The organism is Herbaspirillum sp. VT-16-41, from assembly GCF_001994935.1.
In the GTDB taxonomy this organism is placed as follows: domain Bacteria; phylum Pseudomonadota; class Gammaproteobacteria; order Burkholderiales; family Burkholderiaceae_D; genus Herbaspirillum; species Herbaspirillum frisingense.
The window spans coordinates 1-56,778 of the sequence record NZ_MUXB01000101.1; the positions used below are offsets into that span (position 1 = coordinate 1).

Annotated in this window: 52 protein-coding genes (1 of these 52 only partly in view); 36 read left to right on the forward strand and 16 right to left on the reverse strand. The window is 63.8% G+C overall.

What is annotated here, in order from left to right; translation table 11 throughout:
• Window positions 1-208: 208 nt before the first annotated feature.
• Genes BTM36_RS10950 through BTM36_RS10960 form a run of 3 tightly spaced genes read right to left on the reverse strand, consistent with a single transcriptional unit; the run spans window position 209 to window position 1,943 of the window.
• Window positions 209-1,039 carry an MBL fold metallo-hydrolase gene (locus BTM36_RS10950; protein ID WP_077236302.1) on the reverse strand — a complete coding sequence of 277 codons (831 nt, stop codon included), beginning with the start codon at window positions 1,037-1,039 and terminating at the stop codon, window positions 209-211.
• A gap of 27 nt (window positions 1,040-1,066) precedes the next feature.
• On the reverse strand, window positions 1,067-1,393 hold the full coding sequence (locus BTM36_RS10955) for a hypothetical protein (RefSeq protein WP_077236303.1): 327 nt from the start codon (window positions 1,391-1,393) through the stop codon (window positions 1,067-1,069).
• Between the two features lie 4 nt (window positions 1,394-1,397).
• Entirely contained in the window at window positions 1,398-1,943 is a 546-nt protein-coding gene (locus BTM36_RS10960) for a sugar ABC transporter (protein WP_077236304.1), read from the reverse strand.
• A gap of 160 nt (window positions 1,944-2,103) precedes the next feature.
• On the opposite strand from BTM36_RS10960, the gene BTM36_RS10965 reads away from it, so the two are divergent.
• Window positions 2,104-3,003: a LysR substrate-binding domain-containing protein gene (locus BTM36_RS10965; protein ID WP_077236305.1), complete on the forward strand. Its 900-nt coding sequence runs from the start codon at window positions 2,104-2,106 to the stop codon at window positions 3,001-3,003.
• Between the two features lie 98 nt (window positions 3,004-3,101).
• On the opposite strand, the gene BTM36_RS10970 is transcribed toward BTM36_RS10965, so the two are convergent.
• The gene (locus tag BTM36_RS10970) at window positions 3,102-4,223 is read right to left on the reverse strand and encodes an acyltransferase (RefSeq protein ID WP_077236306.1); all 1,122 of its coding nucleotides are present in this window, start codon (window positions 4,221-4,223) and stop codon (window positions 3,102-3,104) included.
• A 103-nt stretch (window positions 4,224-4,326) separates the two neighbouring features.
• Between BTM36_RS10970 and BTM36_RS10975 the strand changes: the two genes are divergently transcribed.
• From BTM36_RS10975 to BTM36_RS11000, 6 genes are all read left to right on the forward strand, one after another.
• A complete protein-coding gene (locus BTM36_RS10975) occupies window positions 4,327-4,710 on the forward strand; it encodes a BlaI/MecI/CopY family transcriptional regulator (RefSeq protein WP_006462761.1) in 384 nt (127 codons plus the stop codon).
• Between the two features lie 17 nt (window positions 4,711-4,727).
• Window positions 4,728-6,545 carry a M56 family metallopeptidase gene (locus tag BTM36_RS10980; RefSeq protein WP_139347128.1) on the forward strand — a complete coding sequence of 606 codons (1,818 nt, stop codon included), beginning with the start codon at window positions 4,728-4,730 and terminating at the stop codon, window positions 6,543-6,545.
• A 100-nt stretch (window positions 6,546-6,645) separates the two neighbouring features.
• Window positions 6,646-7,524, forward strand: coding sequence for a class A beta-lactamase (gene bla / locus BTM36_RS10985; RefSeq protein ID WP_077236308.1), 879 nt, complete (start codon window positions 6,646-6,648; stop codon window positions 7,522-7,524).
• Between the two features lie 217 nt (window positions 7,525-7,741).
• On the forward strand, window positions 7,742-8,266 hold the full coding sequence (locus tag BTM36_RS10990) for an AAA family ATPase (RefSeq protein ID WP_077236309.1): 525 nt from the start codon (window positions 7,742-7,744) through the stop codon (window positions 8,264-8,266).
• 6 nt (window positions 8,267-8,272) lie between these two features.
• On the forward strand, window positions 8,273-8,722 hold the full coding sequence (locus tag BTM36_RS10995) for an acetyltransferase (protein ID WP_077236310.1): 450 nt from the start codon (window positions 8,273-8,275) through the stop codon (window positions 8,720-8,722).
• Window positions 8,723-9,109: 387 nt separating this feature from the next.
• A complete protein-coding gene (locus tag BTM36_RS11000; RefSeq protein WP_077236311.1) occupies window positions 9,110-9,379 on the forward strand; it encodes a hypothetical protein in 270 nt (89 codons plus the stop codon).
• Window positions 9,380-9,455: 76 nt separating this feature from the next.
• Here the strand turns inward: BTM36_RS11000 and BTM36_RS11005 are convergent, their stop codons facing one another.
• The 3 genes from BTM36_RS11005 to BTM36_RS11015 form a co-directional block, all read right to left on the reverse strand.
• Window positions 9,456-11,138 carry a Na+/H+ antiporter gene (locus tag BTM36_RS11005; protein WP_006462754.1) on the reverse strand — a complete coding sequence of 561 codons (1,683 nt, stop codon included), beginning with the start codon at window positions 11,136-11,138 and terminating at the stop codon, window positions 9,456-9,458.
• A gap of 267 nt (window positions 11,139-11,405) precedes the next feature.
• The gene (gene oxlT / locus BTM36_RS11010; protein WP_006462753.1) at window positions 11,406-12,680 is read right to left on the reverse strand and encodes an oxalate/formate MFS antiporter; all 1,275 of its coding nucleotides are present in this window, start codon (window positions 12,678-12,680) and stop codon (window positions 11,406-11,408) included.
• A 215-nt stretch (window positions 12,681-12,895) separates the two neighbouring features.
• Entirely contained in the window at window positions 12,896-13,681 is a 786-nt protein-coding gene (locus BTM36_RS11015) for a GntR family transcriptional regulator (protein ID WP_139347129.1), read from the reverse strand.
• A 155-nt stretch (window positions 13,682-13,836) separates the two neighbouring features.
• On the opposite strand from BTM36_RS11015, the gene BTM36_RS11020 reads away from it, so the two are divergent.
• A complete protein-coding gene (locus tag BTM36_RS11020; RefSeq protein WP_077236313.1) occupies window positions 13,837-14,790 on the forward strand; it encodes an aldo/keto reductase in 954 nt (317 codons plus the stop codon).
• Window positions 14,791-14,877: 87 nt separating this feature from the next.
• Here the strand turns inward: BTM36_RS11020 and BTM36_RS11025 are convergent, their stop codons facing one another.
• The 3 genes from BTM36_RS11025 to BTM36_RS11035 all read right to left on the reverse strand — a co-directional run bounded on the left by BTM36_RS11025 (window position 14,878) and on the right by BTM36_RS11035 (window position 18,118).
• Window positions 14,878-16,122 carry an MFS transporter gene (locus tag BTM36_RS11025; RefSeq protein ID WP_006462750.1) on the reverse strand — a complete coding sequence of 415 codons (1,245 nt, stop codon included), beginning with the start codon at window positions 16,120-16,122 and terminating at the stop codon, window positions 14,878-14,880.
• Window positions 16,123-16,143: 21 nt separating this feature from the next.
• Window positions 16,144-16,965 (reverse strand): putative hydro-lyase, encoded by an 822-nt coding sequence (locus tag BTM36_RS11030; protein WP_077236314.1) that lies wholly within the window; start codon window positions 16,963-16,965, stop codon window positions 16,144-16,146.
• Window positions 16,966-17,200: 235 nt separating this feature from the next.
• The gene (locus tag BTM36_RS11035; protein ID WP_077236315.1) at window positions 17,201-18,118 is read right to left on the reverse strand and encodes a LysR family transcriptional regulator; all 918 of its coding nucleotides are present in this window, start codon (window positions 18,116-18,118) and stop codon (window positions 17,201-17,203) included.
• 117 nt (window positions 18,119-18,235) lie between these two features.
• Between BTM36_RS11035 and BTM36_RS11040 the strand changes: the two genes are divergently transcribed.
• From BTM36_RS11040 to BTM36_RS11095, 12 genes are all read left to right on the forward strand, one after another.
• Complete coding sequence (locus BTM36_RS11040) at window positions 18,236-18,580, forward strand: toxin (RefSeq protein WP_077236316.1); 345 nt, start codon at window positions 18,236-18,238, stop codon at window positions 18,578-18,580.
• Window positions 18,577-18,897, forward strand: a complete 321-nt coding sequence (locus tag BTM36_RS11045) for a DNA-binding transcriptional regulator (RefSeq protein ID WP_077236317.1) — start codon at window positions 18,577-18,579, stop codon at window positions 18,895-18,897. The genes BTM36_RS11040 and BTM36_RS11045 overlap by 4 nt, the downstream gene beginning before the upstream one ends.
• A gap of 200 nt (window positions 18,898-19,097) precedes the next feature.
• Window positions 19,098-19,817 carry a FadR/GntR family transcriptional regulator gene (locus tag BTM36_RS11050; protein WP_006462747.1) on the forward strand — a complete coding sequence of 240 codons (720 nt, stop codon included), beginning with the start codon at window positions 19,098-19,100 and terminating at the stop codon, window positions 19,815-19,817.
• A gap of 208 nt (window positions 19,818-20,025) precedes the next feature.
• Window positions 20,026-20,787 (forward strand): SDR family NAD(P)-dependent oxidoreductase, encoded by a 762-nt coding sequence (locus tag BTM36_RS11055; RefSeq protein WP_077236318.1) that lies wholly within the window; start codon window positions 20,026-20,028, stop codon window positions 20,785-20,787.
• A 77-nt stretch (window positions 20,788-20,864) separates the two neighbouring features.
• Entirely contained in the window at window positions 20,865-22,067 is a 1,203-nt protein-coding gene (locus BTM36_RS11060) for a PAS domain-containing sensor histidine kinase (RefSeq protein WP_077236319.1), read from the forward strand.
• Window positions 22,064-22,726 (forward strand): response regulator transcription factor, encoded by a 663-nt coding sequence (locus tag BTM36_RS11065; RefSeq protein ID WP_077236320.1) that lies wholly within the window; start codon window positions 22,064-22,066, stop codon window positions 22,724-22,726. Before BTM36_RS11060 ends, BTM36_RS11065 begins: the two co-directional genes overlap by 4 nt.
• Window positions 22,727-22,866: 140 nt before the next feature.
• Window positions 22,867-24,264: a CmpA/NrtA family ABC transporter substrate-binding protein gene (locus BTM36_RS11070; RefSeq protein WP_006462743.1), complete on the forward strand. Its 1,398-nt coding sequence runs from the start codon at window positions 22,867-22,869 to the stop codon at window positions 24,262-24,264.
• Window positions 24,261-25,112 carry a nitrate ABC transporter permease gene (ntrB, locus tag BTM36_RS11075; protein ID WP_039874908.1) on the forward strand — a complete coding sequence of 284 codons (852 nt, stop codon included), beginning with the start codon at window positions 24,261-24,263 and terminating at the stop codon, window positions 25,110-25,112. Before BTM36_RS11070 ends, ntrB begins: the two co-directional genes overlap by 4 nt.
• 31 nt (window positions 25,113-25,143) lie before the next feature.
• Window positions 25,144-25,998, forward strand: coding sequence for an ABC transporter ATP-binding protein (locus BTM36_RS11080; protein WP_077236321.1), 855 nt, complete (start codon window positions 25,144-25,146; stop codon window positions 25,996-25,998).
• 120 nt (window positions 25,999-26,118) lie between these two features.
• Complete coding sequence (gene cynS / locus BTM36_RS11085; protein ID WP_006462740.1) at window positions 26,119-26,562, forward strand: cyanase; 444 nt, start codon at window positions 26,119-26,121, stop codon at window positions 26,560-26,562.
• Between the two features lie 77 nt (window positions 26,563-26,639).
• On the forward strand, window positions 26,640-28,031 hold the full coding sequence (locus BTM36_RS11090; RefSeq protein ID WP_077236322.1) for a TAXI family TRAP transporter solute-binding subunit: 1,392 nt from the start codon (window positions 26,640-26,642) through the stop codon (window positions 28,029-28,031).
• Between the two features lie 142 nt (window positions 28,032-28,173).
• On the forward strand, window positions 28,174-28,404 hold the full coding sequence (locus BTM36_RS11095) for a hypothetical protein (RefSeq protein WP_006462738.1): 231 nt from the start codon (window positions 28,174-28,176) through the stop codon (window positions 28,402-28,404).
• 58 nt (window positions 28,405-28,462) lie between these two features.
• Here the strand turns inward: BTM36_RS11095 and BTM36_RS11100 are convergent, their stop codons facing one another.
• A complete protein-coding gene (locus BTM36_RS11100) occupies window positions 28,463-29,614 on the reverse strand; it encodes an ABC transporter ATP-binding protein (protein WP_077236323.1) in 1,152 nt (383 codons plus the stop codon).
• Between the two features lie 109 nt (window positions 29,615-29,723).
• On the opposite strand from BTM36_RS11100, the gene BTM36_RS11105 reads away from it, so the two are divergent.
• Both BTM36_RS11105 and gorA read left to right on the forward strand, forming a co-directional pair.
• Complete coding sequence (locus BTM36_RS11105) at window positions 29,724-31,373, forward strand: iron ABC transporter permease (RefSeq protein WP_077236324.1); 1,650 nt, start codon at window positions 29,724-29,726, stop codon at window positions 31,371-31,373.
• Between the two features lie 86 nt (window positions 31,374-31,459).
• Entirely contained in the window at window positions 31,460-32,836 is a 1,377-nt protein-coding gene (gene gorA / locus BTM36_RS11110; RefSeq protein WP_077236325.1) for a glutathione-disulfide reductase, read from the forward strand.
• An 88-nt stretch (window positions 32,837-32,924) separates the two neighbouring features.
• Here gorA and BTM36_RS11115 read toward each other — a convergent pair whose 3' ends face one another.
• A complete protein-coding gene (locus BTM36_RS11115) occupies window positions 32,925-34,268 on the reverse strand; it encodes a phospholipase A (protein ID WP_254426978.1) in 1,344 nt (447 codons plus the stop codon).
• 437 nt (window positions 34,269-34,705) lie between these two features.
• On the opposite strand from BTM36_RS11115, the gene BTM36_RS11120 reads away from it, so the two are divergent.
• Window positions 34,706-36,793 (forward strand): bifunctional diguanylate cyclase/phosphodiesterase, encoded by a 2,088-nt coding sequence (locus BTM36_RS11120; RefSeq protein WP_077236326.1) that lies wholly within the window; start codon window positions 34,706-34,708, stop codon window positions 36,791-36,793.
• A 208-nt stretch (window positions 36,794-37,001) separates the two neighbouring features.
• Here the strand turns inward: BTM36_RS11120 and BTM36_RS11125 are convergent, their stop codons facing one another.
• The 3 genes from BTM36_RS11125 to wrbA form a co-directional block, all read right to left on the reverse strand.
• Window positions 37,002-38,429 (reverse strand): FAD-binding oxidoreductase, encoded by a 1,428-nt coding sequence (locus tag BTM36_RS11125; protein ID WP_077236327.1) that lies wholly within the window; start codon window positions 38,427-38,429, stop codon window positions 37,002-37,004.
• A 77-nt stretch (window positions 38,430-38,506) separates the two neighbouring features.
• Window positions 38,507-38,899: a DUF2069 domain-containing protein gene (locus BTM36_RS11130; RefSeq protein ID WP_006462731.1), complete on the reverse strand. Its 393-nt coding sequence runs from the start codon at window positions 38,897-38,899 to the stop codon at window positions 38,507-38,509.
• On the reverse strand, window positions 38,896-39,534 hold the full coding sequence (gene wrbA, locus BTM36_RS11135; RefSeq protein ID WP_077236461.1) for an NAD(P)H:quinone oxidoreductase: 639 nt from the start codon (window positions 39,532-39,534) through the stop codon (window positions 38,896-38,898). The genes BTM36_RS11130 and wrbA overlap by 4 nt, the downstream gene beginning before the upstream one ends.
• 280 nt (window positions 39,535-39,814) lie before the next feature.
• On the opposite strand from wrbA, the gene BTM36_RS11140 reads away from it, so the two are divergent.
• Complete coding sequence (locus BTM36_RS11140; RefSeq protein ID WP_139347130.1) at window positions 39,815-41,167, forward strand: YihY family inner membrane protein; 1,353 nt, start codon at window positions 39,815-39,817, stop codon at window positions 41,165-41,167.
• Between the two features lie 4 nt (window positions 41,168-41,171).
• Here BTM36_RS11140 and BTM36_RS11145 read toward each other — a convergent pair whose 3' ends face one another.
• A complete protein-coding gene (locus BTM36_RS11145) occupies window positions 41,172-41,492 on the reverse strand; it encodes a DUF962 domain-containing protein (RefSeq protein ID WP_006462728.1) in 321 nt (106 codons plus the stop codon).
• Between the two features lie 276 nt (window positions 41,493-41,768).
• Here BTM36_RS11145 and BTM36_RS11150 point away from each other — a divergent pair, with 276 nt between their 5' ends.
• The 12 genes from BTM36_RS11150 to trpB all read left to right on the forward strand — a co-directional run.
• On the forward strand, window positions 41,769-42,230 hold the full coding sequence (locus tag BTM36_RS11150) for a CBS domain-containing protein (RefSeq protein WP_006462727.1): 462 nt from the start codon (window positions 41,769-41,771) through the stop codon (window positions 42,228-42,230).
• A gap of 167 nt (window positions 42,231-42,397) precedes the next feature.
• Window positions 42,398-44,287 carry an MFS transporter gene (locus BTM36_RS11155; RefSeq protein WP_077236329.1) on the forward strand — a complete coding sequence of 630 codons (1,890 nt, stop codon included), beginning with the start codon at window positions 42,398-42,400 and terminating at the stop codon, window positions 44,285-44,287.
• Window positions 44,288-44,374: 87 nt separating this feature from the next.
• A complete protein-coding gene (gene aroC / locus BTM36_RS11160) occupies window positions 44,375-45,463 on the forward strand; it encodes a chorismate synthase (protein ID WP_077236330.1) in 1,089 nt (362 codons plus the stop codon).
• 170 nt (window positions 45,464-45,633) lie between these two features.
• Window positions 45,634-46,455: a M48 family metallopeptidase gene (locus BTM36_RS11165; RefSeq protein ID WP_006462724.1), complete on the forward strand. Its 822-nt coding sequence runs from the start codon at window positions 45,634-45,636 to the stop codon at window positions 46,453-46,455.
• A 239-nt stretch (window positions 46,456-46,694) separates the two neighbouring features.
• The gene (gene leuC, locus BTM36_RS11170; protein ID WP_006462723.1) at window positions 46,695-48,095 is read left to right on the forward strand and encodes a 3-isopropylmalate dehydratase large subunit; all 1,401 of its coding nucleotides are present in this window, start codon (window positions 46,695-46,697) and stop codon (window positions 48,093-48,095) included.
• Window positions 48,096-48,194: 99 nt separating this feature from the next.
• Complete coding sequence (leuD, locus tag BTM36_RS11175) at window positions 48,195-48,842, forward strand: 3-isopropylmalate dehydratase small subunit (RefSeq protein ID WP_077236331.1); 648 nt, start codon at window positions 48,195-48,197, stop codon at window positions 48,840-48,842.
• Window positions 48,843-48,933: 91 nt separating this feature from the next.
• Complete coding sequence (leuB, locus tag BTM36_RS11180; RefSeq protein WP_006462721.1) at window positions 48,934-50,004, forward strand: 3-isopropylmalate dehydrogenase; 1,071 nt, start codon at window positions 48,934-48,936, stop codon at window positions 50,002-50,004.
• 122 nt (window positions 50,005-50,126) lie between these two features.
• Window positions 50,127-51,239: an aspartate-semialdehyde dehydrogenase gene (gene asd, locus BTM36_RS11185; RefSeq protein ID WP_077236332.1), complete on the forward strand. Its 1,113-nt coding sequence runs from the start codon at window positions 50,127-50,129 to the stop codon at window positions 51,237-51,239.
• Between the two features lie 441 nt (window positions 51,240-51,680).
• Entirely contained in the window at window positions 51,681-54,437 is a 2,757-nt protein-coding gene (locus tag BTM36_RS11190; protein WP_077236333.1) for a FimV/HubP family polar landmark protein, read from the forward strand.
• A 121-nt stretch (window positions 54,438-54,558) separates the two neighbouring features.
• A complete protein-coding gene (locus tag BTM36_RS11195; RefSeq protein ID WP_077236462.1) occupies window positions 54,559-55,482 on the forward strand; it encodes a tRNA pseudouridine(38-40) synthase TruA in 924 nt (307 codons plus the stop codon).
• A gap of 52 nt (window positions 55,483-55,534) precedes the next feature.
• Window positions 55,535-56,203, forward strand: coding sequence for a phosphoribosylanthranilate isomerase (locus BTM36_RS11200; protein ID WP_077236334.1), 669 nt, complete (start codon window positions 55,535-55,537; stop codon window positions 56,201-56,203).
• A 42-nt stretch (window positions 56,204-56,245) separates the two neighbouring features.
• Window positions 56,246-56,778 carry the beginning of a tryptophan synthase subunit beta gene (gene trpB / locus BTM36_RS11205; protein WP_006462716.1) on the forward strand. The gene runs 727 nt beyond the window's last position, so only the first 533 of its 1,260 coding nucleotides appear in the window; it begins with the start codon at window positions 56,246-56,248; the stop codon falls past the right edge of the window.

The window sequence follows — 56,778 nt, forward strand, 5'->3', positions numbered from 1 at the left end:
GGTGATGTGGTGTTGTGCGTGGGTGTAGTACGAGTTTTGTGGTGTGGGGAGGGGTGGGCGGGGGGGGAGCGGGTGACTGAGTTGGGACGGCTGTGGGGGGGAGGGTGTGGCTGGGGGTGGAATGGTGAGAGGGGATGAGAGTGGATAGGGTGACAGCGGAGGGAGCGGAGGGGGGGGGGGGGGGGGGGGGGGGGTAACATCAGGGCTATCAACGCTTGCCTACAACCCGATAACTCTTTCCCGTGCGAACAATCTGGACGAAGCCTTCCTCACCGAGGTGCATACCCGCGATAAGTAGTTGGTCCGCACTCACCATATCCAGCAAATGAACCCGGGTTGCCGTCGCCAGATGCGGATCGAGGTCGAATGCAATGGAGACGTCGGGGCGAGCGATCTGCAGGTGCGGGAAATGCACGATATCGCCCCAGATCAACAGGCCCTGCCCATTTGAGTTGATGTGATAGCCGCAATGTCCGGCGGTATGTCCGGGCAGCGGCTGGGCGCTAATGCCGGGAAGGACCTCGCCGCCGGCGAAGGTGCGCAGCCTGTCCCGATACTTGCCGAATACCCGGCGCGCGAAGATGAAATTTCCGCGCGCCCGCTCGCTGGCGCGGCAGAAATTGGCGTCGTTCTCCCAGAAGTCCAGTTCCTGCCCCTGCACTACCAACTCCGCATCGGGAAAGGCGCGGTCTCCTGCGCTATCGAGCAGGCCACCAATGTGGTCGGGATGAGCATGGGTCAGAAGGACGGTATCGATGTCGGAAGGCAGCACTCCGGCCTGCTTGAGATTGTCCTGTAATCGGCCGCCCCATTGCTTGAAGCCACCGGCGCCGGCATCGACCAACACGGTTTGCGTCGGGCTACGGATCAGATAGCAATTGATATGGATGGCAGAGGGGTCGCTCATTCCTGCCGCATGCTGGAGCCTGGTCGCCTCTGCAGGATCGATATTGGACAGCAGCTCCAGAGGTGCGCTGAGAAAACCATCACTGATGGCGGTGACGGAGAAATCACCGATTTGCTGACTGGGGAAATGCATTTTCGTCTCGTTTGCTGTGGGTAGGAATCAATGCCTTGCGCTGATGGACTGCGCGGCATAGGCAAAGCAGCGGATGCGCGGCAGCAGTCCGGTATGGTCCTGGATGGCCTCGTCCAGCTGCTGCATGAAATCTTCCATGATGGCCGGCGTCCTGTTTGCCGACATCCGATAACGGACGTCGGCGAATGCAGGATGGCCTGTCCCATGACCGACCGCGACGTAGATGACGTGGATGTTCTCGGGCCGCGCCTCCAGAATCTTCGTGCAGAGCTGTATGCAGCGCGCGGTGAGCCGATCCAGGGATTGCGCGGCGGGCATCTGGTCCTGGCGGATGTAGAAAGTGAGATTGGGCATCGTGCTAGTTCGCGCTGACAATGGCCGGCTCGCTACCGCTGCGCAGTTGCGCAGTCATCGGAGCATAGAGATGCAGCCCTTCGGGCAGGGCAATACCGTCGATATCGACGGGATCGGAAAGGACTGCCATCCATCTCCATTCCGGGAATTTCTCCAGGGCGACGGCATGCAGGATCGATGGCGACAGCCCCATTGCCACCAAGGGATCGGGGCCACGCGCACTGAGCAGCAGGTACTCCCCGCTACGCACCGCAGGGGCCGTAGCCGATGTTTCATAGAGATTGCGATGCCAGTCGGTGATGTGTTGCTGCCATCGCGCGAAATTGCCACCGCCTTTTCGCCGGTATTCGTCAGAGAGAAGCACGTCGTGATGGTCAATGGTATGCAGCGCGAGATAGACCGGGCAGCCTTCCCTCAAAGCCTTGAATCGCTGCGAAGTGTGAAAGCCGCGCACGGAGATAAGGGCGGGCAACTTTTCCAGGCTGTAGAAATCGTTCCATTCTGCTTCGCTGGTGGGGTCGGCGAAGCTGCATTCGACGGTATAGATCATAATGATGATGGGCCACGGCCACCCTTGTGGCGGCCTGCTTGGTTGAGGAGTTGTCATGATAGGCAGCCAATCCCGGTCAATAAATCGATACTTAGGCAAGCTTCACTGACATAAGGTAAAGCTCACGTCATCAACCCGCTTATGGAATACGAGGAATACGATGCGGCGCAGGATTCCCAGCAACAGCTCACTGATGGCATTCGAGGCTGCGGCGCGTCACGGCAGCTTTGCACGTGCCGCCGAAGAACTGGCCTTGACCGAAGGCGCCATCAGCCGGCAGATTGGCCGCCTGGAGGGATTTCTGGGAGTGACCCTGTTCGAGCGGATCGGCAACCGCGTGCGCTTGCTGCCGCATGGCCAACGCTATGCCAGCCATGTCCGGGAAACGCTGGAGCGCCTGGACCGAGACAGCCAGCATCTGATGTCCCAGCCGCCTGACGGAGCCAGCCTGGATATCGCGGTCAGCCCTACGTTTGCGATGCGCTGGCTGATCCCCCGCCTGCCGCGCTTTGCTGCCCTGCATCCCCACATCACGGTGCATCTCTCCGAACGCATGGAGCCGTTCCTGCTGCCTGGCAGTGGCCTGGATGCGGCGATCCATTTCTTGCATCCGGCCTGGGCCGGAATGCACACCTATCGTCTGCTCGATGAGGTGCTGGTGCCGGTATGTCATCCTGCATTACTGGAAGGAGCGACAGGGACCCCTGCCTTGGACACTCTGCCTCGCCTGCATCGACGTCAGAATCACGATGCCTGGAACCGCTATGCCGCGCAGACCGGGATTAGCCTGAGCCATTCTGCGCAAGGGCCCCGCTATGACTTGCATGGAATGCTGATTGAGGCAGCATTGGCCGGGCTGGGCGTCGCGCTGGTGCCGCGTCTGTATGTGGAAGTCGAGCTGGCGCAAGGTCGCCTGGTCGCACCGTGGCCGCAGGACAGCAGCATTTCCAAGACATTTTGCCTTGTGCTCCCTGAGCCGTTGCAACTTGGCAGTGAGCCCCTCAAGGCGTTCGCGCAGTGGATTCTTGAAGAAGCGAGACCGTTGGCCGGACTTGAATGAGCGAATGGCCGACTTTCGTATGACCACGTGGCACCCTCCGGAAGGCAATGAAAGAGGGTCAGGTGGAGCGGCTCATCCTGCGAGCGAACCATGAATGGCTATGTCCCCCGGATGATACGGTTCATCGGTGCGGAAAACGCGCGTGAGATGACCTGGGCCAGCGCAGCCGACATCATGAAGTAAGCGGGCAGGAGCACCATCTTTCCTCCTCCTGAAATGGTTTGCGGCGGGAATCCTGCGCGCATCAGGCCGAGTACGATCAGATGAAAAAGATAGAGCTCATAGCTCAAGCGCCCGCATGCAGCCAGCCCACGGCACGCGACTGTCGTGCCGCGTGCGGGCCTGTATTGCGCGGCGACCAGCATAAGAGCCGTCCCTGCAGCCATGACCGTGCAACCCAGCACCTTGCTCTGCGCGATCGGCCAAGCCAGATATAACACCGCCATGGATAGTCCGACCGCGACCCGCACGACAGGGTGATTCAGCCATGCGAACCCGCCGCGCCTGGAAAAGATCGCAGCACAACAGCCGATCGCGATACTGTCGAAGCAGGCCCAATAGCCATACAGGAATTGCCCCTCGTCGCCGGGGTGCGCAAAACGATAGACCGGCCCGACCACGATGATCACCGCCATGAAGACCAGAAGCCGGCGCTCGCTTTTCAACACCAGACAGGCCAGCGGGAACACCAGATAGAACACCTCTTCTACGGAAAGCGACCACAGCACGCCGAGCGCATAGTTCACCCATCCATGCCGCGCAATCAGCACGTTCATGTGGAAAGCCACCCCGGCCAGGTTGACGCGCCACATCGACACGCTGCCTCCATCGACGACGCGGTTCTGAAAGATGGTCAGCCCCGCCATAGCCAGCAGATCCACCAGGCATAGCAGGAGCAGCAGGCAAGGCAGGATGCGCGCGATGCGCAGACGGTAGAAGCCGGCCAGGTCGATCTGGCCGATCTCCCGCCGGCGCTGAAAGACTTTGGACGTGATCAGGAAGCCCGAGATGGCGAAGAAGATGGTGACGCCGTAGTTGCCGTTGCGCGCCAAGGCGCGTAATGCCGGCCATCCGAACACGTCCGCCAGCCATGTCTCTTCAAGCCGATAGGCAATATTGAAATGGTGAAACAGTACTAGCAGGATCGCGATGCCTCTGAGTACATCGATCCGGGGATTATGCGTCGTCAGCATGCGGTCGTGACAATCGGTGGAGGGCATCGAGGGTATGTTGGCCTTTCAGATGTATAGACATTTTAGTCTAGACACTTTGGTCTAGAAAATATATTCTACTTCGCAACGATCATGCCTTTAGGAATCCGATATGGAACCAGCCCACAAGAAATCCAGGCCCACCGCGGCCGAATTGAACCTGTTGCGCGTGCTGTGGCAGCTGGGCGATGCCACCGTCAAGCAAGTGCATGAGGCCATGCTGCCGGAGCGGCCCGATCTCTCCTATGCCACCGTGTTGCGGCAGATGCAGGTCATGCACGGCAAAGGCTTGCTGACGCGCGATGAAAGCGAGCGCTCTCACGTCTATGCACCGGCTCAGCGGCAGAAGTCGCTGCAGGCGACCCTGCTGAAGGATCTGATCCAGAAGGCATTCTCGGGATCGGGCAAGGCGCTGGTGATGGCGGCATTGCGCCATCACGTGACGCAAGAAGAGAAAGACGAGATCAGGAGACTACTGCACGGAGATGAGCGGTGATCGCGGAATCATCTACCGTGGTCACGGCAATCGGCTGGGCGCTTCTGAATTTCCTCTGGAAAGGGGCACTGATCGGTGCCGTCGCCGTCGTGCTGCTGCGCCTGCTCCCCACTGCGGCTTGCAGGCAACGTTATCTGATGCTGTGTCTGGCGCAACTGTCGTGCCTGGCGTCGGTGTTGCTGGAGGCAGGCCTGTCTATTGCAATGACCACAGCATCGACGGGCGCCGGCCACGGTCTGGCCGGGATGATCGGAAGCCAGCCCTTTTCCATCTTCCTCACCTCCGCAATGCCATGGCTGGTTGCCTGCTGGTCGGTCGGCGTGATCGCAATGGGAGCGCGGCTGGCATCCGGGCTGTACTGGAGCAGGAATATCGCAGTACAGACCGGCGCAGCGCCCACGCGTTGGCAGGCCTGCGCCAGCTCCCTGGCGATATGTTGCGGCATCCGCCGACCGGTCTTGCTACGTGTGGCGCATGGCAACCATGGACCGCTGACGACGGGATGGTGGCGGCCAGTCATCATCGTCCCGGGGGCGATTTTTCTGAGCATGCCACCGCAGATGCTGGAAGCCTTGCTGGCTCATGAGATCGCCCACATCAAGCGCCTGGACTACCTCATCAATCTGTTGCAGAACGCGATCGAGGCATTGCTCTTCTTCCATCCAGTGGTGTGGTGGCTCTCCCGGCAAATCCGTATGGAGCGCGAGTTGATCGCCGACGATCTGGCCGGTACGCTGACCGGCGAGCCGCGGCAATTGGCGCTCGCGCTGGAGCGACTGAGTCAATGCCAGACGCGGGACAATACGGTAGCCGTGTCGCTGCAAGCGGCGAGCGGGGAATTGCTGGAGCGCGTGAAGCGGCTGGCGCGGCCGTCAACACGGATCCCGCCCACGGTCATGATATCCACGGTGCCGGCGGTGATGCTGGCCCTGACGATGGCTGCCGCGCTCGCGGCTGGTCTGCAGTTTGTGCCGGCTACGCCATCATCGATGGCAGCGACGCGCGCCGCGTCGGAGCATCGGCAAGCCGGCACCTTGCCGGATGCCGTTCAGGAGGGGGAAGCCTCTATGCTGGGACGGCTGTTGGAGTCGAATCATGTGGCGGTTCTGGATAGCCATTCCGGTCGCGTGCTGCTGCGAAAGGACGCCGATGCGGTGGTGCCGATCGCCTCGCTGACCAAGCTGGTCACGGCGATGGTCGTACTCGATGCAAAGCCTGATCTGGATCGACTGGTTCGCATCGAACAGCAGCACGTCAGTGCCTTGCGGCAGGTCAGTTCCAGTCTGCCGCAAGGGGCCCGCGTCAGCCTGCGCACGCTCATGCAACTGGCACTGGCTTCTTCGGATAACCGTGCTGCCTATGCGCTCGCTCAAAGCTATCCGGGTGGTCTGCCTGCGTTCAGGCGAGCGGCCAGTGCCAAGATCACGGAACTCGGCCTGGCGCACACCACATTGGATGATCCGACCGGGCTCTCGCCACGCAACACCTCGACTGCGCTGGAGCTGGCTGCCATCGCCGGCGCGGCCGCAGGCTATCCGGACATCGCACGTTATACGACAGCCCCGGCGGGCGCGATCACGATCGCCGGGCAGCGCGTCACCTATCGCAACACCAACCAGCTGGTCGGGCAAAAGGGATGGGACATCGCCTTGTCCAAGACTGGCTTCACGGCAGCGGCGGGCCGCTGCCTCATCATGCGGCTGAAGTCGCCACAGCAGGATGTCACGCTGGTCTTGCTCGACGGCGCCAGGCCTGACGCCATGGAACGTGACGCCCGCAGTATTCGCCGCTTGCTCCCCGCGATTCCGCAGCAGCAACCGCAGCAGAACGGCTGACACTTTTCCCGATCGCGGATCTCGTTCTGGTAGCGCCGATGCCTGCCGGGGCGAGTTGTGCCCTTTTCCCAGCTCCTTGCACTGACGAGAAAATTTCCCCATGACCATTTCCTTCAAACGCCGGCAACTCAGCATCGGTCTTCCCCTGGCATTCGGCCTCGGCGGTATCGCCTTTGACCTGCGCGCCGCTACCTCCCCGCTAGCCGAACTGGAACACCGCTATGGCGGGCGCCTGGGCGTGTTCGCGGTCGATACCGGTTCGGGCAAGACACTGGCACATCGGGCCGATGAACGTTTCCTGATGTGCAGCACGTTCAAGGGCATGCTCGCTGCGCAGGTGCTAGCCCGCGTCGATCAAGGCAAGGAGAGCTTGCAACGATCAATACCCTATACCAGGAAGGATCTGATCTTCACCTCGCCGACCACCCTGACCAACGTCGGGCGCGGCAGCATGACGGTAGGCGAGCTGTGTCAGGCGACCGTCGAACTGAGTGATAACACTGCCGCCATCCTGCTGATGCGCAATGCTGGCGGCCCGGAGGGCTTGACTGCTTTCTTGCGAAGCCTGGGCGACACCGTGACGCGTTCCGACCGTTATGAGCCGATGTCCAATCAGTACAGTGGTGCGCGGGACACGACCACGCCGCGGGCCATCGTCGGCAATGCACGCGCCATCCTGACGGGCGATGTCTTGAGTCCGGATGCGCGCCAGCAACTGGAAGACTGGATGATCGCTTGCCGCCCGGGACGCAATCGCCTGCGTGCGGCCCTGCCGGCGGATTGGCAGGCAGGCGACCGCCCCGGCACCAGCGTGGAGCGGCAGACCAATGACTACGCGATCGTGCGTCCACCGCAGCGTAATCCGCTATTTGTCGCTGCTTACTATGATGCGCCGACGTTGGATATGCCGCGCCGCGAAGCCGCCCTCAGAGAGGTGGGAGAAATATTTGTGGCGTGGGCCCAGACATCGTCCAGATAGATGGGTCTCCTTTGCATAGCGCTTCGCCCCCGAGTTATCCTGAATTCTTTCTGCACTATCCGAAGCATTGCCAAACACCAGTGGGACTTCGTGAATTCGACGAGTTTCCAGAAAACTCAACCCGCGAGTTAGTGGCCGGTGCGAGCTCCGAAGCGGGCAGTTCCAGACATCCAATTGTCCGCATACAATGCGTATCCCCTTAATGAACACTCACGCAATGAATCAAGTGCATCTCGTTGAAGGCCCTGTCGGGGCTGGCAAATCCACCTTCAGCACCGTCTTGGCGGAAAATGTCGGGGGTGTACATATTGCGCTCGACGAGTGGTTCGCCAGGCTCTTTAGTCCTGATCGCCCCGAAAGTGATTTCGTCCCTTGGTATGTCCAGCGCAAAGAGCGCTTGTTGGACCTGATCTGGATTCATAGTCAAAAAATACTGGATTCAGGGCGAGATGTGGTGCTGGAACTCGGCTTGATCCAACAGTTACCTCGAATGGCGTTTTGCCGGCGCATCGTGGACCAGGGATTTTCACTTCGTATCCATGTGCTTGATGCCCCTCTGGAACTTCGTCGCGAACGTGTCCGACGGAGGAATCAGGAGCAAGGTCCCACATTCTCAATGCTCGTGCCGGATCATATATTCGAGATCGCGAGCGCACTTTGGGAGCCGCCGGATGAATATGAGTGTGAAGAATTCGATATCGATTTCGTCAGCACTAGCCCGATAGCGCCGACTCTTGCCTGAAGACATATGATGAATATTAGAAAATCACATCGCGACGATGGTGATCGAGTGCTGGACATCTGGCGCAATGCCGTACTGGCCACGCATGATTTTTTGAGTCCGACTGACTATGCGGAAATTGCCAATGAGGTCCGGGAATTTCTTCCAGCTGCTCCATTGCTATTAGCCGTCGACGAGAACGACAGACCGTTGGGCTTCATGTTGTTGAATGACGCGCACATGGAGGCGTTGTTTATCGATCCTGCCCATCATGGCAAAGGCATTGGTCGTGGCCTGGTCGAATACGCATTGGGCTTATCGCCTTTTCTGACGACGGATGTCAACGAACAGAACGAGCAAGCATCCGCTTTTTACTTGCACTTGGGCTTCATCAAGACAGGGCGATCAGAACTGGACGGTCAAGGACGGCCTTACCCGCTGCTTCATCTGGAATGCCGACGCCAGCGGTCAATCTAGTGTTGACCCGGTTTGCGAGCAATACCGACACTGGGGGCATTGCAATTCGTAACTGTCACTTTCGGCCAGTGGGGAGGAAGCGCGACGCTTGCTGCGGCCTGCACAACAGGCGGGAGCCATCCGCCGAGCGCTACGGTAAGGTTCCATCTGGCTTGTCTGTACGGCAATCACTTGCCACCCTGACATCGATGTACGCCGGGCCAGGGCGGTTTATTTGCCAGATTCATCACAGTTTCCGCACGGCATCCCGGTAATTCTGCGCGACTCAGGATTTTCCCTGTGGCAGAGCGCAACAATGGGCGTAACATAGCGAATTCGTACCGGCAGCGGTACGCCCGATCCGGTCCAGTATCCGTCTTCAGTCTTCGCAGTCACAGGGAGCCCAACATGCCCATCGACATTTCCTCCGCCGTCAACGCCGTCGTCTCCGACCCCAACGGCAATACACCCACCACGGGCAAAGCCAACGACCCGGTCGCCGTGCGTCGCGCCGAAGAGGCCGCAGCCGCCGCCAAGGCCGAAATGCGCCGCCAGGAAGAAATCCAGGCCGACCAGACCCGTGCCGAGACCGCCAACGAAGAACGCAATCGCCGCGAACAGGCTTCGCGCAACTCCACCGGCGAAATCATCGGCACCACCATCAATTCGGTGGCCTGAGCCGCTTCAGTCCGTAGGGCAACGACAAAGCCCGCCCTGCCAATGGCAGCGCGGGCTTTGTCGTTGCCGCTCCTCCTCAGTGATGCTGGCCGGGGCCGTTCAGTGAGCCCAGCAGCCAGGTCTCGGCCATGTCGATCTGGTTGATCAGCATCAGGAAGGTTTCATCGTTGATGCGCTGTTCGGCGCGCAGGTAGTGCACCTCCAGGCGCTCGGCGCGGATCGCCTCCAGCCGCAGTTCGCGCTCGAACTGCTTGAAGCGGTTGGCGGCGCGCTGGGTGTCTTCCGAATCGCTCTCCGCATTCATCCGCATCCGGTAGGTGGCCAGCAGGCTGCCGCTGACTTCGGTCAGCAGCGCCAGGTCGTTTTCGTCCAGGGTCACGCCGATGCGTTCTTGGGCGGTCTCGATACTGCGCACGGCCGCCTCCGACAGGCGCAGACGCGCCATCATCTCCTCGGCCCGGCGACGCTTGACCTCGGCATCGAGCTGCAGGTCCTTGAGCATCCACGGCAGCAGGAAGCTGCCAAACAGCAGCGAGCAGACGATCACCCCGGTGGCCAGGAAGATCAGCAGGTCGCGCGCCGGGAAGGGCGTATGTTCCTTCAGCAGCAGCGGGATCGACATCACACCGGCCAGGGTAATGGCGCCGCGTACGCCTGACAGCGCGGTGATGCTGATCAGGCGCAGGTCGAACTTGCGGTTGCGTCCGCTCTGGCCGCGCAGTGCCGACGCGAAGCGGCGCATGCGCAGGTTGATCCACACCCACACGAAACGCAGCACGATCAGCGCCAGCGTGATGGCCAGGATATAGACGAACAGGTGCCAGACCGGGACGTTGCCGGCCATCTGCGCATCCACGTGAGCCAGGCTGACGATGCCCGGCAACTGCAGGCCCAGCAGCAGGAAGGACATGCCGTTGAAGACGAATTCCAGCATCGTCATGATGCTGCGCCCCTGCAGCCGGGTGGCGGCCGATTCGCCGCCGGCCGTTTCCAGGTAGGGCATGAGCATGCCGGCAGCGACCGCCGCCAGGATGCCGGACAGGCCAAAGTGTTCCGCGAAGATATAGGCGGTGAAGGGGATCAGCAGCAGCAACACCACCTGGATGCCCGGTTCGTCACCGGCCCATTCGATGATCTTGCGCCGGATCAGGCCAAAGCCCCAGGCCACGATCAGGCCCACCGCGATACCGCCGGCGGCGATCAGCACGAAGGAAATGCTGGCGTCCAGCAGCGAGAAGCTGCCGGTGATGACCGCGGCGATGGCGAACTTGAAGGCCACCAGGCCGGAGGCGTCGTTCATCAGCGCTTCGCCCTCCAGCACATGCTGCATCGACGCCGGCAGGCGCCCCTTGCCGATGATGGACGAGACCGCCACCGCATCGGTGGGCGAGAGCACGGCCGCCAGGGCGAAGGCCGAGGGCAGCGAGATGACCGGGATCATCCAGTGGATGAAGTAGCCCACCCCGACCACGGTGAACATCACCAGACCCAGTGCCAGGGCCAGGATGGGGCGCGCCAGCCGGAAGAATTCGCGCTTGGGCATGCGCCAGCCATCGGTAAAGAGCAGTGGCGGGATGAACAGCAGCAGGAACAGTTCCGGATCGAAACTGATGCGCAGGCCGAACATGGGCAGGGCCAGCACGGCGCCCAGGGCGATCTGGAACAGTGGCAGGGGCAGCTTGAATGGTGCCAGCCTTGCCACCACGCCGGAGACGGCGACGGCCAGCAGCAGGATCAGGACGGTAAAGACGATTTCCATGAGGCAGCGGTAGTGTGTTCTTGTGATGAGGCGCGGGAGGGTCAGACCCGCGTGACCGCACTGAGTTGCAGGGGAGTTACAAAGGCTTGCAAGCCGGTTGCAGATGACTTGCCAGGCGATGCAGGAGAACGGGAAGTATACGGCAGGAGGGGGCAATCCGTCGCCCGGGCGGGAAGCGGGCCTGTGTCCTCAAAAGAAAATGCCGCCCGGCGTGGCACCGGGCGGCATCATGGTTCGGAGGAATTCAGCGGAAGAACGTTAGCGATCTCAGCCTGCGACCTTGGCCAGATAGCGCGCGCGCCAGGGTTTCAGGACCATCAGCGCCAGGCAGGCGGTCAGGATGTCCAGCGTGATGGCGGTGCCGAAGACCGGATGCCAGCTGCCGGTCTTCTCGTGCATCATCGCCGCCAGCGGGCCGCCGAAGATGGAGCCGATGCCCTGCGAGATGTACAGCCAGCCATAGTTGGCGGTGGCGTTGCGGGTGCCGAAGGTGTCGGTGAGGGTGGAGGGGAAGAGCGAAAAGATCTCGCCCCAGCCGAAGAACACCACGCCCGACAGCAGCACGAACAGCACCGCGTTCTCGCGCGTGGCCAGCCACAGTGCCATGGCCACGCCTTCCAGCGCGAAGGCGAAGAACATGGTGTTCTCGCGACCGTAGCGGTCCGAGATCCAGCCGAAGAAGGGGCGGGTCAGGCCATTGGTGAGGCGGTCGATGGTCAGCGCCAGCGGCAGCGCGGCCAGGCCGAACACCATCACGTTGGCCACGCCGAAGTCGCGGGCGAAGGTGGCCATCTGCGAGGTCACCATCAGGCCCGAGGTCGACATCATGGTCATCATCGCGAACATCAGCCAGAACAGCGGGGTACGCAGCATCTGGCGCGGCGCCAGGTCATGCGTGCTGGCGGCAATGGCTGGGGCCGGCATGGCGGCGGCGTGGCTGGCATCCGGCGAGCGCAGGGCCTGCGAAGCGATCACGCCGATCACGGCAAACACCAGGCCGAATTGCCAGAGCGTGGTTTCCAGTCCGGCGCTGGCCAGCGAGGCCGAGATCGGGAAGGTGGTCAGGATCGCGCCCATGCCATAGCCGGCCGCCACCATGCCCACGGCGAAGCCGCGCCGGTCCGGGAACCAGCGCACCATCTGGCCGACCACGCCGACATAGACGATGCCGGTACCCAGCCCGCCCACTAGTCCATAGGCCAGGTAGAACATGCCGATGCTGGAGACCTGCGCCGCCAGGACCCAGGACAGGCCGGACATGAAGGTGCCGATGGCGATCAGGCGACGCGCGCCGAAGCGCTCGATCAGGCTGCCCTGGAAGGGCGAGAAGAAGGTCTGCAGCACGATCAGCATGGAAAAGGTGATCTGCAGTTCCGACAGCGGCACACCCAGCTTGGCGGTCAGGGGTTTGGTGAACAGGGTCCAGACGTATTGCGGGCTGGAGATGGCCATCATGCAGATCAGGCCGATCAGCAACTGGAACCAGCGGTTGCGCAGCAAGCCCTGGGTGCTCGCCGGGGCGGTTTGGGTGAGGGTGGTCATGCGTTTCTCCTGTACAGAAAGCCGGATGGGAGGCCAGGGACTGCCGGATGAGGCAGCGGGCCGCGTGCCTGAATTTATGTATGCATAAATCCTGGGCTCACAAAAGCAGCTTTCATGCCATTTGCCTGGCGGCAAGCGCGCATGGGGAAAAAACCGTCCGCTACAGGTTCACACAGAGGGGGTACAGGGCAACCGGGGAGGGGGAGCGGGCGTGCTCAGCCGAAGCGCTTGCGTCGCGCCGGTGCTCCGCCGGCGACCAGATTGCCTTGCGGCGGTGCGGCCTGCACCGACTCGGCGCGCACCTGTTCCAGGCGGGTGATGGTGAGGCGCTCGACCACGGTGTGGCTGTCCTCGATGTGACGGGCGATCAGGGCGCCGGCCAGTTCGGCGTCGGCGCCGGCGATGGCGTCCAGGATGGCGCAGTGCTCGGCGTAGGTGTCGTCGATGCAGTCGCCATAGGCGAAGTCGAGCCGGCGCATGATGCGCAGCTGGTCGGTCAGCTGGCGATAGACACTGTCGGCCTCGCCATTGCCGGCTGCCTGCACCAGCGCCGCATGGAAGCCTTCATCCATGGCCGCTACGGCCAGGCCGTCCGGCAGGCGGTCGGTGGCGGCGCACTGCCAGATGGCGCCCTGTGTCGCGACCAGTTGCTGGCGACGTTCGGGCGCGACGCGCGGGGAGCACAGCTTGCGCACCGCGTGCAGTTCCAGCATCTCACGCAATTCATAGAGGGAGGCGAAACGCGCCAGGTCGATCGGCACCACTTCCCAGCCGTTGCGGAAATGGCCGCGCACCAGTCCCTCGCTCTGCAGTCGCATCAGCGCTTCGCGCACGGGGGTACGCGAGACCTGCAGGCGTTCGGCCACGTCATTCTCGGCGAAGCGGTCGCCGGGCAGCAGGCGGAAGGCGTAGATGTCGTCGCGCAGGCTGGCGTACACGGTATCGGTCAGCTTGCCGGTGCGGTGCTGGGCCAGTTCGGTGGAGGCGATGCGGGGCTTCATGAGGGTGGCGGGCGGGCAGGTGCGCTGCATGGAATGACGTGGCGGCTATCTTAACGCGCTGTCGGCTTTGCTTGGAAGATGCCCGCCAGCAGAGTTTGCGGGCCGCGCCTACAATGGTCGCCACTGTTTCCGACCATCATGACAAGGAGATTCCGATGCAACAACGCAAGCTGGGTCAATCCGATATCACCGTGGCACCGCTGGCCTTCGGCGGCAATGTGTTCGGCTGGAGCATCGACGAGAAGACCTCTTTCTCCATTCTCGACAAGTTCGTCGAGGCCGGCCTGAACCTGATCGATACCGCCGACGTCTATTCGCGCTGGGCGCCCGGCAACCAGGGCGGCGAATCCGAGACCATCCTCGGCAAGTGGCTGGCCCAGGGTGGCCGGCGCGACAAGGTGGTGATCGCCACCAAGGTCGGCAAGGACATGGGCGAGGGCCGCGTGGGCCTGAAGAAGGATTACATCCTGCGCGCCGTGGAAGATTCGCTGCGTCGCCTGCAGACCGACCATATCGACCTCTACCAGTCGCACGACGATGATCGGAGCACGCCGCTGGAAGAAACGCTGGCCGCCTACGACACCCTGGTCAAGGCCGGCAAGGTGCGCCTCATCGGGGCCTCCAACTACGAGGTGGACCGGCTGGCGCAGGCGCGCGACATCGGTCGCCAGCTGGGTCTGCCGTTGTACCAGACCCTGCAGCCCGAATACAGCCTGGTCGCCCGCGAAGGGTTCGAACGTACGCTGGAGCCGTATTGCCTGGAGCAGGGCGTGGGCGTGATCGGCTTCTATTCGCTGGCCAGCGGCTTCCTCAGCGGCAAGTACCGGAGCGAGGCCGACCTCGGCAAAAGCGCCGCCCGTGGCGGCAAGGTGAAGTCCTATCTCAACCCGCGTGGCTTCCAGATTCTGGCTGCGCTGGATGCGGTCGCCGCCCGTCACGCCAGCACTCCGGCCGCCGTCGCGCTGGCCTGGCTGATTGCGCGCCCCAGCGTGACCGCGCCGATTGCCAGCGCCACCTCGCTGGCGCAGCTCGACGAACTGGTGGCCGCCACGCGCTTGCAGTTGAGCCGCGAAGACATCGCCGCGCTCGACCAGGCCAGCGCCTATTGAGCGACCCCGACCCGTCTCATACGAGGGCGCAATGCAAACAGGCCGGCGTTTTGGCGCCGGCCTGTGCTTGCTGCCCTGCGGGAACGGTCAGGCAGTGGTGACCGCCGCTTCCAGCTCCTTGCCCTGCGTCTCCGGCAGGATCAGGCAGGCCACGATCACCAGTCCGTAACAGCCGGCGGCGATCCAGCCGATGGTCTGTCCCAGCGGCATGCTGTTGCTGAGATAACCCACCAGCGCCGGACAGATCGCACCGATGGCGCGGCCGAAGTTGTAGCAGAAGCCCTGGCCCGAACCCCGCACATCACTGGGGAACAGTTCGGACAGGTAGGCGCCCATGCCCGAGAAGATCCCCGACAGGAAGAACCCCAGCACGAAGCCCAGCGCCAGCATCCAGGCGTCGGTGATGATCATCTGCGTATAGCTCAGCACCAGCAGGATGCCCATGGCCGCGAACAGCATGAAGCAGCGACGACGACCGATGGTGTCGGATAGCCAGGCCGAGGTGAGATAGCCACAGAAGGAGCCGCCGATCAGCACCAGCAGATAGGTACTGGTACCCAGCACCGAGAGATGGCGCTCGGTCTTGAGGAAGGTTGGCAGCCAGGTGGTCACCGAGTAGTAGGCACCCTGCATGCCGGTGGCCAGCAGGCTCGCCAGGATGGTGGTGCGCAGCAGGTCGCGATGGAAGATGCGCAGGAAGTTGCCGCGCTGGCCGCTTTCCCGCATCTTCGCCTGGGCCGCCACGAACACCGCCGGCTCGCTGATGGCGCGGCGGATGTAGAGGGTCAGCAGGGCCGGCAGTACGCCGATCCAGAACAGCACCTTCCACGCCTTTTCCGGCGGCAGCACCGCGTACATGCCCCAGAAGGCCAGCGCCGACGCCGCCCAGCCCACCGCCCAGCTGCTCTGCACCAGCCCCGAAGCCTTGCCGCGATGGCGCGCAGAGATGGTCTCGGCGATCAGCACCGAACCGACCGCCCACTCGCCTCCCATGCCGAAGCCCTGCATGGCGCGGGTGAAGAACAGCTGGCCGAAGGAATCGGTGAAGCCGGAGAGGAAGGTGAAGAAGGCGAACCACAGCACTGTCCATTGCAGCACCCGCACGCGGCCGTAGCGGTCAGCCAGGATGCCGGCGGCCCAGCCCCCCACGGCCGAGGTCAGCAGGGCGCCGGTGGCGATGTAGCCGGCCTCGGCGCGGCTCATGCTCCAGGCCGCCAGCAGCGTGGGGATGAGGAAGGTGTAGATCATGTAATCGAAGCCGTCCACCGCATAGCCGGTGAAGGTCGCCGTCAGGGTGCGTCGTTCCGCGCTGCTGGTTTCTTTGAGCCACATGGTTCTCTCCGGGGCGGGGTGTCAGAGTTCGCTGTTGAGCTTGTCGGTGACCAGCATGTAGCCGGGCGCGTGGGTGATGCAGAAGGCCGGGCGGGCCGCTACGATGGCCGCCTGCGGCGTGACGCCGCAGGCCCAGAACACTGGCAGTTCATCGTCGTGGACCGCCACTGCATCGCCGTAGTCTGGCTGGTTGATATCGCTAATGCCGATCAGGGCGGGGTCGCCGATGTGGATCGGTGCGCCATGCACCTGCGGTGTGCGGGCGGTGATCTGCACGGCGCGGATGGCGTCGGCGGCCTTGAGCGGACGCATGGAGACCACCGTGGGGCCGGAGAAGACACCCACCGGCCTGGTCGGGATGTTGGTGCGATACATGGCCACGTTGCGGCCTTCGCTGACATGGCGCAGCGGGATGCCCTCGGCCAGCAGCGCGTGTTCGAAGGAGAACGAACAGCCCAGCGCGAAGGTCACCAGGTCGTCGCGCCAGTAGGCACGCAGGTCGGTGACCTCGCCCACGCGTTCGCCATTGCGCCAGATGTGATAGCGCGGCACGTCGGTACGGATGTCCAGGTCCTGGCCCAGTCCCGGGATGGCCGGCGAGCCTGGCTCGGAGACGCCCAGCAGCGGACAGGGCACCGGATTGAGTTCGCAGAAACGGCGGAAGTCATCGGCCAGCGCGGCCGGCAGGATGGCCAGGTTGACCTGCACATGGGCGCTGGCCACGCCACTGGTGTGGCCGGTGAAGTCGCCATGGCGGGCGGCCAGTCGCACTTCCAGTGCGGTCGAATCGGCGGTGAGGGAAATGCTGCGGGGGGCGTGCGGCATGGTGGGCGTTTCAGGCATGGCGGTCTCCTGCGTCGTGCTGGCGCTTGATGGTGGGATGGGAATGCCACCGATGGTAGGAGGGGCATCCAGCACGCGTCCAACAAAAAATTTATATCTTTTGTTATCGATTTTTTCGATGACGTCAGCGTTTTTGTTGATTGACTACTTGTTGTTCCCGTCAGCTGATAGATGTTTCCTGTCTGACGCGAAACGCGTTGCCTGATGGCGATGGCCGGGGGGGATGGTGTCGGATTCAGTCTTCGTCCGCCGTGGAAGCGCCGCGCCTTTTGCCCTGGGCGCGCCGGGCGTGTTCCAGGGCCGAATCCAGCACCAGTTCGGCCACGCTGGAGCCCGGCTCCTCGCGATAGCTGGCGTGGATCTGCAGCGGGGGCAGCGTTTCTTCGCAGCGCAGGATGCGCAGCGGCAGGCGGCGGGTCAGTTCACGCATGGCCAGCTTGGGCAGGGTCGCCACGCCGAAGCCGCCTTCTACCAGTTGCACCATGGCCGAGATCGAGGAGATGGCGTGCACGCGTGGCATCGGCAGCCCGGACTCCTGCAGCAGCTGCAGCAGCCCCTGGTGCGGCTGCGAGCCGCGCTGGAAGGTGATGAGGTCGTCGGCCGCCAGCTCTTCCAGCCGATAGCGACGCGTGCCATGGGTATCACGATGGCCGACGAAGACCATCTCCATGGACGCCATGATGCGCGAGCGCACCGCCGTATCGCTGCCCACGATGGAGGTGAAGACCAGGTCCTGGGCGCCGCGCCCGATCTGTTCCATCAGCACCGGCGAGGTTTCCACGGTCAGTTCCAGCGCGAAATCAGGATAGCGGCTGCGGATTTCCTTGAGCCAGCCGGGCAGCCAGCTATGCACCACCGATTCGATGCTGCCGATGCGCAGCGCCATCGGCCCGCCCGGACTGCCGCCCAGTTCCTGGCGGATCTGGCTTTGCAGCGACAGCAGCTTCACCGCCAGCAACTGGAAGCGCTGGCCCGAGGCGGTGAGACGGAACTGCTTGGCCCGGCGGTCCAGCAAGACCACGCCCAGTTCTTCTTCCAGCGAGGCGATGCGACTGGACATGGTCGATTGCGTGATATGCAGCTTTTCGGCGGCGCGGGTGATGCTCTTGAGCGAGGCGGCCCAGTGGAAGGCCTCTACGAAGCGCAGGTTCATGGATAGACGAGGGAAGCGATAGGCGCGCCTAGCCTAACAGATGCGATGCAGATGGAGGGCATCGGTCATCCCCATGGTACGATAGAAAACCATACGTGAATTACGTATGGTTTGCGGATGAAAGCCGTATTCAAAGAAACACGACTGTTTGAAAATTGCCGGAGTCAATATCTCTCCGACGACGCCTATGCCGAACTTCAAAAGTTGATGATGAGTAATCCACAAGCGGGAAAGCTGATTGCAGACAGCGGTGGACTGAGGAAGCTACGCTTCCCCGATGCTCGCCGTTGCAAGGGAAAGCGGGGTGGTTTGCGGATCATCTACTATTTCTGGAACGGAGAAAGTCAGTTCTGGCTGTTGACGATCTACGGCAAGGACGAAATGGACGACCTCACAGCCGAACAGCGCAAGCTGCTTAAGCGTGTGCTCGACGCTGAACTGATGGCAAGGAAAAGATCATGAAGAAAAGAAATCTGTTCGACGAACTGATGGCCGGCGTGGAAGACATGGCCAATGAACGTACGGGAAAGCTCACCTTGCGCACCACCCGCTGCCAACTACCTGCCGAGCCGGTCTCGATCACAGCTGAAGAAATCCAGCGGGTCCGACAAAAGGCCCGCGTGTCACAGGCGGTGATGGCGCGTAGCCTGCGAGTCAATGCCCGAACCTATCAGAACTGGGAGCAGGGCGTATCTCGACCGAATGCCCAAGCGGCGGTCTTGCTGAAACTGGTAGACCAGGATCCGGGCCTGTTTGCCCGCATCAGTTCGTTGACCTGATGCGCCGTCGGGCCTAGACGTCCCATCCCGCGCTCTTTTCTTGCGCGCCGCACCAATGTTCCCGCCGCTTGACACATCCCGCCCCGATACCTATCCTCCACAGCCATTGGTCTTACCTTTGCGACGCATGCGTCCCAGGCCAGCAAGACGTTGCCGATGCGGCAACGAATCATCCCTACAGGTCTTCACCCCCCGACAGCATGTCCTTTGATCCCATCGTCCAGAAATCGATTTCCGAGCAGGTCGCGCAGCGCTTGCTGACCATGATCCGCAGCGGTCTGTTGAAGCCCGACCAGCAACTGCCGCCCGAGCGCGAGCTGGCGGCCATGCTGGGCGTGGGCCGGCCGGCCGTGCGCGAGGCCATCCGCGGGCTGGCACTGCTGGGCTTGCTGCGCATCCGCCAGGGCGAGGGGACCTTCGTCAGTTCGCTGGAAACCCGCGAACTGCTGGAGCCGCTGGAGATGATCATCGACCTCAATCCCGGCACCCTGGAAGCGCTGTTCGACGCCCGCCTCATCATCGAGACCGGGGTGGCGGCGCTGGCGGCCACGCACATGGAGCAGGCCGAGCTGGACCGGCTGGTACGCAACGTCGAGGACGAGGCGCGCCTGCTGTCGGACCCCGCCGCTTTCTCGGCGGCCGACGTGGAATTCCACGAAGCCATCATCGAGGGCTGCAACAACCCCTTCCTGCAGAGCGTGGCCGGTAGCCTCTACATGCTGGGCAAGAAGAGCCGTTCCATCACCTCGCGCATTCCGGCCACGCTGGAGCGCAGCCTGCAGGACCATCGCGACATCCTCGATGCGCTCAAGGCCCGCGATCCGCAGAAGGCCTCCGAAGCCATGCGCAATCACCTCATGAATGTGCGCGACGCCTACCGCAGCGCCGGTCGCAACCGCGACGAATCGGTACACGACTGATCAGGCAGCAAGCGTCGCCGTTGCCGCCGGACCGGGTCCCGCCGGACCGGGTCCTGCGGCATTCCACAACGGCGACGTGGCAGGACAGCCGCAGTGTGACCTGCTGCGGCGCCCGGAATACAAGAAGCGATACCGGCAGGGCGCGCAGGGCCGCCCCATGCACAAGCCGGAGCATGAATGATCAACCGTTTATGAACAGGAGAACAGCATGCTGGATCTGGCAGGAAAAGTCGTCTTCATCAGTGGTGCAAGCACCGGCATCGGCGCCGCCGCCGCGCGTGCCTTCGCCGCCCGTGGTTCCCATGTGGTGGTGCACTACAACAGCTCGGCCAAGGAAGCCGAAGCGGTCGCCGCCGAGGTGCGCGCCGCTGGCAGCAAGGCCATCACCATCGGCGCCGACGTGCGCGACAGCGCCGCCATCAATGCCGCCGTGGCCAAGGCGGTGGAGCAGATGGGGCGCATCGACGTACTCATCAACAACGCCGGCAGCCTGGTCCAGCGCATGCCGCTGGAGCAGGTCACGGATGCCTTGTTCGACGACATCATCAATATCAATTCCCGCTCGGTGGTGGCCTTCACGCGGGCGGTGATTCCGGTCATGCGCGGCCAGGGCGGCGGCAACATCATCAACGTGACCTCGGTGGCGGCGCGGCATGGCGGCGGCCCGGGTGCGCTGATCTATGCGGCCTCCAAGGGCTTCGTGAGTACCATCACGCGTGGCATGGCCAAGGAATTGCTGGCCGACAAGATCCGCGTCAACGCCGTGGCGCCGGGCGTGATCATGACCCCGTTCCAGGAACGCTTCACCACCCCGGAACAGCTGGAGGGGTTCCGCAAGACCATCCCCATGGGCCGCATCGGCGACCCGGACGAGTGCAGCGGTGCCTTCCTCTACCTGGCCTCGGACCAGATGTCGGGCTATGTGACCGGCCAGATCATCGACGTCAACGGCGGGCAGTACATGCCGTAACGGGGCCGGCCGGTGCCGTTGTCGGGCCAGGCCCGGGCGGCGGGCACTGGCATGCCTCTTGCGGGCAGGTGGGGATCATGCACAACGATCCCCACCTGCCCGTTTTTGCTTCCGATGCCCTGGCCGCACCCGGCGGCCTGCTGCGCGACAAGCTGGCGCTGCTGCTGGACTCCACCGGCGAAGGCATCTACGGTATCGACCTGGATGGCCTGTGTACCTTCATCAATCGCGCCGGCGCCGACATGCTGGGCTATGCCCCGGCCCAGGTACTGGGGCGCAACATGCACGATCTGGTGCACCACAGCCATGAGCACGGCGGTCATTACCCCGAGGCCGACTGTCCCATCCTGAAGGCCTTCCGCAAGGGCGAGTCCTGCCGGGTCGATCAGGAAGTGTTCTGGCGTGCCGACGGCAGCTTCTTCCCCACCGAATATTCTTCCTACCAGATCATCGACGGCGGCCAGGTACGCGGTGCGGTGATCACCTTCAGCGATATCTCCAAGCGCCGCCAGGCCGAGGAACAACTGCAGCGCGCCAAGGCCGAGCTGGAAGTGCGGGTGGCCGAGCGCACCCGCGAACTGTCGGCCGCGCTGCGCCAGGTGCGGCAGTTGTCGGCGCATGCGCACTCGGTGCGCGAGGATGAGCGCACCCGTATCGCCCGCGAGATCCACGATGAACTGGGCAGCCTGCTGGTGGCCTTGAAACTGGATGTGAACTGGATGGCCAAGCGCGTCACCGACCTGGAACCGGTGGCCCGCAAGTGTGATGCCATGAGCCGCCTGATCGAGACGGCGGTGGACAATGTGGGGCGCATCATCACCGACCTGCGGCCCAGCATCCTGGATCACCAGGGCCTGATCGCCGCCCTCGAATGGCAGGTGCAGGAGTTCTCGGAAGCCACCGAACTGCCCTGCGAGGTCGAGTTCGATATCGCGCCCGAAGCCTTTCCCCCGGATGGTGCCAAGGCCACGGCGGCGTTTCGCATCTTCCAGGAAATGTTGTCCAACGTGGCCCGTCATGCCAATGCCACGCGGGTACGCATCGCCGTGCACCTGAGCCCGTCGGAGCTGCGCATGGAAGTGGAAGACGATGGCGTGGGCGCACCCCGTGCGGCGCTGGAGGCGGCCACCTCCTACGGCGTGATGGGCATGCGCGAGCGGGCCTTGCACTTTGGCGGCGCATTGAGCATTGCTGGTGCGCGCCTTGCACCAGAGAGCGGCAGGCCGGGGACCCTGGTCTGCCTGCGCCTGCCCAGTCACGGCGGCCGGGAGGCAGCATGAGTGCCGGCGCCGAGACTATCCGCATTCTCTTATGCGACGATCATCGCATCGTGCGCGAGGGTCTCAAGCAGATCCTGGCCGATACCCCCGATATCGAGGTCGCCGCCGAATGTGCCAGCGGGCCGGAGGTCTTGCACGGGGCCCGGGTGGAGGCCATCGACCTGGTGCTGCTGGACATCGCCATCCCCCAGCAGGACGGGTTGGACGTGCTGCGCCAGATCAAGCAGGAGATGCCGCGCCTGCCGGTGCTGATGCTGTCCACCTATCCCGAAAAGCAATATGCGGCGCGCTGCTACAAGCTGGGCGCGGCCGGCTATCTCAACAAGAGCGCCGATCCCGAACAACTGGTGGATGCCATCCGCAAGGCTGCCGGCGGTGGCCTCTACGTGAGCGCGCAGATGGCCGAGACACTGGCCTCCGGCCTGGCCCAGCACGCTGGTGCTGCGCCGCGGGCCGCGCACGAGAGCCTGTCGCACCGTGAATACCAGGTGTTCCAGCTGATCGCCGCCGGCCGCAGCGTGCGGGAGATCGCCGAGCAGCTGGAACTGAGCCCCAATACGGTGAGCACCTATCGCAGCCGCATCCTGGAAAAGACTGGCGCCGCCAATGACGTCGGCATCGCCATGTATGCAGTACGTCATCAGTTGCTGCCGGTCTGACGCGGGTTTGGCCCCGGCTTGTAGTGCCAGCACTACAGGATGTCGTGACAGCATGACGTAGCCCATGAGGCTGGCAAGTCCCTTGCAATGGTGGATGGTGAAGCAAAGAAATCACCGCACACTCACCAAACGGGGGAATCATGCCGAACGCAGCAGACACCAATCTGTTCCACACCTATGACGCCGAGCGCGCCGGCCAGGGCTGTTCCTGTGGCCGCCACGGCAGCCAGCAGCAACACGATGTCGAGGTCGAAGCACTGCGCCAGCAACGCGGTCAGGATGTGGAAGCCCTCACCAACGACGTGGTGGAAGAAGCCGTGATGCGTTCGCTCTTCCCGCGGGTGGCCGAGCGCCGTGACTTCCTGCGGGCGGTGGGCCGCAATGCAGCGCGGGCGGCCATTGCCAGCGTGTTGCCGCTGGGTTCGCTGCAGGCCATGGCACAGGAAAAGAATGGTGCCCTGGAAAAGAAGGACCTCAAGATCGGCTTCATCGCCATCACCTGCGCGGCGCCGCTGATCATGGCCGACCCGCTGGGCTTCTACCGCAAGCAGGGCCTGAACGTGTCGCTCAACAAGACGGCTGGCTGGGCGTTGATCCGCGACAAGATGATCAACAAGGAACACGACGCCTCGCACTTCCTCTCGCCCATGCCCATGGCCATGTCCATGGGGGTGGGCAGCAATGCCACCCAGATGCGCGTGGCGACCATCCAGAACATCAACGGCCAGGCCATCACGCTGCACAACAAGCACAAGGACAAGCGCGATCCCCGGCAGTGGAAGGGCTTCAAGTTCGCGGTGCCGTTCGAGTATTCGATGCACAACTTCCTGTTGCGCTACTACCTGGCCGAACATGGCCTGGACCCGGACCGCGATGTACAGATCCGCGTCACGCCGCCGCCGGAGATGGTGGCCAACCTGCGGGCCGGCAACATCGACGGCTTCCTCGGCCCCGATCCCTTCAACCAGCGCGCGGTGTATGACGAGATCGGTTTCATCCACATCCTTTCGCGCGACATCTGGGACGGCCACCCCTGCTGTGCCTTTGGTACGTCGGAAGAATTCATCAAGCAGAACCCCAACACCTTCGCCGCGCTGTTCCGCGCCGTGCTGACCGCCGCCGCGATGGCGCGCGACCCGTCCAACCGCTCGCTGGTGGCCAAGGTGATCTCGCCGGCAGCCTACCTCAACCAGCCCGAGACGGTGGTGGAGCAGGTGCTGACCGGGCGCTTTGCCGATGGTCTGGGTAATGTGAAGAATGTGCCGGGCCGTGCCGACTTCGACCCGGTCCCCTGGGATTCGATGGGGGTGTGGATTCTCACGCAGATGAAGCGTTGGGGTTACATCAAGGGTGATATCGACTACAAGGCCATCACCGAGAAGGTGCTGCTGCTGACCGAGGCCAAGAAACACATGAAGGAACTGGGCCAGCCGGTGCCGGAAGGTGCCTATCGCAAGTATTCCATCATGGGCAAGGAGTTCGACGCCAACAAGGCCGAGGCCTACGTCAACAGCTTCGCCATCAAGAGGAGCGCATGATGCCGGCCAGGCATCTCGGCTGGCGCGCCGCGCTGATCTCGCTGTTGCTGCTGGCGGCGTTGCTGATGGTGTGGCATTTCGCGACGCTGCCGCAGGAGGGCGCGGCCAGTGCCGCCCAGGATGAATACGCCAAGCTGATGGGCAAGAGCAGTGGCGCGGCCAAGCGCGACGGCTTTCCCGGCCTGGCGCAGATGGGCGAGACCATCCGCAAGGAATTGGCCAATCCCTTCTACGACAACGGTCCCAACGACAAGGGCATCGGCATCCAGCTGGCCTATTCGCTGGGACGGGTCGGACTGGGGTTTGCGATTGCGGCGGTGGTGGCGATTCCGCTGGGTTTCCTGCTGGGCATGTCGCCGCTGATGCAGCGCGCCCTGAATCCCTTCATCCAGATCCTCAAGCCCATCTCGCCGCTGGCCTGGATGCCGCTGGCGCTGTACACGATCAAGGATTCGTCGATCTCGGGCGTGTTCGTGATCTTCATCTGCTCGGTCTGGCCGATGCTGATGAACACCGCCTTCGGCGTGGCCTCGGTGCGGCGCGACTGGCTCAACGTGGCCAAGACGCTGGAAGTGTCCTCGTTGCGGCGCGCCTTCCTGGTGATCCTGCCGGCGGCGGCACCCACCATCCTGACCGGCATGCGCATTTCCATGGGGATCGCCTGGCTGGTGATCGTGGCGGCCGAGATGCTGGTGGGCGGCACCGGCATCGGCTACTTCGTCTGGAACGAATGGAACAACCTGTCGCTGACCAGCGTGATCTTCGCCATCCTGGTCATCGGCGTGACCGGCATGGTGCTGGACCTGATCTTCGCCCGGCTGCAAAGACTGGTGACCTATGTCGAGTAAATCGCGTACATCGAATGAAGAGGGCAAGAGCATGGACCACAATTTCCTGAGCGTGCAGGGGCTCTCCAAACGCTATGCGGCGGGCGCGCCGCCGGTGTTCGAACAGGTTTCCTTCGGTATCGACCGCGGTGAATTCGTCTGCGTGATCGGCCACTCCGGCTGCGGCAAGACCACCATCCTCAACGTGTTGGCGGGGCTGGAGGCGGCCAGCGACGGTGTGGTCATCATGGACCGGCGCGAGATCAAGGGGCCGAGTCTGGATCGCGGCGTGGTGTTCCAGAGCCATGCACTCATGCCCTGGTTCAGCGTGCTGGGCAACGTGGTGTTCGCGGTCCGTTCGCGCTGGCCCGACTGGTCGCGCGCCAAGGCCGAGGAACATGCGCGCCGCTTCATCGCGATGGTGGGTCTGAAGGGGGCTGAGCACAAGAAGCCCTCCGAACTCTCGGGCGGCATGAAGCAGCGGGTGGGTATCGCCCGGGCCTTTTCCATCGAGCCCAAGATGCTGCTGATGGATGAACCCTTTGGCGCCCTCGATGCCCTCACACGCGGCGTGGTGCAGGACGAGCTGCTGAAGATCTGCGCGGCCACCGGGCAGACCGTGTTCATGATCACTCATGACGTGGACGAGGCCATCCTGCTGGCCGACAAGATATTCCTGATGTCCAATGGCCCGCAGGCCTGCATCGCCGAAGTGGTCATCAACACCTTGCCCAAGACCCGCAGCCGGGAAGCCATGCATCACGATCCGCAGTTCTATCGCATCCGCAATCACCTGGTGGATTTCCTGGTACACCGCTCGCGCCAGATCCAGGCGGCCCAGGCCAGCGGGGGACCGCGTCCTCCCACGCGCATCGTGATGCCGGGGCTGGAGCAGGCGGTGGCCTGAAAACCGGCAGGGCAGCCCAAGAGATTTCGTCATTGTGTCGCAAGCATTCGTCACGATCGATGACGCGCACTGAGAGGTGTGTCGTCGATCTTTATTCCGTCCACCCAAAAGGAGATAGCCATGGACCGCAACCAAGTCACCCAGAAGATCGTTACCGCCAAGGTCAGCAAGAAGATGACCTGGGCCCAGATCGCCGAGCGCATCGGCCAGAGCAAGGAGTGGACCACCGCTGCCATGCTGGGCCAGATGACCCTGACCGCCAAGCAGGCCGCCACCGCCCAGGAGCTGTTCGAACTCACCGATGAAGAAACCCTGTGGCTGCAGATCGTGCCCTACAAGGGTTCGCTGCCGACCCCGGTGCCGACCGATCCGCTGATCTACCGCTGGTATGAGATCGTCAGCGTCTATGGCAGCACCATCAAGGAACTGATCCACGAAGAATTCGGCGACGGCATCATGAGCGCCATCGATTTCAAGATGGACATCCAGCGTCAGGCCGACCCCAATGGTGATCGCGTGAACGTGATGCTGTCGGGTAAGTTCCTGCCGTACAAGACCTACTGAGCGACTGACGCGGAGAGTCACATCACGTTACAAGGCAGTGAAGCCCAAAGCGGGGCGGCGCGGCTAGAATAGCGCGCATGCTCAAAGACAAGAAACTCTCCGCCTACGCCCCGTCGGCGACCCGCATCCGGGCGCGCTTCGTGGCCATCTCCTGGCGGGACCTGGCCGTCAGCTTCGGTCCCATCATCCTGCTGATCCTGATCGGCGCCTGGCTGGTGATCTGGCTGATCCGCCCGGCCCCGCCGTCTTCGATCACGATCGCTGCCGGTCCCAAGGACAGCAATTTCTGGCGCGTGGCCGAACGCTACAAGGCCATCCTGGCGCGCGATGGCATCCGCCTCGATATCGTCGAGACCGGGGGCTCGCTGGACAACCTGAAACGCCTGGCCGATCCCGACCAGAGCCTGGACGTCGGCTTCGTGCAGGGCGGCCTGGCCGGCGCGGTACCGGCCGAGGCGCTGGCGCCGCTGGTGTCGCTGGGCAGCATTTCCTATGTGCCGGTGTCGGTGTACTACCGCACGCCGCCGCCGCGCGAGGACGGCAAGCCGGTCCCGCCGCTGCGCCAGCTGTCGGAGCTGGCCGGCAAGCGCATCGCCATCGGTGGGGCCGGTAGCGGTTCCAGCGTGCTGGCCGCGACCCTGCTCAAGGCCAACGGTGTGGAAGAGGGCGGCAGCACCCAGCTGTTGAACATTGGCGGCGATGAGGCGGCCCAGGCGCTGACCGGTGGCAAGATCGATGCGGCCTTCCTGATGGGCGATTCGGTGTCGGTGGCGACCATGGGCAAGCTGCTGCGCGCCCCCGGCATCCGCTTGCTGGATTTTTCCCAGGCCGATGCCTATGTGCGGCGCTTCCGCTATCTCAATACCTTGAAGATGCCCATGGGCGTGTTCGACCTGGCGCGCAACCTGCCGGCCCGCGATACCCAGCTGATCGCACCCACGGCCGAACTGGTGGCGCGCGAGGACTTGCATCCGGCACTGTCGGACCTGCTGATCGCGGCCGCCCGCGAAGTGCATGGCAAGGCCAACGTGATGCAGAAGGCGGGGGAATTCCCGGCGCCGCTGGAGCATGAATATCCGATCAGCGACGATGCGGCGCGCTATTACAAGTCCGGCAAGACCTTCTTCTACCGCACCCTGCCGTTCTGGATGGCCAGCCTGGTGGACCGGGCGGTGGTGATCGTGCTGCCGGTGATCCTGCTGCTCATCCCGGGTATCCGCCTGGTGCCGATGCTCTATGGCTGGCGTGTGCGTTCGCGCATCTATCGCTGGTATGGCGAGCTGATCTCGCTGGAACGCGGCTTGTCCCGCGAATCGCCGGAAGACCAGGCCGAGATGCTGAGGCGCCTGGACGAGATCGAGATCGCGGTGAACCGGATGAAGATGCCGCTGGCCTTTGCCGACCAGTTCTATGTGCTGCGGGAACACATCGGCTTCGTGCGGGCGCGCCTGGCGGCCGGTGTGGCTTAGGCGCCACGGCGGGAAATGCAGGATGGGCCGGCTGTTGTATGCTCGCCATGGCGCATGCAGTACTGTATAAAAAATACTGTTTATTCATACAGTACTTGTGCTAAAGTGAAGCCTCCAATCGACAAGAAGAGGAATCGCTGCCATGACACACTTTGATCTTGCTTCCGACGCTCGCTTCGCTGTTGCATCTTCCAGCCCGTCTTCGCTGGCGATCCGCCTGGGTCGTCGCGAAATCTTCATCTGCCGTGACACCTATGTGCGCCGTTATCGCGTCAATCCGGTGATCGAGTGCAGCGCCGGCATCGAGCCCGGCCATGTGGAAATCCTGCTGCTGCGCCGCTGGCTGGTGGTGCTGTCGAAAGCCCGCTACTGATGCGGCGCGCCCTCGACTGGCTGGTGGTGGATGCGCTGGGCCGGGCGGCCTGCGTGGATCAGCGTTTGCCCACTCCAGCACTGGCGGTGCCGGCCTCTGCGGCGGCCGCCAACGACGACTCCATGCTGGGGAAGGTCACCAGATGCGTGACGTCCAGCCTGATGCCTATCCACTCGCCCACCGCGTGATCGTGGTGGGAAGGGACCAGCGACAGCAGTTGCTGCCCGTTCTCCAGCGCCAGCGTGTAGAGAAATTCCGCTCCCCTGAATGATTTGCGAACGACTCTTCCCTTGAAGGGTGAGGCGTCGTCATGCATCACGTCGTCAGCCCGCAGCAGCACGTCCACCTGCGCATTTGCCGGCTGGGGCTGATCGTGCAAGGGCATGCCGCGCAACAGGCCGGCTGCGGTCTGCACTTCGATTTCTCCCTCGCTCCCGTCCCTGCCTGAGGTCGGGGCAGATGTCTGCATCAGTGTTCCCTGCAGCAGCACGCCGTGCCCGATGAAATCGGCCGCGAAGCGGGTGGCCGGGCGGTGATAGAGGGCGTAGGGGCTATCCCACTGTTCCAGGCGGCCTTGCCGCATCACGCCCACCACGTCGGCCACGGCAAAGGCTTCCATCTGGTCGTGCGTGACCATCAGGGCGGTGGTGCCGGTGCGCTTGAGGATGTCGCGCACATCGTGTGCCAGACGTTCGCGCAATTCCACATCCAGGCTGGAAAACGGTTCGTCCAGCAACAGCAGGCGTGGCTGCGGTGCCAGCGCCCGCGCCAGGGCGATGCGTTGCTGCTGGCCGCCGGAAAGCTGGTGCGGGAACTTGCCACCCGAACCCGACAGACCGACCAGCTCCAGCATGGCCGCCACCACCTGTTCGCGCTGGCCGCGTGCCATGCCGCGCAAGCCGAAGCCGATATTGGCCGCCACATCCAGATGCGGGAACAACGCGAAATCCTGGAACACCATGCCGATGCGCCGCTCCTCGGCCGCCACCCGGATGCCATCGCCTTCCAGCAACGTCCCGGCCAGCCGGATGCGGCCGGCCTGTGCCGGCTCCAGCCCGGCCACGGCGCGCAGCAGGCTGGTCTTGCCGCTGCCGGAGGGACCGATCAGCGCACCCAGTTCGCCCGGCTGCAGGCGCAGCGAGACGTCGTCGACGGCGGCGGAGGGAGTACGGGGATAGCGGATGCTGAGGTGCTCGACTTCCAGAAACATGGAGATGCCCGGTGAAATGGTTACAATTCGCGATTGCCTGAGGGTGTGCAGTGTAGCGCAAGCCCTCGCGTCTTCCACCTGGGTAGTCCATTTTCACCGTTTCCTTGTTATGCATATCATCGGTTTGCTTGCAGTCCTGATCGCCTTGCCGCTGTTGGGCATCCTCGCCGCCTGGTTGGGCCTGGACGCGGCCGGCGTGGACAGCCTGCGCCAGCAGATGCAGACCGTCCTGCCCGGTTACCTGGCCACCTCCGGCTGGCTGGCGCTGATGGTGCCGCTGGGCGTGGTGCTGGTGGGCGGTGCGGCGGCGGTGACGGTGAGCCTGTTCGAATTTCCCGGACGGCGCTGGCTGTCCTGGGCCTTGCTGCTGCCCATGGCAATGCCGGCCTATGTCTCGGCCTATGCCTATACCGATTTCCTGCAGTACGCCGGGCTGGTGCAGAGCACGCTGCGCGGCTGGTTCCCGGGCTGGCGCATGGATGTGCGCGGCTTGCCGGGGGCGATCTGCATGTTTGTCTTCACGCTCTATCCCTATGCCTATCTGCTGGCGCGCAATGCGCTGTCCGAACGCGGCAACCATCTGATGGAAGCCGCCCGCATGCTGGGTACGCCGCTGGCCGAGCGCATCGTGCGCGTGGCGCTACCGCTGGCACGGCCGGCACTGGCGGCCGGGGCCGCGCTGGCGCTGATGGAGACGCTGGCGGACTACGGCGTGTCGGCCTATTTCGGCCTGACCACCTTTACCACCGGCATCTACAAGGCCTGGGTGGTGCTGGACGACCGCATCGCGGCGGCCCAGTACGCCTCGCTGCTGTTGCTGTTCGTGGCGGTGCTGCTGTGGCTGGAACGCCGCGAGCAGGGCCGCATGCGCTTTGCCGCCACCCGTGGCGCGCGCAGTGCCGATGCCGCTGACAGCGCCGAGGGCGCGCGCCCGCCGCTGGCAGCCGGCCCGACGGTGCTGGCCTGGCTGGTGTGCGGCTTGCCGGTGGTGGCAGGGTTCCTGCTGCCGGTGGGCATCCTGCTACACCTGTGGTGGGGCGAGGTGGGCCGTGATGCGGACAGTGGGACCAGCGTCGCCTTCGATCTCGCTCGCTATGCCGGCTGGGTGTGGAACAGTTTCCGCTTCGGGGGCATGGCGGCGCTGGCGGCCATCGTGCTGGCGCTGGCCCTGTGCTTTGCGCTACGTGCCGGTGGTCTGCCGCGTCTGCAGGGGGCGATGTTGCGCCTGACGGCGCGGCTGGCCGGCATGGGCTATGCGATTCCCGGATCGGTGATCGCGGTGGGCATCCTGCTGCCGGTGGCCTGGTTGCAGGCGCGGTGGCCGGCCGCCGGTCTGGGTGTGCTGCTCACGGCCAGCTCCCTGGGCGTGATCTATGCGTATCTGGTACGCTTCACGGCGGTTGCGGTGCAGTCGGTGGAGTCCGGCTATACCCGCATTCCAGTCAGTCTCGATGAAGCGGCGCGTACCCTGGGCAGTTCGCGCGCGGCGATCGCCTGGCGCCTGCACCTGCCCTTGCTGTGGCGTTCGCTGGCGGTGGCAGCCCTGATGGTGTTCGTCGATGTGGTCAAGGAATTGCCGGCGACCCTGCTGTTGCGTCCCTTCGATACCGACACCCTGGCGGTGATCGCGCACAACCTGGCGCGTGACGAGCGTCTGGGCGAAGCGGCGTTGCCGGCGCTGTCCATCGTGCTGGTGGGGCTGGCACCGGTGCTGCTGGTGATGCGCGCGCTGGATGGCCGGCGCCGGGCGCCCTTGTAAAGCGGCAGTACGCCCGCATAACGGTCAGACCGACCAGATAGAACACGGACGCGGCCAGGGGGCAGCGTCCATGCAATGGAGAAACCATGAGCCAATACGATTACGACCTCTTCACCATCGGCGGCGGGTCCGGTGGCGTGCGCGCTGCGCGCTTCGCCGGCCAGACCGGCGCCCGCGTGGGCCTGGCGGAGAAGGGCGACCTGGGCGGCACCTGCGTCAACGTGGGCTGCATTCCGAAGAAGCTGATGTCCTACAGTGCGCATTACCACGAGGACTTCGCCGACGCCGCCGGCTATGGCTGGACCCTCAACGGCAAGCCCAGCTTCGACTGGTCGGCCCTGATCGCCAACAAGGATCGCGAGATCGCCCACCTCAACGACATCTACCAGCGTCTGCTGGACGGGGCCAACGTCAAGCTGCATCGCGGCTTTGCCACGGTGGAGGATGCGCATACGGTCAACGTCGATGGCCAGCGCTTCACCGCCCGCCACATCCTGATCGCCACCGGCGGCCATCCGGACAAGCCGCAGATTCCGGGGAGCGAACTGGGGATCACCTCGGATGACTTCTTCCACCTCAAGGGCCTGCCCAAGCGCGCGGTGGTGCTGGGGGGCGGCTATATCGCGGTGGAACTGGCCTCCATCCTCAACGGCCTGGGCAGCGAGGTGACCCTGGTCTATCGCCGCGAGCGCCTGTTGCGCAACATGGATGCCGACCTCGGCGTACACCTGGCCGACGAGATGGCCAAGAAGGGCATCCGCCTGGTGTTCAATGCCAGCATCGATGCCATCGAAGCCGAGGATGCCGCAGGAGCCACGGAGGACAGCGTCAAGCAGGTGCGCCTGACCAATGGCGAGACCCTGCAGGCCGAGTGCGTGCTGTTCGCCACCGGCCGCACGCCCAATACGGGCCGGCTGGGGCTGGAGAAGGTCGGTATCGCGCTGGCGAAGAACGGCGCCATTCCGGTCAACGACAACTTCGAGAGCAGCGTGCCCTCCATCCTGGCCGTGGGCGATGTCATCGACCGCGTGGCGCTCACCCCGGTGGCGCTGGCCGAAGCCATGGTAGTGGTGGCGCGCCTGTTCGGAAAGGGCGAGCGCAGCATGTCCTACCGCAACATCCCCACCGCTGTCTTCAGCCATCCCAACATCGGCACCGTGGGCATGAGCGAGGAAGAGGCCAGGAAGGAAGTGGGCGCGGTGAAGATCTTCAAGACCGATTTCAAGCCGCTCAAGAACACGCTTTCGCGCAATACTGAACGAACCTTCATGAAGCTGGTGGTCGATGCCGCCACTGACCGGGTGCTGGGCGTGCACATGGTGGGCGGCGACGCCGGCGAAGTGATCCAGGGTTTCGCCGTGGCCCTGCAGTGTGGTGCCACCAAGGCGCAGTTCGATACCACCATCGGCATCCATCCGACCTCGGCCGAGGAGTTCGTCACCATGCGCACGCCGGTGGCCTGACGAGCGACCCAGGTCCGCTGCAACAATGAACAACGGGGATGCAGTGCATCCCCGTTGTGCTTTTACCGGCCAGTGCTCGGGCCCGGTCCTATCGCCACAAGGCGTAGCCGATGCGCAGTTGCGGGCTGTCCTTCTGGTTGTAGGTCAGCAGGCTTTCGCCGTAGCCGGAGAAGTAGCTGGCCATCAGGTAGCCGGCGGTACCGGGCAGCAGGCGCGAGAGTGGATAGGAAATCTGCGTCTCGGCGCTGTACTTGCCGCCCAGCCTGCCCTTGCGCAGCATGGTCGCCACTTCCACCCCGTCCGGTTTGCCATAGGCCAGCTTCAGGTCCAGGTGGCCGCGGTAGTCGGCGATGTCCGGATTATCGCGGGTCGGGCCGAGATAGGCGTAGACCTTGGGCGCGACCTTGAAGTGATAGTCGTTGAGGTTGCCGAAGTTGAAGGTCGGTTCGATGAAATAGGTATTGATGCTGCGCGATTCGGTACCGTCGCGACCATTGGACTCGTGCTCCAGGCCGGTGGCGATGCCGATGCGGCTGAACACGCCGTTCTGGATGCCCAGGTCTGGCAGGTAGTAGTAGAGGCTGGGGCGATAGCTGGTATCGCGGAAGGGCGCGGAAGGCGCCGACAGGTCCCACAGCGAGAACTGGGTGTAGCCCAGGTAGAGATTGTCCAGCAGGCCGCGCGAGCGCGGATCGTCCGGCACGAAGACGCGGAACTTGAAGCTGAACTGGAAGCGGGCATTGGTATCGCCGTGGTTATGCCCGACCGTGAAGTACATCGGCTCGTTGAAGGACAGGCGGCGATTATTGGAGAGGATGTCTTCGGCCGCCGGTGCGCTGTCGATGGGCGAGGCATTGGTGCCGGGCGTGAGCACCGTGGCCGAGGGCGCCACCGGGGCCACCTTGCTGCTGGAGTCGGCCAGCGGGGTGTTGATCAGGTCGGGCGACTCCGGCAACGGCCCCAGGCTCGCATCCGGACGCACCACCGCCACCAGCACCGGCGAGGCGTCGATGCCGATCGGCTCGATGCGCACCATGCCGCGCAGGCGCTCCGGCAGCACGCCGCGATAACGTACCTTGCGGAACTCGCCTTGCCGCAGCGTGAGGCGGTCCTCGCCATCGACCCGCTGCAGGGTGATCTGCTGAGGCGGGATCATGTCGGCCGAGGCTGCCACCAGCAGGGTGGGCGGCAGGTTGTAGCTGCGTTCGGCCTGTTCGTCCTCGGACACCAGCAGCGTCAGTTCCAGGGGTTTGCTGGCATCGATGCGCTTGGGTGGCTGCACCATGGAGATGCCGGCCTGGGCCGGGCTGCTCCAGAGCAGCGCTGCGCCGATGCCACACAAAGCCAGCGCAATCAAGCGGGAAGTGCGTTTCCAGCGTGGGGTCAGGCAGTTTTTCCGATGGCGCGGACGGGTTTGGGGTAAGCTCAGCATGATGTCCTTGTTGTCGATTTGTTGTGTTTTGTTTTCATTTTGCATGTTGTCTTGCTGCGCGGGCGGGCCGGGGAGGCCAGCGCCCTCCAGAAAAAACGGGAAACAGGGACGCAAAGGCTGGCCGGCAGGCGCACTGCAGTGAGAACAGATCGATTGCGCTCGATAAAGTTGCCAATCACGTGGAGATCAGCTGCCGATAGCTTGCAGCTTGTTACTCCCAGGCTGAGGAGGGGCGCCGAAACATATCAGGATGACAACGGGTATTTCCTGATTGTGGGACAATGCTGCGCCTTCTAAGCTTGGTTCCATGGGCATACTGGGTCACTGATATCGGCTGCTAGCTCCTGATATTGACTGAATTTCCCTGATCTTCCCGGTTGTCTTCCGTGATTTTCGTCCTGTTCCTGTCCTGATACTGATACGCCGTACCGTTCGCCATGCTCATCGCCACCTACGACAAGTTGCTGGTTGTCGTCTCACTGCTGGTTGCCATCCTCGCCTCCTATACGGCGCTGGACATGGCCGAGCGTATCAATACCACCAGCAACCAGCATCCGCGCGTGGCCCGCTTCTGGCTGACCGGCGGCGCCATCGCCATGGGTGTAGGGATCTGGTCCATGCACTTCATCGGCATGCTGGCCTTCCGCCTGCCGATCGCCCTGGGTTATGACGCGTGGATCACGGCGGTATCGCTGTTGATCGCCATCGGCACCTCCGGCTTTGCGCTGTGGATCGTCACCCGCAGGGACCTGCCCCTGCGGCGCCTGTTCGGCAGTGCGCTGCTGATGGGGGTGGGCATCGCCGGCATGCACTATACCGGCATGGCCGCCATGCGCATGCAACCGGGCATCGATTATGACGTGGCGCTGTTCGTGGTGTCGGTATTCATCGCCATCGCGGCCTCGGCTGCGGCCTTGTGGATCGCCTTCAGCCTGCGCAAGAATACCCCGCATGTGAAGGCCGCGCGCGCCGGTGCTTCGGTGGTGATGGGCGTGGCCATCGTCGGCATGCATTACACCGGCATGGCGGCGGCCAGTTTCCCCAGTGGCTCGGTCTGCATGTCGGCGCGCGAAGGCGTGGGCATCGGCTGGCTGGCAATCCTGATCATCGTGGTCACGCTGGCGGTGCTGACGATTGCCTTGCTGACCTCGGTGCTGGATGCACGCCTGGAGTCGCGCACCGCCAAGCTGGCCCGCTCGCTGGCCGAGGCCAATGAAGAACTGACACAGATGGTGCTGCACGACCATCTCACCAAGTTGCCCAACCGCACCCTGCTGGAGGACCGCCTGACCCAGGCGATCAACAAGGCGGCCCGCAGCAACGGCCATTTCGCGCTGATGTTCATGGACCTGGACGGCTTCAAGGCCATCAACGATTCGCTGGGTCACCATGTGGGCGACCGCCTGCTGGTGGAGGTGGCGCGCCGTCTCACGGCCACCACCCGCGCCCACGATACGGTGGCGCGCCTGGGCGGGGACGAGTTCGTGATCCTGGTCGACCTGACGCTGCCCGATGACGCCATGCCGGTGGCCGAGAAGCTGGTGGAGGCGGTCAACCAGCCCTTCCGTGTGGGCGAGCATGAGTTGCGGGTCTCGGCCAGCATCGGCATCGCCATCTATCCGGAAGACGGCAATACCCGTCACGACCTGGTCATCAACGCCGATGCCGCGATGTACCACACCAAGCGCGCCGGTCGCAATGGCTACAACTTCTTCGAACCTTCAATGAATGCCAATGCCCACCATCAACTGCAGTGGCTGCAGGACCTGCGGGTGGCGCTGGAGCGCAAGCAGTTCCGGCTGGTCTATCAGCCCAAGTTCAGCCTGCCCGATGGCCCGGTGCTGGGCGCCGAGGCGCTGCTGCGCTGGCAGCATCCCGAACGTGGCCTGGTGGGGCCGGATGAATTCATCGGTCTGGCCGAGCGCTCCGGGCTGATCATCCCCATCGGTGCCTGGGTGCTGGATGAGGCCTGTCGCCAGATGCATGAGTGGCTGACCCTGGGCTATGCCGACTGGAAGATCGCGGTGAACCTGTCGGCAGTGCAATTTGCCGATCCGCATCTGGTGGAGGTGGTGCGCGCCGCGCTGGAGCGCCATCAGCTGCCGCCGCAGAGCCTGACGCTGGAGGTCACCGAATCGACCGCCATGCACGATACCGAGGCGAGCCTGCTGACACTGCAGAAGATTGCCGACCTGGGGGTGGAGATCTCCATCGATGACTTCGGGACCGGCTATTCCAGCCTGTTGTACCTGAAGCGCCTGCCAGCCAATGAATTGAAGATCGATCGCGGCTTCGTGCGTGATCTCAGCGACGGCACCGAGGATGCGGCCATCGTCTCGGCCATCGTGGCCCTGGGACGCACGCTGAACCTGCGCATCGTGGCCGAGGGCGTGGAGACCGAACGGCAGCAGCAATTCCTCGCATCGGTGGGCTGTGATGCCCTGCAGGGCTATCTCAGGGGGCGGCCGATGGCGCCCGACCTGTTCCTGCAGACCATGCGCGAGCAGCACAAGAGCGCGGCCTGATCGGCCTGCTCCGTCTGATCCGGGAAATTGGCCGTGGCATTGCTCGCTATTCCTCGGATTGCCACGTAGCGCGAGATGCAAAGATGACCACATAGGGAAACCTTGCTGCGGCAAGCGTTTCAGGCAGGCTCCTGAGGGGGAGGTTGGGGCGGACGGCTCGTGATAGCGTCCGTCCCTTTTTGTTTGCCGGCCCGTACTGCCCTGGCGGCTATAGCACCTTGCCCGGGTTCATCAGCTGCTGCGGGTCCAGCGCCTGCTTGATGGCGCGCATGAGCCGCAGTTCCACCGGCGACTTGTAGCGCAGGATTTCCTCGCGCTTGAGCGCACCCAGTCCGTGTTCGGCCGAGATCGAGCCACCGAAGCGGTCCACGCTGTCATGCACCACCAGGTTGATGGCTGACTGCTGGCCGAGGAATGCGCTGTCGGCCACGCCCACCGGTGGCGAGACGTTGTAGTGGAGGTTGCCATCGCCCAGGTGGCCGAAGGTCACCATGCGGCAGCCGGGCGCGGCCTGCTGCACCAGCACGTCGGTGGTGGCGATGAAGTCGGCGATGCGCGAGATCGGCACCGAGATGTCGTGCTTGATGTTCTTGCCCTCGTGCGCCTGCGCCATGGAGATGCTTTCACGCAATTGCCACAGTGCCCGCGATTGCGCCAGCGAGGCGGCGATCACGGCATCGTTGGCCAGGGCCTGTTCCAGGGCGTCGCCGATGACGCTTTCGAAGAGGGCGCGGGCGTGGTCTTCCGATTCGCTGTCCGACAGTTCCAGCAGGACGTATTGCGCATGCCGCTGGGCGAAGGGCAGGCGCTGCTCGGGGAAGTGCTTGCAGACCAGCTGCAGGCAGAAGTCCGACATCAGTTCAAAGCCGGTCAGTGCCGACGCACAGCGTGACTGCGCCAGTTGCAGCAGCTGCAGGGCCTGGGCCGGGGTGTCCAGCGCCACCAGTGCCGTCACCTGCGCAAGCGGTTGCGGGAAGAGCTTGACCACGGCGGCGGTGATGATGCCCAGCGTGCCTTCGGCACCGATGAAGAGGTCGCGCAGGTCGTAGCCGGTATTGTCCTTGCGCAAGCCCTTCAGGCTGCTCATCACCTCGCCCTCGGCGGTGACCACTTCCAGACCCAGGCACAGTTCGCGGGTATTGCCATAGCGCAGCACGCCGGTGCCGCCGGCATTGGTGGAGAGGTTGCCGCCGATGGTGCAACTGCCCTCGGCTGCCAGCGACAACGGGAACAGTCGCCCCACGGCAGCAGCCTGCTCCTGCAGATGCTGCAGCACGCAGCCGGCTTCCACGGTCATCGTATTGTTGATCGGGTCGACGGCGCGGATGCGGTTGAGCCGCCGCAGCGACAGCAGCACCGCATTGCCCTGCTGGTCCGGCACGCTGCCTAGTACCAGGCCGGTGTTGCCGCCTTGTGGTACCAGTGGCACCGCGTAGTGCGCACACAGCTTGACGATGGCGGCCACCTCGCCGGTATCGGCCGGACGCAGCACGGCCAGGGCACGGCCGGTGTAGCGGCCGCGCTGGTCGGTCAGGTAGCCGCCGGTGTCGGCCGGTTCGGTGAGGACATGTGCGGCGCCGATGGCGGCGCGGCAGGCGGCGAGGAATTCAGTGGTGGTGTCGGTCATGGCGGTCATGGCAACAGGTGCGCGCCGCCACCGGGGCGGCGCGTCGTATTGGAGCGGATTGGAGCAACTGATCGCGTTGGCGAAGATCAGCGCGAGGCCTTGTGGATGGCCTGGCGGGCGATTTCCTTGGCGGCCTTCTTGAAGGGGTGCAGGTAGGCCAGCGCGCAGATGAAATAGATCGTGGTCAATGCCACCTCGACCCAGGCCAGCCAGACCGAGGTGTGGTTAGCGTCGCTGGTGGCGCGTACCAGGCCCTCGGCCAGATACACCAGAATCAGCATGGACGACCATTGCAGGGTATAGACGTCGCGCTTGAGGATGCCGCGCAGGGGCAGCAGCAGCGGCACCACCTTGAGCACCATCCACGAGCCGCCCGGGCGCAGCGGCGCCAGCGCCAGTTCCCATGCCACACAGAGCAGGATCAGGACGACCAGGCTGGAACTGGCTCCCAGGTGGAAATAGCGCGCGCTGCTGTTCATGATGGTCTCCGTAGTTTTAGTGCGGTCTCTGCCAGCCGTTTGCCCAGCGCGATGGCCAGGGTACGCGAGTCGTCCGACAGCGGCTGGTTACCGTTGACGCCCGCCCAGTGACTGGCGCCGTAGGGGCTGCCGCCGCTGTGGGTATTCATCAGTTCGGGATGCGCATAGGGCAGGCCCAGCAACAGCATGCCGTGATGCAGCAGGGGAATCATCATGGTCAGCAGCGTCGACTCCTGGCCGCCATGCAGGCTGCCGGTGGAGGTGAACACGCAGGCCGGCTTGCCGGTCAGGGTGCCGGAGAGCCATTGCGGCGAGGTACCGTCCCAGAAATACTTCATGGCCGCGGCCATGTTGCCAAAGCGCGTGGGCGAACCCAGGGCCAGGCCGTCGCACTGCGCCAGGTCGGCCGCTTCCACATAGGGCGCGCCAGAGCTGGGGACGTCCGGCTCCAGGGCCTCGGTGACGGTGGAGACCGCCGGCACGGTGCGCAGCCGGGCATCGCAGCCGGGGACGCTTTCCACGCCCTGGGCGATCAGTTCGGCCAGCTTGCGGGTGGCGCCATGGCGCGAATAGTAGAGCACCAGGATGGTGGCGTTGGAGGGAGCGTTCACGGAAGAGGGGGAGGAGCTGGTCATCATGTGACTTATTATATTTCCGTTTTTTTCCTCCCAGCGTGAGGGAAAAAGAGAGAAATCTCCTCGACTGCTGCCTTTTGCTGCGCATCATTGAGGTCATAACTGCAACTTTAGGATGCAGCTTCGATTTTTGCGGGATTTTGCCGGCGGCTTGGGCGATAATCGCCAAACTTGTCATCCTGCCGCCTGTCGGCGGGAAAGAACCCGGGTGTGGCGCTGTTGCTTGCCGTCACCCCATGAAGTTGAACCGATGCCCTCTTTGCGTTTTCCCTTTTCCCGTATGCGTGGTCTGACCCGAGAACAGTTGAGCGATCTGTTGCGCTTCGCCGGCCGGCGACTGCGCGAGGATCGCCTGCCCCAGGTGGCCGGCAGCCTGACCTTCACCACGATCCTCTCGCTGGTGCCGGTGCTGACCATCGCGCTGGCGCTGTTTACGGCCTTCCCGCTGTTCTCGACCTTCCGCGCTTCGCTGGAAGCCTATTTCGTCGAGAACCTCATGCCCAAGGGGGTGGCCAATACCATCCTGGGCTACCTGAACCAGTTCGCGGCCAAGTCGGCACGCATCTCGGCGGTGGGCGGGGTGGTGCTGATCCTGACCTCGGTGCTGACCATGTCCACCATCGAGAGCGTGTTCAACCAGATCTGGCGGGTCAAGAAGTCGCGTCCGCTGGTGCAGCGGGTGCTGGTGTACTGGGCCATCATCACCTTGGGTCCGCTCTTGATCGGGGTGTCCATCAGCGTGACCTCCTACCTCTCCAGCGCCACCGGTGGTGCGGTCAAGAGCCTGCCGTGGCTGGGCGCGGGTTTCTATACCCTGGTCTCGCTGATGTTTTCGACGCTGGCCTATACGCTGCTCTACAGCACCGTACCCAACCAGACCGTGGACTGGCGCGACGCCCTGGCTGGTGGCCTGCTGGCCGGTGTCGGCCTGGAAATCGCCAAGCGCCTCTTCGCGGTCTACATCATGCAGTTCCCGACCTACACCATGGTCTATGGCACGGTGGCGGTGCTGCCGATCTTCCTGGTGTGGATCTACATGATGTGGATGATCACCCTGTTTGGCGCCCTGCTGACGGCGGCGCTGCCGGTGGTGCGCTACGAGCGCTGGTGGCATGTGGCCTCGCCGGGCGCGGAGTTCATCGATGCGGTGAAGGTCCTGAAATTCCTGCATGCGGCCCGCGTGGGGGTGGAGTCGGCGGTGGTGAGCATGGATGAGGTGCGTCGTGCCACGCGACTGGGGCTGGGTGAATTGCAACAGTTGCTGAGCCGGATGAGTGAAGAAGGCTGGGTGGCCTCGGTCAAGCCGGAGACCAGTCGCCGCACCGGCTGGAACCGCCGCATCACCGATGACATGGACCGCTGGACGCTGGTGGCCAACCCCAGCACGATCCGGCTGGCCCAGGTGTATCGGCTGTTCGTATTCGATCCCGCCGTGCTGGCGCAGGCGGGTGACGAGGAGGCGCTGGTGAGGCGGGTGGAAGACGCCATCGACGGCGTGCTCGGCCAATCGCTGGATGACTACTGCAGCACCGCAGGCCTTGCCAGCGTCGACGCGCAGGCGCAAAGCACCGTGGCTGCCATGCCCTATGCCGCCGTGCCGCTCGATGAGCGGCGCCGCATGTGGGAGCGCTGAGCACTCAGAACGAGACCTGCCCGGTCAGCATCTGCCAGTACATGACCCAGTCGCCCATGAAGGAATACAGGGGATGGCGGAAGGTGGCCGGCTGGTTCTTCTCCACCATGAAATGCCCGACCCAGGCAAAGCCGTAGCCACAGAACAGGGCCACCGCCAGCCACCACCACTGGTGGGTGATGAGCAGCAGCAACAGGCTCAGCAGCGCCAGCGTCGACCCCAGGAAGTGCAACTGCCGGTTGACCCGGTGCGCATGTTCGCTCAGGTAGGTCGGATAGAACTCGCTGAAGCTGGCGTAGTGTCGGTCGGGCAGGGTGGCGGCCATGGGCTTCTCCAGGTGATCCTGACGATTCCAGCTTAGTCAGCGCAGCGCGCATATGCAAACCTTGTGCTGAAGCAAGCTTCGCATGATTGCTGGAAATACTGCATGGCAGCGTGATTGCCGGTTGCCCAAAGGGCGCGCTTGACCGTACCATGTGCATGCATCGCGCCCCCGCCAGCGGCGGCATCCAGGATCAGTTATCCTGTTGCCCCCATGAATTGGATTTTCCGGGCGTCATCGCCTACAGTCAAAACAGCTTCATACAACTAGGACGACATCATGAAAGTCTCTGAAATCCTCAAGGTCAAAGGCAACATTCTCTTCACCGTCACGCCGGACACCCCGATTCAGGAGGCGGTCGCCGCGATGGCAGAGAAAGACATCGGCTCGCTGGTGGTCATGGAATATGGCGACCTGGTCGGCATGCTGACCTTCCGCGAAGTGCTGCTGACGCTGCACAAGAACGGCGGCGCCCTGGGTGGCTCGACCGTGCGCAAGCACATGAACGACGCCCCCATCACCGTCACCCCCGATACCGACCTGAACGAAGTGCGCCGCATCATGCTGGAAAAGCATGCACGCTACGTGCCCGTGATGGAAGCGCGCACCGTGCTGGGCGTGATGTCCTTCTACGACGTGGCCAAGGCCGTGCTGGATGCGCAAGGCTTCGAGAACAAGATGCTCAAGGCCTACATCCGCGACTGGCCGGCCGAGGAAGAAGAGCGCGAAGGCAACGCCTGAGCGTCGCTGTCGCGGTTGCCGTTTCCTGCGCTGACGCCGCCTGCCACCGCAGGCGGCCTGGTCCTGACCGTTCCTGCTGGAGCGGTTTTTTATTGTCCATTGAGGTTGTTGTCATTTCGGCCCGGCCTGCGTAGGCTGCGCATTCCGTTTCCCTGACCTGATTGCCCATGCAAAAGAACAGCCAGTTCTCGCTTTTCTCCCAACGGCGTTTCGCTCCCTTCTTCTGGACCCAGTTCCTGGGCGCGCTCAACGACAATGTCTTCAAGACCGCGCTGCTGACCATCCTCACCTATGACGCCCTGTCCTGGACCGAGATGGATCCGGGCCTGCTCAACAACCTGATTCCGGGTTTGTTCATCCTGCCGTTCTTCCTGTTCTCGGCCACCTCAGGCCAGTTGGCGGACAAGCTGGAAAAGGGCCGCGTGGCGCGTTTCGTGAAGCTGCTGGAAATCGTCATCATGGGCATCGCCGCCTATGGCTGGATGACGCACCACCTGTGGCTGCTGATTGCGGCGGTGGTCGGCATGGGCATCCATTCCACGCTGTTCGGGCCGGTCAAGTATGCCTACCTGCCGCAGCAGTTGAAGCGGGAGGAACTGATCGGCGGCAATGGCCTGATCGAGATGGGGACCTTCGTCGGCATCCTGCTGGGAGAAATCCTGGGCGCGGTGCTGGTGGTGCACAAGCCCTGGGGGCTGCAACTGGTGGCCGGCGTGACCATCGGCATTGCCGTGCTGGGCTGGCTGGCGAGCCTGCGCATTCCGCTCTCGCCGGCTCCGGCGCCGGAGCTGAGGGTGAACTGGAATCCCTTCACGGAAACGGTGCGCAACCTCGGTTTCTCGCGCCGCAACCGCCCGGTGTTCCTCTCCTTGCTGGGCAATTCCTGGTTCTGGTTCTATGGCGCCATCATGCTGGCGCAATTCCCTGTCTATGCGAAGAACTACCTGCACGGCGATCACAGCGTCTTCGTGCTGCTGCTGGCGGTGTTCTCGGTGGGCATCGGCGTGGGTTCGCTGCTGTGCGAGCGGCTGTCGGGCCACAAGGTGGAAATCGGACTGGTGCCCTTCGGCTCCATCGGCCTGTCGGTCTTCGGGCTGGAGCTGTATTTTGCCAGCCAGGCCTACGTGACGCCGGCGGCGATGCTGGACCTGGGCGGGTTCCTGTCGCACGGCGGCAGCTGGCGCATCCTCGGTGATTGCCTGGGTATCGGCCTGTTCGGCGGGCTCTACATCGTGCCGCTGTTTGCGCTGATCCAGACCCGCTGCGATCCGGCGCACGTCTCGCGCACCATCGCCGGAATGAACATCATGAATTCGCTGTTCATGGTGGTGTCGGCGCTGGTGGCCATGGTCATGCTGAAATCGGGGATGACGATTCCGCAGATCTTCCTGGCCACGGCCATCATGAACGGCGTGGTGGCGGTCTACATCTTCTCGCTGGTGCCGGAATTCCTGATCCGCTTCCTGGCCTGGCTGTTGATCCATACCTTCTACCGGGTGCGCATCGTCAATGGCCAGGCCATTCCCGACCAGGGCGCGGCGGTGCTGGTGTGCAACCATGTGAGCTATGTCGATGCCATCGCCATCATGGCGGCCAGCCCGCGCCCGGTGCGCTTCGTGATGGATTACCAGATCTTCCGGATACCGGTGATGGCCTGGCTGTTCCGCAATGTGCGGGCGATCCCGATTGCACCGGTCAAGGCCGACCCCTGGCTGACCGAGAAGGCCTTCGTCGATATCGCCCAGGCCTTGCACGAGGGTGAATTGGTGTGCATCTTCCCTGAGGGAAAACTGACGCGTGATGGCGAGCTCAACCCCTTCCGGGGCGGCGTGCAGAAGATCATCGACCGCAGCCCGGTGCCGGTGGTGCCGCTGGCCTTGCGCGGCTTGTGGGGTAGCCTGTTCTCGCGCGATCCCAGCAACCCGGTCACGCGCACCTTCCGGCGCGGCTTGTTCTCGCGGCTGGAACTGGTGGCCGGCGAGCCCATCCCGGCCGAGCAGGTCAGCCCCGAGCTGTTGCAGGAAAAGGTGCGCGAACTGCGCGGCGACTGGAAGTAGGCTGCGACGGGGAGGGTGCCGTGGCTCGTCGGCGGCGCTCTGGGCTGGTAAAATCGCGTCTTTCTCCCCTTTTGCGCGAATTCCATCATGTCCGGCAATACCTTCGGCACGCTCTTCACCGTCACCACCTTCGGCGAATCCCACGGCCCGGCCATCGGCTGCGTGATCGATGGCTGCCCCCCGGGCATGACGCTGTCGGAAGCCGATATCCAGCCGGAACTGGATCGCCGCCGTCCCGGCACCTCGCGCCACGTCACCCAGCGCCAGGAGCCCGATACCGTCGAGATCCTCTCCGGCGTCTATGAGGGCAAGACCACCGGTACCCCGATTGCGCTGCTGATCCGCAACCAGGACCAGCGCAGCAAGGACTACGGCAATATCCTCGACACCTTCCGTCCCGGTCACGCCGACTACACCTACTGGCACAAGTACGGCATCCGCGATCCCCGCGGCGGTGGTCGTTCCTCGGCACGCCTGACCGCACCGGTGGTGGGCGCGGCGGCCATCGCCAAGAAGTGGCTGTTCGAGAAGTACGGCACCACCTTCAAGGGGTGCATGAGCCAGCTGGGCGAGATCGCGATTCCCTTCGAATCCTGGGAGCATGTGCCCCACAATCCCTTCTTCGCCGCCAATGCCAGCATCATCGGGCGCCTGGAAGACTACATGGATGCCCTGCGCAAGGACGGCGACTCCATCGGTGCGCGCATCGACGTGGTGGCGCAGAACGTGCCTGTTGGCCTGGGTGAGCCGCTGTATGACAAGCTGGACGCCGAGATCGCCTTTGCCCTGATGGGTATCAACGCCGTCAAGGGCGTGGAAATCGGCGCCGGCTTCCGTTCGGTGGCGCAGAAGGGTTCCGAGCACGGCGATGCGCTCACGCCGGAAGGCTTCGTCGGCAACAACGCCGGTGGCATCCTGGGCGGCATCTCGACCGGCCAGGACATCACGGCCTCCATTGCCATCAAGCCCACTTCCAGCATCCGCACCCCGCGCCCTTCCATCGACAAGAACGGCCAGCCGATCGCGGTGGAAACCTTCGGTCGCCATGACCCCTGCGTGGGCATCCGTGCCACGCCCATCGCCGAAGCCATGCTGGCCCTGGTGCTGATGGACCACGCCTTGCGCAACCGCGCCCAGTGCGGTGATGTGAAGGTCGATACACCGGCGCTGCGCTGAACCGGGCAGGACCGAGCGCAAGCCGGCCATCGCGCAAGCGGTCGCCGGCTTTTTCCTGCCTGAAACAATTTGCGGCTGTCCGGGTCGAAGCCGCTCACGGTGGGCGGGCGCGTGCAGGCCTGCCCACCGGCTGACCCGGAATCAAGATCAATTATTCAATGGAGGCGGGCATGAAGCTCAAACCTATCATCAAGAACAGTCTGCTGGCCGCAGCCCTGGTGGGCCTGGTGGCATGCGAGACCGTACAGACCACCCAGGGCGGTGCCGTGGGCATCGAGCGCAAGCAGCAGATGCTGGTGTCCTCGGCCGAGATGGAAGCGGCATCCAGCAAGGAATATGCGCAGGTACTGGCCGAGGCCAAGGGCAAGGGCCTGCTCAACCGCAACGCCGCGCAAGTGCAGCGGGTGCGCGCCATCGCCAATCGCCTGATCCCGCAGACCGGGGTGTTCCGCCCCGATGCGCTGAAGTGGAACTGGGAAGTCAATGTCCTGACCTCGGACGAAACCAATGCCTGGTGCATGCCGGGCGGCAAGATCGCGGTCTATACCGGCCTGATCGACAAGCTCAAGATCACCGACGATGAACTGGCCGCCGTGATGGGCCACGAGATCGCCCACGCCCTGCGCGAGCATGCCCGCGAGCGCGCCTCGCAGCAGGTGGTGGCCAATTCGGCCATTTCCATCGGTGCGGCCCTGCTGGGGCTGGGCGACGTGGGCAAGCAGGGTGGCCAGTATCTCTACATGGGCCTGATGGGCTTGCCCAACTCGCGTGCCAACGAGACCGAGGCCGATCGCATCGGCGTGGAACTGGCCGCACGCGGCGGCTACGATCCCAAGGCGGCGGTGACCCTGTGGCAGAAGATGGCCAGCCTGGGCGGGGACGAGCCGATGAAGTTCATGTCCACCCACCCCTCCAGCAGCGAGCGCATTGCCGACCTGACGGTCTATGCGCAGCGCGTCGATCCCTTGTACCAGCAGACCCGCAAGCGCTGAGCACTGAACCTCGCTGCAGACCGTATCGCAATCCGGCATGGCCTCGACGGGATGGGGAAATGCCGGATTTTTCATGTGGGCCGCAACTTCTGCGCTTTTTCTGCTGCCTTGCAGCATTATTGCCTGTTGTGGCGACGCGGCGGAAAACACGGCAAGGAGGTCAGACCCTTCGCTTTATGGCATAATCAAAAGCTATTTTTCCCGATCAGCACCCCTTTCCAGTTCCGCCGGACCGCAACATGCTCAAGACGCTCTACGACAAACTCTGGGAGTCGCACGTCGTTCATACGGAAGATGACGGCACCGCCATCCTGTATATCGACCGCCACCTGCTCCATGAAGTGACCAGCCCGCAAGCCTTCGAAGGCCTCAAGCTAGCCGGTCGTCAACCCTGGCGCAATTCGGCCAACCTGATGGTGGCGGACCACAACGTCCCCACCACCGACCGCGCCCACGGCATCGCCGACCCCATCTCGCGCCTGCAGGTGGAGACGCTGGACGGCAACGCCAAGGAATACAACCTGACCTACTTCGGCATGAACGACAAGCGTCAGGGCATCGTGCACGTGATCGGCCCCGAGCAGGGCGCCACGCTGCCGGGCATGACGGTGGTCTGCGGTGACTCGCACACGTCCACCCACGGCGCCTTCGCTGCGCTGGCCCATGGCATCGGCACCTCAGAAGTGGAACACGTGCTGGCCACGCAGACGCTGCTGGCACGCAAGTCCAAGTCCATGCTGGTCCAGGTCGACGGTGCGCTGCCGGCCGGCGTGACCGCCAAGGACATCGTGCTGGCCATCATCGGCAAGATTGGCACGGCCGGTGGTACCGGTTATGCGATCGAATTCGCTGGCTCGACCATCCGCTCGCTGTCCATGGAAGGCCGCATGACGGTCTGCAACATGGCCATCGAAGCCGGTGCCCGCGCCGGCATGGTGGCCTTCGACGACACCACGTTGAATTACCTCAAGGGCCGTCCCTATTCGCCCTCCGGCCCGCACTGGGAGCGCGCCGTGTCCTATTGGCGCACGCTGCATTCCGACCAGGGTGCCAAGTTCGACATGGTGGTCACGCTCAATGCTGCCGACATCAAGCCGCAAGTCACATGGGGCACCTCGCCCGAGATGGTGGTGGCCGTGGATGCCCGCGTCCCCGATCCGGACAAGGAAAAGGATGCCACCAAGCGCGACGGCATGGAAAAGGCCCTGGCCTACATGGCCCTCAAGCCCAATACCCCGATCGAGGATATCCGCATCGACAAGGTCTTCATCGGCTCCTGTACCAATTCCCGCATCGAAGACCTGCGCGAAGCCGCCAAGGTGGTGCGCGGCAAGTTCCGCGCCTCCAACGTCAAGCTGGCGATGGTGGTGCCGGGCTCCGGCCTGGTCAAGGAACAGGCCGAACGCGAAGGCCTGGACAAGATCTTCCGTGACGCCGGCTTCGAATGGCGCGAACCGGGCTGCTCCATGTGCCTGGCCATGAACGCCGACCGCCTGGAACCGGGCGAGCGCTGTGCCTCGACCTCGAACCGCAACTTCGAAGGCCGTCAGGGCGCCGGTGGCCGTACCCACCTGGTGAGCCCGGCCATGGCCGCGGCGGCCGGCATCGCCGGTCACTTTGTGGATGTGCGCTCGCTGTAAGCGCCGGAAGCGGGCCATGTGGCCCGTCGCTTCAGTTTTTGAACAGAAATCAGGAAGGACTGGGCGGCCGGATCGCCCGTCCGACCCAAGGTCAAGACCATGAATAAATTTATCCTGCACGAAGGACTGGTGGCGCCGCTGGATCGCGCCAACGTCGATACCGATGCGATCATCCCCAAGCAGTTCCTGAAGTCGATCAAGCGCAGCGGCTTCGGCCCCAACCTGTTCGACGAATGGCGTTACCTGGATCATGGCGAGCCGGGCATGGACAACAGCAAGCGCCCGCTGAACCCGGACTTCGTGCTCAACCAGGAGCGCTATCAGGGCGCTTCGATCCTGCTCTCGCGCAAGAACTTCGGCTGCGGTTCCTCGCGCGAGCACGCGCCGTGGGCGCTGGACCAGTTCGGCTTCCGCGCGGTGATCGCGCCCAGCTTCGCCGACATCTTCTTCAACAACTGCTACAAGAACGGTCTGCTGCCCATCGTCCTGACCGAGCAACAGGTCGATCACCTGTTCAATGAAGTCAAGGCCTTCCCGGGTTACCGCCTGGTCATCGACCTGGAAAAGCAGGTCGTCAGCACCACCAACGGCAGCCAGGCCTATCCCTTCGATATCAGCGAGTTCCGCAAGTACTGCCTGCTCAACGGTTTCGACGACATTGGCCTGACCCTACGCAAAGCCGACACCATTCGTGCCTACGAAGAGAAACACCTGCACGAACAGCCCTGGCTGAGCAACACGATCTGACAGGATCGTTGAAACAACAGCAAAGGGCGGTCAGATGACCGCCCTTGTCATTGATAACCCGAATTCGCTGCATAACTGAGAAAGAGAAGCCATGAAGATTGCTATCCTGCCGGGCGACGGCATCGGTCCTGAAATCGTCGATGAAGCCGTGCGCGTGCTCAATGCACTGGACGAGAAGTTCGAGATGGAATCGGCCCCGGTCGGCGGCGCCGGCTACGAGGCCCACGGCCACCCGCTGCCGGATGGCACCCTGAAGCTGGCCAAGGAAGCCGACGCCATCCTCTTCGGCGCAGTCGGCGACTGGAAGTACGACAAGCTGGAGCGCGCCCTGCGTCCGGAGCAGGCCATCCTGGGCCTGCGCAAGCACCTGCAGCTGTTCGCCAACTTCCGTCCCGCCATCTGCTATCCGGAACTGACCGGTGCTTCGTCGTTGAAGCCCGAGCTGGTGGCCAACCTGGACATCCTCATTGTGCGCGAGCTGAACGGCGACATCTATTTCGGCCAGCCGCGTGGCATGCGCGAAGCGCCGGACGGTCCTTTCAAGGGTGCACGTGAAGGATTTGATACCATGCGCTATTCGGAACCGGAAATCCGCCGTATCGCGCATGTCGCCTTCCAGGCCGCGGCCAAGCGCGGCAAGCGCCTGTGCAGCGTGGACAAGGCCAACGTGCTGGAGACCTTCCAGTTCTGGAAAGACGTCGTCACCGAAGTGGGCAAGGAATACCCGGACGTGGAGCTGTCGCACATGTACGTGGACAACGCCGCCATGCAATTGGTGAAGGCACCGAAGAACTTCGACGTCATCGTTACCGGCAACATGTTCGGCGACATCCTCTCCGACGCCGCCGCCATGCTGACCGGTTCCATCGGCATGCTGCCCTCGGCTTCGCTGGATGCCAACAACAAGGGTCTGTACGAGCCCTCGCACGGCTCGGCACCGGACATCGCTGGCAAGGGTATCGCCAATCCGCTGGCGACCATCCTGTCGGCGGCGATGATGCTGCGTTTCTCCTTGAACCGTGCCGAACAGGCCGACCGCATCGAGAACGCCGTGAAGAAAGTGCTTGCGCAAGGTCTGCGCACCGCCGATATTTATGAAGAAGGCTGCACCAAGGTCAACACCCAGCAGATGGGCGAGGCCGTGGTCAAGGCCCTCGCGTAAGCTCAGTGCCTCGTCTGCCCGCACAAGCCGGGCAGGGCGGGGCGCCTGGAATGCCGGATGGTCCGGCGCATATGTGTTCAATCTGAGTTGTTCACCATGGATGTTCTAAATAGGGAAAGATGATGAAACTGGTTGGTTTGGTTGGCTGGCGTGGAATGGTGGGTTCGGTCCTGATGCAACGCATGCAGGACGAGGGTGATTTCGATCACATCGAACCGGTATTTTTCTCGACTTCGAATGCGGGCGGCAAAGCGCCGTCGTTTGCCAAAACGGCAACGACGCTCAAAGACGCCAACAGCATCGATGAGCTGAAGAAATGCGACATCATCATTACCGCACAGGGTGGCGACTACACCAACGAGATCTTCCCCAAGCTGCGTGCAGCCGGCTGGGGCGGCTACTGGATCGACGCCGCCTCCTCGCTGCGCATGAAGGATGATGCCGTGATCGTGCTGGACCCGGTCAACAACAACGTCATCAAGGACGCACTGGCCAAGGGCGTGAAGAACTACATCGGTGGCAACTGCACCAACTCCATCCTGTTGATGGGCGTGGGTGGCCTGTTCAAGGAAGGCCTGGTCGAGTGGGTCAGCTCCATGACCTACCAGGCGGCCTCCGGTGGCGGCGCCAACCACATGCGCGAACTGTTGAAGGGCATGGGCGTCATCAACGCCGCCGTGTCCGAAGAGCTGGCTACACCGTCGTCGGCCATCTTGGACATCGACCGCAAGGTTGCCAAGACCATCCGTGAAGACGTGCCCACCGAGTTCTTCGGCGCGCCGCTGGCCGGCGGCCTGATCCCCTGGATCGACGCCCAGCTGGAAAACGGTCAGTCCAAGGAAGAGTGGAAGGGCCAGGCCGAAGTCAACAAGATCCTCGGCAACGAGAAGATCATCCCGGTCGACGGCCTGTGCGTGCGTATCGGTGCCATGCGTTGCCACAGCCTGGCGCTGACCATCAAGTTGAAGCGCGACCTGCCCCTGGCCGAGATCGAGTCCATCATTCGCGCCGGCAATCAGTGGGTGAAGTGGGTTCCCAATGACCGCGCCATCACGGTCAAGGAACTGACCCCGGCAGCCATCACCGGCGGCCTGGAAATCGGCGTGGGCCGTGTGCGCAAGCTGAACCAGGGCCCGGAATACATTTCCGCCTTCGTCATCGGTGACCAGTTGCTGTGGGGCGCGGCCGAGCCGCTGCGCCGCATGCTGCGCATCATCCTGGGCAACCTGGAGTAATGCGACGGCCGGAAAAATATCCGGCCGGCAACCGCCGTGCGTTGCTGCAATGCGAATAGGGCTTGCCTATCCCGTTGTCAGTCTGCAACAATAGCCCGCCAGCTTTTCCCCAGGGAGAAGCTGGCGGGTTTTTCTCATCTTGAGAAGTTAAGTACACTTGCGGGTGTAAGTTCTTGATGTTAATTTGAAAAGCCCATTCATTTCATGAAAACCAACATGGCAGCGCCATCGCCGGGCGCCTGCTGGATTTGATGAAATGGATCTGCATTTCCGTTCCCTGAGCTGCAAAACAATGCTTTCAAGACAGCAAGGGCTGCAGGGACAGCAGCAGCGACGGCCCACAGCAAGGCTGCGCGGCACATGCCCCATTCACGGCTTCCACCGGGTAGAACGCGAGCGTGACGGGTTTCAAGCGGAACGTTTCTCTAAGCCATATAAAACATGCCTCTGAATACTAACAAGAAGCTTCCCCTGTCCCAGATGAAGACCCTGAGCGCCGCCGTCGCGCTGGCCCTGGCCTTGCCACTGGGCGCGCAGGCGGCCGGACTGGGCAAGCTGACCGTGCTGTCCTCGCTGGGCCAGCCGTTGCGGGCCGAGATTGAGGTCACTTCCGTGAGCGCCGACGAGGCCGGCAAGCTGTCGGCCCGCCTGGCACCGGCCGAGGCCTTCCGCCGCGCCAACATGGATTACAACCCGGTACTGGGTTCGCTGTCCTTCGTGGTTGAACAGCGCCAGGGGCGTCACTTCATCCGTATCAGCTCTTCCCAGCCGGTCAGTGATCCGTTTGTCGACCTCTTGATGGAATTGAGCGCGGGCGATTCCCGCCTGCTGCGTGAATATACCTTCCTGCTTGATCCACCTGACAGCAAGGCACCGCGCAACGCCCAGGTGGCACCGCTGACGCCGGGCAATGCCGGTGCCACCAACGGTTCGGCTGCCCGTAGCGAGGCTGCAGCAAGCGCTGCGGCCGCCCCCACAGCCCCTGCTGCATCGGCTGCCCCGGCTGCCGATTCTGAACCGACCGCTGCCCAGGCTGCACCGGCCGCCGCTGCCGCGCCGACCCCCGCACCAGCACAGGCTGCCGCACCCGCTGCCGCTCCTGCCGCCAGCAGCACCCCGATCCCGGTCAGCGGCGAAGAGCCCGCGACCACCATCGTCCAGCGGCCTGCACCATCGGCCCTGGCCGAGGAACTGATCCGTCGCCAGCAGGCATCGCCTGCCGATACCCCGGCCTCGGCCAGCCCGGACGCGCTTGCCGCTTCCCGGCCGGCGACGCAAAGCGCCACGGGGACGGTGGCCCAGCCGGCCGCGTCTAGTCCGTCAGCGGCCGCTGCGCCGGCTGCTGCCGGCAAGAGCGCCGACTACCGCGTCAAGCAGGGCGATACCCTGGGCGCGATTGCCGCCCGCAACCAGCCGGCCAATGTCTCGCTGGACCAGATGCTCATCGCCCTGTATCGCGCCAATCCCGACGCCTTCCAGGGCAACAACATCAACCGCCTGCGCGCCGGCAGGATCCTCAGCATTCCCGATCAGCCCACCGCCGCCGCCGTCGACCGCGATGAGGCACGCGGCATGGTCGTGGCGCAGGCGCAGGACTTCAACGCCTACCGCAACAAGCTGGCCGGCCAGGTCGCCAACGCACCGCCCGGCAAGCCCGGCACCAGCCGCCAGAGTGGCGGCGGCAAAATCACCACGCGGGTGGAAGAACGTTCCGGCACCCAGTCGGCGCGTGATCGCCTGGAGCTGTCCCGCGCCAACAAGGGCAATGGCAAGACCGGCAGCGCCGGCGCTGCCGCCGAAGACAAGGCCGCCAGCGAGCGCGCGCTGGCCGAGGCCAATGACCGCGTCAAGGACCTGGAAAAGAACGTCGACAACCTCCAGAAACTGCTGGAGCTGAAGAACAAGACCATCGCCGAACTGAGCGCGCAACAACCGAAGGAGGGCGAAGCCGCCAAGCCGGCCGCCGACGCCGCCGCACCCAAGGCCGAGGACAAGCCGGCCGATGCGCCCGCAACCCCTGCGCCTGAACCTGCAACGGCGCCGGCTGCAGCAGTCGCTTCGTCGACTACGCCGCCGGCAGCCAGCGCCAAACCGGCAGACAAGAACGGTGGCAGCTTCGTTGACAAGGTGAAGGAAAATCCCGCCTTCCTGATCGGTGCCGGTGTGCTGGTCGCGCTGCTGGCCGCCGGTGGTGGTGTGCTGGCCATGCGTCGTCGCAAGAAGAAGTCCGAGGAAGGCGCCGTCGAACCTGCCGTCGAACCCGAGCCTGCTTCGCCTGCACCTGCAGCAGCGGCTGCGGCGGAGCCTGAAGCAGAACCCGAGGTTCCGGCGACCGTAGCGGTCGTCGCGCCCGTGGTCGAGGAGGCTGCTCCGGTGGCCGCCGTGGTTCCGGAAGAGCCGGTCGATCCGATCTCCGAAGCCGACATGTACATCGCCTATGGCCGTGACGAGCAGGCCGAGGACATTCTCAAGCTGGCCCTGCAGACAACGCCCGAGCGCCAGGCGCTGCACGCCAAGCTGCTGGAAATCTATGCCAAGCGCGGCGATGTGGCGAACTTCAACAAGGTCGCGCTCGACCTGCATCAGCTCAGCGGTGGTCTCAACGAAACCTGGGTCAAGGCCGCAGCCCTGGGCCTGGAAGTCGATCCCACCAATCCGCTGTACGGTGGTGTCCCGGCCGAAGAGGAACCGATCCTCGGCAGCGAGGAAGAGCAGGGCATGGAGTTCGACCTCAGCGACTTCAAGGGCGCCGAGCTGCAAGCCACGCCGACCCCGCCGGCAGGCGCGGCCATGGACCTGGGCAAGGACATCGATTTCGACCTGGACCTGGAAAACGGTGCCAAGCCCGACGCCAACGAGCCCATCCTGCCGGCATCGAGCGGCGCCACCTCGGCATCGGCCCTGCTGGACAGCCTGGATGAGGCGCCCGCTTCACCTGCTCCCGCTCCCGCTACGGATCTGGCCGATCTGGACCTGAGCCTGCCGGAGGAGGACGCAGCGCCAGCGTCCACCAACCTGCTGGAAGAAGATGAAGAGTCCGCCTTCGAGGCCGAGATGACCACCAAGCTCGACCTGGCCGCCGCCTATGAGGAAATCGGCGACAAGGAAGGTGCTCGCGAATTGCTCGAAGAAGTCATGCGCGGCGGCAACGATGCCCAGATCGCACGTGCCAAGCAAATGATGGCCGCCCTGGGCTGAAGCCCACGGCCAGCGATTACAATAGCTTCATCTCGCGGGCAGCTCGCATGAGCTGCCCGTTTGTTTTCATCGTGCCGCCTGAGCCTGGCAAGCAGCGCAAGGGCGGCCTGCAGTGATCACCATGACAGACATTCCCCCCCAGGCCGACGGCCTGCGCCGCGTGGTACTGGGCGTGCAATACGACGGCGCCTGCTGGCAGGGCTGGCAGACCCAGCCGCACCGCCAGACCGTGCAGGATCAGCTGGAAGCGGCCCTGCTGCGCTTCAGCACCCAGCCCATCGCCACCACCTGTGCCGGCCGCACCGACTCCGGCGTGCATGCGCTGGAGCAGGTGGTCCATTTCGACACCGCCATCGCCCGCGACAGCTTTTCCTGGGTACGCGGCACCAACGCCTTCCTGCCGCCGACGATTGCGGTGCGCTGGGCTTGCGAGCTGCCTTACGTGGATGACGCGGCCATTGCCAACGCCAGCGCCGCTGCCGGTGCCGGCACTGGCGAGGTCGCCGCGCTGCATGGCGCCGAGCGTGAAGGGGCGGCGCAGCTGGCGCAGTTCGGCTTCCATGCGCGCTTTTCGGCCATCGCCCGCACCTATCACTACGTGCTCTACAACCATGCGGTCCGTTCGCCGCTGCTGGCCGGCAAGGCCGGCTGGACCTTCCGCCCGCTGGACGCTGACCGCATGCACCGCGCGGCCCAGCACCTGATTGGCGAGCACGATTTCACCAGCTTCCGGGCCGTGGAGTGCCAGGCCAAGTCGCCGGTGCGCAAGATGGAAGGCATCGCCGTGCGTCGCCATGGCGACATGATCGTCTTCACGCTCAAGGCCAATGCTTTCCTGCATCACATGGTGCGCAACATCGTCGGCTCGCTGATCGTGGTCGGCAGCGGCAAGCAGGGGCCGGAGTGGATAGGGCAGGTGCTGGCCCTGCGCGACCGCAGCCGGGCCGCCCCGACCTTCATGCCGGACGGCCTCTACCTGGCGCGGGTAGACTATCCGGATGCCTGGGCGCTGCCGCAGGAGAATCGCTCCTGGCCCTGGCTGTAGCGCGTTGGGCCGCTGCGCGCACCCCTGAAATTCTTGCAAAAAGGCAATATCGATGAGCTTGCGTACCCGTATCAAGATCTGTGGACTGACCCGCGAAGAGGATGTCCGTGCCACCGTGGCCGCTGGCGCCGATGCGCTGGGCCTGGTGTTCTATCCAAAAAGCCCGCGCTATGTTACGCCGCAACGTGCCGGTGAGCTGGCGCGGGCGGTGCCGCCGCTGGTGAGCATCGTCGGCCTGTTCGTCAACCCGACCCTGGAAGAGGTGCAGCAGGTGCTGGCCGAGGCGCCCCTGACGATATTGCAGTTCCACGGCGACGAAACGCCCGAGCACTGTGCCGCGATCGCTCGCGCCGTTGTCAGACCCTTCATGCGCGCGGCCAGAATAGGAAGTTCGACGCAGCCCTCGGATTTGTTAGAATATGAACAGGCATATCGCTCCGCCAGTCCGTTTTTCACCGGACTGCTGCTCGACACCCTGGTCGAGGAGTACGGCGGCAGTGGAAAGGTTTTCGATTGGTCTCTCATTCCAAAAGAACTCGCGCCTCGGGCCGTTTTGAGTGGTGGCTTGAGCGTACACAACGTCACTGAGGCGGTGACCCGCGTTCGTCCCTACGCGGTCGATATCAGCAGTGGTGTCGAAGCCGCCAAGGGCATCAAGGATGCCGCCAGGATCGAGGCCTTCATCCAGGCCGTGCGTCTGGCGGACGCTACCCCGGCGTAGCACTCCCCATACAGTACGCAGTACGAGATTCAGAGGAAACCCATGAAAGAATTGAACCCCCTCGGCAGCTTTGCCGAGCGCCAGGCCGTTCCCGTCGCCGCCCTGCACCAGTCGGCCCACTACAACCTGCCGGACGCGCGTGGTCACTTCGGCCCCTACGGTGGCAGCTTCGTCTCCGAAACCCTGACCCTGGCCCTGAACGAGCTGCGCGAGGCCTATGCCCGTTACCAGCACGATGAACAATTCCTCGCCGAATTCCACACCGAACTGAAGCATTTTGTCGGCCGTCCCAGCCCCGTGTACCACGCCAAGCGCTGGTCCGAGCAGGCCGGCGGTGCACAGATCTACTTCAAGCGTGAAGACCTCAACCACACCGGCGCCCACAAGATCAACAACGTGATCGGTCAGGCATTGCTGGCCAAGCGCATGGGCAAGAAGCGCATCATCGCCGAGACCGGTGCCGGCCAGCACGGCGTGGCCACGGCCACCATCTGTGCGCGTTTCGGCATGGAATGCATCGTCTACATGGGCGCGGAAGACGTGAAGCGTCAGTTGCAGAACGTGTACCGCATGAA

Bases quoted from the DNA above. Each gene is read 5' to 3' on its own strand.
- BTM36_RS10950 (WP_077236302.1), bottom strand. From the start codon at position 1,039: ATGCATTTCCCCAGTCAGCAAATCGGTGATTTCTCCGTCACCGCCATC.
- BTM36_RS10955 (WP_077236303.1), bottom strand. From the start codon at position 1,393: ATGCCCAATCTCACTTTCTACATCCGCCAGGACCAGATGCCCGCCGCG.
- BTM36_RS10960 (WP_077236304.1), bottom strand. From the start codon at position 1,943: ATGATCTATACCGTCGAATGCAGCTTCGCCGACCCCACCAGCGAAGCA.
- BTM36_RS10965 (WP_077236305.1), top strand. From the start codon at position 2,104: ATGCGGCGCAGGATTCCCAGCAACAGCTCACTGATGGCATTCGAGGCT.
- BTM36_RS10970 (WP_077236306.1), bottom strand. From the start codon at position 4,223: ATGCCCTCCACCGATTGTCACGACCGCATGCTGACGACGCATAATCCC.
- BTM36_RS10975 (WP_006462761.1), top strand. From the start codon at position 4,327: ATGGAACCAGCCCACAAGAAATCCAGGCCCACCGCGGCCGAATTGAAC.
- bla (WP_077236308.1), top strand. From the start codon at position 6,646: ATGACCATTTCCTTCAAACGCCGGCAACTCAGCATCGGTCTTCCCCTG.
- BTM36_RS10990 (WP_077236309.1), top strand. From the start codon at position 7,742: ATGAATCAAGTGCATCTCGTTGAAGGCCCTGTCGGGGCTGGCAAATCC.
- BTM36_RS10995 (WP_077236310.1), top strand. From the start codon at position 8,273: ATGATGAATATTAGAAAATCACATCGCGACGATGGTGATCGAGTGCTG.
- BTM36_RS11000 (WP_077236311.1), top strand. From the start codon at position 9,110: ATGCCCATCGACATTTCCTCCGCCGTCAACGCCGTCGTCTCCGACCCC.
- BTM36_RS11005 (WP_006462754.1), bottom strand. From the start codon at position 11,138: ATGGAAATCGTCTTTACCGTCCTGATCCTGCTGCTGGCCGTCGCCGTC.
- oxlT (WP_006462753.1), bottom strand. From the start codon at position 12,680: ATGACCACCCTCACCCAAACCGCCCCGGCGAGCACCCAGGGCTTGCTG.
- BTM36_RS11015 (WP_139347129.1), bottom strand. From the start codon at position 13,681: ATGAAGCCCCGCATCGCCTCCACCGAACTGGCCCAGCACCGCACCGGC.
- BTM36_RS11020 (WP_077236313.1), top strand. From the start codon at position 13,837: ATGCAACAACGCAAGCTGGGTCAATCCGATATCACCGTGGCACCGCTG.
- BTM36_RS11025 (WP_006462750.1), bottom strand. From the start codon at position 16,122: ATGTGGCTCAAAGAAACCAGCAGCGCGGAACGACGCACCCTGACGGCG.
- BTM36_RS11030 (WP_077236314.1), bottom strand. From the start codon at position 16,965: ATGCCTGAAACGCCCACCATGCCGCACGCCCCCCGCAGCATTTCCCTC.
- BTM36_RS11035 (WP_077236315.1), bottom strand. From the start codon at position 18,118: ATGAACCTGCGCTTCGTAGAGGCCTTCCACTGGGCCGCCTCGCTCAAG.
- BTM36_RS11040 (WP_077236316.1), top strand. From the start codon at position 18,236: ATGAAAGCCGTATTCAAAGAAACACGACTGTTTGAAAATTGCCGGAGT.
- BTM36_RS11045 (WP_077236317.1), top strand. From the start codon at position 18,577: ATGAAGAAAAGAAATCTGTTCGACGAACTGATGGCCGGCGTGGAAGAC.
- BTM36_RS11050 (WP_006462747.1), top strand. From the start codon at position 19,098: ATGTCCTTTGATCCCATCGTCCAGAAATCGATTTCCGAGCAGGTCGCG.
- BTM36_RS11055 (WP_077236318.1), top strand. From the start codon at position 20,026: ATGCTGGATCTGGCAGGAAAAGTCGTCTTCATCAGTGGTGCAAGCACC.
- BTM36_RS11060 (WP_077236319.1), top strand. From the start codon at position 20,865: ATGCACAACGATCCCCACCTGCCCGTTTTTGCTTCCGATGCCCTGGCC.
- BTM36_RS11065 (WP_077236320.1), top strand. From the start codon at position 22,064: ATGAGTGCCGGCGCCGAGACTATCCGCATTCTCTTATGCGACGATCAT.
- BTM36_RS11070 (WP_006462743.1), top strand. From the start codon at position 22,867: ATGCCGAACGCAGCAGACACCAATCTGTTCCACACCTATGACGCCGAG.
- ntrB (WP_039874908.1), top strand. From the start codon at position 24,261: ATGATGCCGGCCAGGCATCTCGGCTGGCGCGCCGCGCTGATCTCGCTG.
- BTM36_RS11080 (WP_077236321.1), top strand. From the start codon at position 25,144: ATGGACCACAATTTCCTGAGCGTGCAGGGGCTCTCCAAACGCTATGCG.
- cynS (WP_006462740.1), top strand. From the start codon at position 26,119: ATGGACCGCAACCAAGTCACCCAGAAGATCGTTACCGCCAAGGTCAGC.
- BTM36_RS11090 (WP_077236322.1), top strand. From the start codon at position 26,640: ATGCTCAAAGACAAGAAACTCTCCGCCTACGCCCCGTCGGCGACCCGC.
- BTM36_RS11095 (WP_006462738.1), top strand. From the start codon at position 28,174: ATGACACACTTTGATCTTGCTTCCGACGCTCGCTTCGCTGTTGCATCT.
- BTM36_RS11100 (WP_077236323.1), bottom strand. From the start codon at position 29,614: ATGTTTCTGGAAGTCGAGCACCTCAGCATCCGCTATCCCCGTACTCCC.
- BTM36_RS11105 (WP_077236324.1), top strand. From the start codon at position 29,724: ATGCATATCATCGGTTTGCTTGCAGTCCTGATCGCCTTGCCGCTGTTG.
- gorA (WP_077236325.1), top strand. From the start codon at position 31,460: ATGAGCCAATACGATTACGACCTCTTCACCATCGGCGGCGGGTCCGGT.
- BTM36_RS11115 (WP_254426978.1), bottom strand. From the start codon at position 34,268: ATGCTGAGCTTACCCCAAACCCGTCCGCGCCATCGGAAAAACTGCCTG.
- BTM36_RS11120 (WP_077236326.1), top strand. From the start codon at position 34,706: ATGCTCATCGCCACCTACGACAAGTTGCTGGTTGTCGTCTCACTGCTG.
- BTM36_RS11125 (WP_077236327.1), bottom strand. From the start codon at position 38,429: ATGACCGCCATGACCGACACCACCACTGAATTCCTCGCCGCCTGCCGC.
- BTM36_RS11130 (WP_006462731.1), bottom strand. From the start codon at position 38,899: ATGAACAGCAGCGCGCGCTATTTCCACCTGGGAGCCAGTTCCAGCCTG.
- wrbA (WP_077236461.1), bottom strand. From the start codon at position 39,534: ATGACCAGCTCCTCCCCCTCTTCCGTGAACGCTCCCTCCAACGCCACC.
- BTM36_RS11140 (WP_139347130.1), top strand. From the start codon at position 39,815: ATGCGTGGTCTGACCCGAGAACAGTTGAGCGATCTGTTGCGCTTCGCC.
- BTM36_RS11145 (WP_006462728.1), bottom strand. From the start codon at position 41,492: ATGGCCGCCACCCTGCCCGACCGACACTACGCCAGCTTCAGCGAGTTC.
- BTM36_RS11150 (WP_006462727.1), top strand. From the start codon at position 41,769: ATGAAAGTCTCTGAAATCCTCAAGGTCAAAGGCAACATTCTCTTCACC.
- BTM36_RS11155 (WP_077236329.1), top strand. From the start codon at position 42,398: ATGCAAAAGAACAGCCAGTTCTCGCTTTTCTCCCAACGGCGTTTCGCT.
- aroC (WP_077236330.1), top strand. From the start codon at position 44,375: ATGTCCGGCAATACCTTCGGCACGCTCTTCACCGTCACCACCTTCGGC.
- BTM36_RS11165 (WP_006462724.1), top strand. From the start codon at position 45,634: ATGAAGCTCAAACCTATCATCAAGAACAGTCTGCTGGCCGCAGCCCTG.
- leuC (WP_006462723.1), top strand. From the start codon at position 46,695: ATGCTCAAGACGCTCTACGACAAACTCTGGGAGTCGCACGTCGTTCAT.
- leuD (WP_077236331.1), top strand. From the start codon at position 48,195: ATGAATAAATTTATCCTGCACGAAGGACTGGTGGCGCCGCTGGATCGC.
- leuB (WP_006462721.1), top strand. From the start codon at position 48,934: ATGAAGATTGCTATCCTGCCGGGCGACGGCATCGGTCCTGAAATCGTC.
- asd (WP_077236332.1), top strand. From the start codon at position 50,127: ATGAAACTGGTTGGTTTGGTTGGCTGGCGTGGAATGGTGGGTTCGGTC.
- BTM36_RS11190 (WP_077236333.1), top strand. From the start codon at position 51,681: ATGCCTCTGAATACTAACAAGAAGCTTCCCCTGTCCCAGATGAAGACC.
- BTM36_RS11195 (WP_077236462.1), top strand. From the start codon at position 54,559: ATGACAGACATTCCCCCCCAGGCCGACGGCCTGCGCCGCGTGGTACTG.
- BTM36_RS11200 (WP_077236334.1), top strand. From the start codon at position 55,535: ATGAGCTTGCGTACCCGTATCAAGATCTGTGGACTGACCCGCGAAGAG.